Source organism: Nocardioides oceani, assembly GCF_030412965.1.
Taxonomy (GTDB): Bacteria; Actinomycetota; Actinomycetes; order Propionibacteriales; family Nocardioidaceae; genus Nocardioides; species Nocardioides oceani.
In genome coordinates, this window is the sequence record NZ_JAUHJQ010000006.1 from 140290 (window position 1) to 196404 (window position 56115).

Genomic DNA, 56115 nt, shown 5'->3' on the forward strand with positions numbered 1-56115 from the left:
TGGTTGAGCAGGCGAGCGCCAGCGAGCCGTGTCGAAACCCGGTGACCGGGGTTGCGGCCCTGGGTTGCTCGCGGGGTTTCGACACGCTCAGGCCCTCAGCGGGCCTTCGCTGCTCAACCGGCGGAAAGGGCGCCGGCGGCTCTGCTGGTTGAGCAGGCGAGCGCCAGCGAGCCGTGTCGAAACCCGGTGACCGGGGTTGCGGCCCTGGGTTGCTCGCGGGGTTTCGACACGCTCAGGCCCTCAGCGGGCCTTCGCGGCTCCACCGGCGGAAAGGGGCGCCGGCGGCTCTGCTGGTTGAGCAGGCGAGCGCCAGCGAGCCGTGTCGAAACTCGGTGACCGGGGTTGCGGCCCTGGGTTGCTCGCGGGGTTTCGACACGCTCAGGCCCTCAGCGGGCCTTCGCTGCTCAACCGGCGGGGAGGGGCGCGAGCGAGGCTTGTCGAGACCCGGTGACCGGGGTTGCGGCCCTGGGTTGCTCGCGGGGTTTCGACACGCTCAGGCCCTCAGCGGGCTTCGCTGCTCAACCGGCGGGGAGGGGCGCGAGCGAGGCTTGTCGAGACCCGGTGACCGGGGTTGCGGCCCTGGGTTGCTCGCGGGGTTTCGACACGCTCAGGCCCTCAGCGGGCTTCGCTGCTCCAGCGGCGGGGGTTCGGCGGGGTGCGGGTCAGCGGCCGACGCGGTCGATGAGCGCGAGGGCGTCGTGCGGGGCGTGCCCCTTGGCGTCGTTGTCGAAGTAGACGAACACGTCGCCGTGCTCGGACCAGGCGCGGCACTTCTCCGCCCAGCGGTCGAGGGCCTCGGGGCCGTAGCCGCTGGCGTACAGCTCGGTGTCGCCGTGCAGCCGGACGTAGACGTGGTCGGCGGTGACCTGCTCGGGCATCGGGAAGCGCCGGGCGGTGTCGGCGACGACGCACGCGACGCCGTGGCGCCGCATGAGGTCGAAGGCCTCGTCGGTGCACCACGTCTCGCTGCGGAACTCCAGGGCGTGCCGCAACGGGCGCTCGGCGTCGGCGACGGTCAGCGCGCGGTCCTCGGGCACCTTGTCGTCGTGGCCCGCCGCGAGCGCGGCCGCCTCGGTGGTGGTGCGGGGGAGCCGGGAGAAGAAGTCGTCGACCAGCGCCGCGTCGAAGGCCAGCCGCTCGGGCAGCTGCCACAGGAGCGGGCCGAGCTTCGGCCCCAGCGCCAGGACGCCGGAGGCGAGGAAGTTGGCCAGCGCGGTGTCCACGTCGCGCAGCCGCTTGAGGTGGGTGATGTACCGGCCGCCCTTGACCGCGAAGACGAAGTCGTCCGGGGTCTGGTCCCGCCACGCGGCGTACGACGTGGGGCGCTGGAGGGAGTAGAAGGAGCCGTTGACCTCGATCGAGGTCATCCGCTCGGCGGCGTACGCGAGCTCGCGGCGCTGCACGAGCCCCGGCGGGTAGAAGTCGCCGCGCCAGCCGGCGTAGGTCCACCCGGAGATGCCGACCCGGATCCGTCCCATGCGGCTGCAGTGCCCGGACCCGGGGAGGACCACACGACGAGACGTGAGCGAGAAGACAGGTGAGGCTCACCTAACCCGCTGCTACAGTCGCGCCGTGGGCAAGAAGGACAAGAAGCGCGACGGCTCGAAGGCCGCAGCCTCCGCGAAGCCGCGCAAGCTGCCGAAGCGGGAGTGCTGCGTCTCCAAGACCAAGTGCGGCCGCTGCCCGCTGCGCATGCTCAAGGAGGGCACCCTCCCGGAGGGCTACACCGTGAAGAAGCGCAAGCTCGTCCGGGTCGACGGCGGCAAGGTCACCAAGAAGGGCCTCGGTAAGGTCGCCTGATGGTCGCCCCCCGTTTCGTCGAGCAGCTCAACGCCCAGATCGGTCACGAGCTGGCCGCCCACAACCAGTACCTCGCCGTCGCCGTCCACTACGACGCGCTGACGATGCCGCAGATGGCGGCGTTCTTCTACGCCCAGGCGCTCGAGGAGCGCGACCACGCGATGATGATGGTCCAGTACCTCCTCGACACCGACGTCGACGTCGTGATCCCGGGCGTCGAGGCTCCCGTGCCGTCCTTCGACGGGGTGGTCGCGCCGGTCGCGCTCGCCCTGGAGCAGGAGAAGCGCGTCACCGAGCAGATCGGTGCCCTGCTGCGCACGGCGCGCGAGGAGCACGACTTCGCCTCCGAGCAGTTCATGCAGTGGTTCATCAAGGAGCAGGTCGAGGAGGTCGCCACGATGAGCGACCTGCTCGCGGTGGTCAAGCGCAACGCCGACGACATCGACGACATCGAGGACTACGTCGCCCGCGAGCAGGGCGGCGAGGCCAGCGACCCGACCGCTCCGCGGATCGCCGGGGCCTGACCGGCTCCGACCCCGCGGGTGGTGGTCGTGGGGGTCCGCAGGGCCGGGGGGAACTACAGTTCGACCATGGAGACACGCGCCGTCGACGACGGTCGGCTGTTCGCCGGTGTCTTCGAGGCGTCACCGGACGCGATCGTCGTCACCGACGCCGGGGGCGTGGTGGTCGCCGCGAACTCCCGCTGCCAGGCGGTCTTCGGCATCGACGCCGACGCCCTCGTCGGGCGCCCCGTGGAGACGCTGGTGCCGGAGGCGGCCCGCGCCGCCCACCCGCAGCGGCGCGACCGCTTCTCCCGCACCCACGGCCAGCGGCCGATGGGCCTGCTGCAGCTGGCCGCGGTCCGCGCCGACGGCTCGGAGTTCCCGGCGGAGATCTCGCTGGCCCGCATCGACGTCCATGGCGAGACCTACGTCTGCGCCACGGTCCGCGACGTCACCGAGCGCAGGCGCCAGGAGCGCCAGTTCCGCGAGCTGATCGAGGCCGCGCCGGACCCGACGGTCATCGCCGACGGCAGCGGCGTGATCGTGATGAGCAACCGGCAGGTCGAGCGCGTCTTCGGCTACGAGCCGGGGGAGCTCCTCGGCAGCCCCGTGGAGCGGCTGGTCCCCGAGCGCTTCCGGGAGCGGCACGTCGGCCAGCGCTCGGGGTACGTCGGGGCGCCGGTCGTCCGCGGGATGGGCCAGGGCCGCGAGCTGTACGCCGTGCGCAAGGACGGCACGGAGTTCCCCGTGGAGGTGTCGCTGTCGCCGATCGAGACCGACGACGGGCTCCTGGTGGCGGCGGCCGTCCGCGACGTCACCGAGCGGCGGCGCATCCAGGAGACGGCCGACCGGATCCGTGAGGAGTTCCTCGCGACCGTCTCGCACGAGCTGCGCACCCCGCTGACCTCGATCGTGGGCTACACCGAGCTGCTCGGTGACCTCGGCGAGGAGGAGATGGGCCCGCAGGCGCGGCGGATGCTGCAGGTCATCGATCGCAACGCCCGGCGCGAGCTGCGGCTCGTCAACGACCTGCTGACCCTCGCCCGCCTGCAGGAGGAGGGCATGGAGGTGACCCTGGCGCCGGTGGACCTCGAGGAGGTCGTGCGCGCGGCCGTGGAGGACGCCCGGCTCGCCGCCCGCGGCCGCGGCGTGGACGTCGTCGTCGAGCCCGCGGCCGGCGAGGACCTCAACGTCCTCGGCGACGCCGAGCGCCTCGGCCAGGTGGTCGGGAACCTGCTCGGGAACGCCGTGAAGTTCACCCCGCCCGGTGGCCGCGTGGTCCTCGCGCTGGACGCCGGACCCGGCGGCGAGGTCGAGCTGCGGGTCACGGACACCGGTCCGGGCATGGGTCCCGAGGAGGTCGCGCAGGCCTTCGACCGGCTCTACCGCGCCCCGTCGGCCATCCGCGACCAGGTGCCGGGGGCCGGCCTCGGCCTGCCGATCGCCCGCGCGGTCGTGGAGGCGCACGGCGGCTCGATCCAGGTCGGCTCCGAGCCCGGCACCGGCACCACCGTCACCGTCCGGCTGCCCGCAGCGAGCCGCTGACCAGCTGGGCCGCTCGCTGGGCTCAGAAGAGCCGGTGGCTGGGGTCGTCGAGCCCGCGCAGCGCGTCGTAGTCGACGACCGCGCACGCGATGCCGCGGTCGACGGCGAGCACGCGGGCCTGCGGCTTGATCTCCTGCGCCGCGAAGATGCCGCGGACGGGGGAGAGCAGCGGGTCGCGGTTGAGCAGCTCGAGGTAGCGGGTGAGCTGCTCGACGCCGTCGATCTCGCCGCGCCGCTTGATCTCCACCGCCACACTGGCGCCGTCGGCGTCGCGGCACATCAGGTCGACGGGGCCGATGGCGGTCGGGAACTCGCGGCGCACCAGCGTGAGGCCCGGCTGCAGGGTGGCGGGGTGCTCGGCGAGCAGCTCCTGGAGGTGCTTCTCCACCCCGTCCTTCTGCAGGCCGGGGTCGACGCCCAGGTCGTGCACCGACTCGTGCAGCACCTCGTCGATGAGGATGCGCAGGGTGTCGTCGGACTTGGGGTTGGTGACCGTCCACTCGACCCGGCCGTCCTCGGCGGTCCCCTCCCGCAGCGCGCAGGGCGGGGACATCCAGTTCAGCGGCTTGTAGGAGCCGCCGTCGGAGTGCACGAGCACGGACCCGTCGGCCTTGATCATCAGCACGCGGGTGGCCATCGGGAGGTGGGCCGTGAGCCGCCCGGCGTAGTCGACCTGGCAGCGCGCAACGACGAGTCTCACGGGCGGCGAATCTACCCGGCCCTGCCGGGCGGCGTGCGCCGCGGTGTGTGACGAGCGCCTCGTCCGGTCTGCGTTCGGGGGGTTACCAGTGGGTAGGACACCTGTCATAGTCCCCGCATGACGAACGAGCAGATCGCCCGGACGCTGGTCCTCCCGTACCTCAACCACGCGGTCCGGATGTTCGAGTCCGGCTACGCCTCGGCCGCCGACATCGACGCCGGCATGCGCTTCGGCTGCGGCTACCCGCAGGGCCCGCTGGCCACGGTCGACGAGCTCGGCGCCGCCACCGTCCGCGACCAGCTCGCGGAGCGGTACGCCGAGACCGGCGACCCGCTGCACCAGCCCGCGGACCTCCTCGAGAAGCTCGCCGCCGAGGGCAGCACGCTGGCCGAGGCGGCCGGCGGCGACGAGCAGGCCGCGCCGCAGCTGCGCCACGACATCGCCACCGTCGGCGTCGTCGGCACCGGCACGATGGCCTCCGGCATCGCCCAGGTCTTCGCCGCGAAGGGCTACGACGTCGTCTACGTCGGCCGCTCGGAGGAGAAGGTCGCCGGCGTCCAGGCCGCGATCGCGAAGTCCCTGGACCGCCTGGTCGGCAAGGGCAAGCTCGAGGAGTCCGACCGGGACGCGATCCTGGGCCGGCTCACCGGCGCCACCTCGCGCGAGGCGCTGGCCACCGCCGACATCGTCGTCGAGGCCATCGCCGAGGAGCTGTCGGTCAAGACGGAGCTCTTCGGCGACCTCGACCGGATCTGCAAGCCCGGCGCGATCCTGGCGACCACGACGTCCAGCCTCCCGATCGCGGAGTGCGCGGCCGCCACCTCGCGGCCCGAGTCGGTCATCGGCATGCACTTCTTCAACCCCGCGCCGGTCATGAAGCTGGTCGAGGTCGTCACCACCGAGCAGACCGGTGCCGAGGTGGACGAGACCGTTCGGGCGCTGTGCGCGAAGGTCGGCAAGGTCGCGGTCTCCTGCGGTGACCGGGCCGGCTTCATCGTCAACTGCCTGCTGTTCCCCTACCTCAACGACGCGGTGAAGCTGCACGAGTCCGCCGGCACGCCGCTGGCCGAGATCGACACCGCGATCAAGGAGGAGGCCGGCTTCCCGATGGGCCCCTTCGAGCTGCTCGACGTCGTGGGCAACGACGTCTCGCTGGCCATCGAGAAGGAGCTGCACGCGGAGTTCGGGCACGACGGGTTCGCGCCGGCCCCGACGCTGGAGAAGCTCGTCGCCGAGGGGCGCCTCGGGCGCAAGACCGGCCAGGGGTTCCACGACTACGCGCGATGATCCCGGCGCGGCGGGAACTCTCGCGCGTGTGACGTCGTTCATATGGGGCACGTCGTGGGTACCGCTGCCGCATGGCAGTCGAAACGGGTCGGATCACCACCGACATCCCCGCGCGTCTGGACCGGCTCCCGTGGGCCCGGTGGCACTGGCTGGTCGTCATCGGCCTCGGGACGGTCTGGATCCTCGACGGGCTCGAGGTCACCATCGTCGGCTCGATGTCCGACGCCCTCAAGGACGGCGACACCGGCCTCGGGCTCAGCAACTTCGACGTCGGCCTGGCCGGGGCGGTCTACGTCGCGGGCGCGTGCATCGGAGCGCTGTTCTTCGGCCAGCTGACCGACCGCCTCGGCCGCAAGAAGCTCTTCCTGCTGACCCTGGCGGTCTACACCGTCGCGACGGTCGCCACCGCGTTCGCGCCGAACCCGCTGTGGTACTTCATCGCCCGGTTCTTCACCGGCACCGGCATCGGCGGTGAGTACGCCGCCATCAACTCCGCCATCGACGAGCTGATCCCGGCGGCGTACCGCGGGCGGGTCGACGTCGCGATCAACGGCTCGTTCTGGATCGGCGCCGCGGGCGGCTCGCTGCTCACGATCCCGCTCCTCGACCCGAACGTCATCGACGCCGAGTGGGGCTGGCGGCTGGCGTTCGGCCTCGGCGGCATCCTGGCCATCGGCATCCTCATCGTCCGCAAGAACGTGCCGGAGAGCCCGCGCTGGCTCTTCATCCACGGCCGGGAGGAGGAGGCCGAGGAGATCGTGCGCAGCATCGAGCGCACGGTCGAGGAGGAGTCCGGCAAGCGGCTGCACCCGGTCTCGGAGACGATCACCGTCCGCCAGCGCAAGGCCATCGGGCTCGGCCTGATCGCCCGGACGGTCTTCACGCTCTACCCCAGGCGGACCATCCTCTGCTTCTCGCTCTTCGTGGGCCAGGCGTTCCTCTACAACGCCTTCTTCTTCACCTACGGCGACACCCTGACCACGTTCCTCGACGTCGACCAGGTCGGGTGGTACCTCGCGATCTTCGCGGCCTCGAACTTCGTCGGCGCGCTCGCCCTGAGCCCGCTGTTCGACTCGATCGGGCGGGTCCAGATGATCACGTTCACCTACGTGCTGTCCGGCGTGCTGCTCGGCGTGACCGGCTTCTTCCTCGACAGCTTCACCGCCGCGACCCTGACCCTGATGGGCGCCATCATCTTCTTCTTCGCCTCCGCGGGCGCCAGCGCGGCGTACCTCACCGCGAGCGAGATCTTCCCGATGGAGACCCGCGCCCTGTGCATCGCCTTCTTCTACGCGATCGGCACGGCCGCGGGCGGCATCTCCGGGCCGCTGCTGTTCGGGTGGCTGATCGAGCGGGCCTCCGACAGCGGGGACATCACCAAGATCGCGATCGGCTACTTCATCGGCGCGGCGCTGATGATCGCCGGCGGCCTCGTCGAGGCGTTCCTCGGCGTCCGTGCCGAGGGCAAGTCGCTCGAGAGCATCGCCCAGCCGCTGACGGTCGAGGACGACGAGCCGGAGGCGGGCGGCCGCTCGGACGACCGGACCGCTCCCGCGCCCGCCTGAGGCACGACCGACCACCGGACGTCGTACGGAAGGAGACGCCATGCCCATGCCACCCCCGAAGCCCTCGACCGAGGGTCGACGCGACCGCCAGGTCTTCCACGAGATGGGCCAGATCCTGCGGGCCCTGGAGGCCAACGGCCCGCAGGTGCCCGAGCGGCTGGCGGAGCTGGTCGGCGCGGCGTACTGGGAGAGCGGCCGGTTCGACCGGGCGCTGGCGCTCGCGGTCGCCGACGGCCTGGTGCACACCGCCCCCGGCGGCACCGTCGCGGTGAACTGACCCCCACCCCGTTCCGGCGGCGGAACGGGGACGGAGGCGGGCCGGGGCCTGCGGGGGAGTCCGTAGGCTGGGGCCATGGAGCTGCTCGTCATCCTGGTCCTCCTCGCCGTCGTGCTCGTGGCCGTGGGTGCCTCGAGCAAGCGCAAGCAGGCCCGTGAGCTCGAGCGCCAGCAGGCCGAGCTGGAACCGGTCAAGAAGCTCGCCTTCGAGGACATCACCGCGCTCGGTGTCGAGCTGCAGTCCCTCGACGCCGACCTCGCCGGCCAGCCGCTGGACCCCGGGGCCAACGCCGACTACCAGCGGGCGCTGGACTCCTACGAGGCGGCCAAGACCGCCGGTGACCGGCTCGCCAGGCCCGAGGACATCAAGCACGTGACGGAGATCCTCGAGGACGGGCGCTACGCCATGGCGTGCGTGCGCGCCCGGGTCGCCGGCGAGCCGCTGCCCACCCGTCGGCCGCCGTGCTTCTTCGACCCGCGCCACGGCCTCTCCGTCGAGGACGTGCCCTACACCCCGCCGGGCGGCGCGCGCCGCGAGGTGCCGGCCTGCGCCCTCGACGCCGAGCGGGTCAAGGTCGGCGCGGCGCCCGACATCCGTCAGGTGATGGTCGGCTCGCAGCGGGTGCCGTACTGGCAGGGCGGCCGCGCCTACCAGCCCTACGCCGCCGGGTACTTCGGCGGCTTCGCGGCGATGGACTTCATGTTCATGGGCCTGATGTTCGGCGCGTTCGGCGGCTTCGACGCGCTCGGCGACCTCGGCGAGGGTCTCGGTGAGGGGCTGGGCGAGATCGGCGACGGCATGGGCGACATGTTCGACGGCTTCGACTTCTAGTCCTCGGCCGATGCGTCTCCTCGCCCTGGTGCTCGGCCTGCTCCTGCTCGTCGCGCCCGCTGCTGCCGCCGACGTCGAGCCGCTGCCGGTCGGCACGCACGCCGACTACCAGCTCGGCGGCGTCCGCCCGGTGCCGTCCACGGTCGGGATCGTGGTGCGGGACCGCCGCGCCGAGCCCGCCGGGCGGTACGACGTCTGCTACGTCAACGCCTTCCAGACCCAGCCCGACGAGCGGCGCTCCTGGCGCGGGCGGATGCACCTGGTCCTGCGCGACGAGGGCCGCCCCGTCCGCGACGAGGCCTGGGGCGAGTGGCTGCTCGACCTCCGCACGCCCGCCAAGCGGCGCGCGCTCGCGCGGATCGTGGGCCGGTGGGTCGACGGCTGCGCGGCGGCCGGCTACGAGGCCGTCGAGTACGACAACCTGGACTCCTTCACGCGCAGCCACGGCCTGCTGACCAGGCGGCAGGCGCTCGCCTACGCGCGGCTGGTCGTCGCCGAGGCGCACGAGGCGGGCCTGGCCGCGGGGCAGAAGAACCTCGCAGGCCTCGACGGCACGCGGCTGGGCTACGACTTCGCGGTGGCCGAGGAGTGCGGGCGCTACCGGGAGTGCGGCGCGTACGCCGCGGCGTACGGCCGTCGGGTCGTGGCGGTCGAGTACCGCCGCCAGGACTTCCGCCGGACCTGCCGGGGGTGGGGCCGGCGGCTGCAGGTCGTGCTCCGCGACCTCGACCTGACCCCGACCGGCGTGCGCCGGTTCTGCTGATCCTCCGGTCAGCCCTCCGCGGCCTGCCGGGCGCGGTAGGCCGCGACCGCGTTGCGGTTGCCGCAGGCGGTCGAGCAGAACCGCCGTGAACGGTTGCGCGAGAGGTCGAGGACCAGGCCACCGCAGTCGTCGTCCGCGCAGACGCCGAGCCGGGAGTGCTCGTCGGCCCGGATGACGTCGACCATCGCCATCGCGCTCTCGACAGCGATCCGCGTCGCCAGCGGGGCATCGGCGACGACGGCGTGCAGGTGCCAGTCGAACCGGTCGTGCCGCACCAGCTGCGGCAGCGCGCGGGCCTCGGAGAGCATCGCGTTGACCAGTCCGGCGGCGGTCTCGCGGTCGGCGGTGAGCAGCCGCCGCAGGTCGCCTCGCAGGGCGCGGACCTCGTCGAGCTCGACGCGGGTGCGGTCGTGGCGGCCGGTGAACTCGAAGCGGTCGTAGTAGGCGTCGAGATCGGCGACCGTCTCCAGCGTCTCGGGCGGCTCGGCGGTGTTCACCAGGGTCACGGCGGCGAGGAGCGACTGCTCGGTGTCATGGGCGAAGACCACATTGACAGATTACCAGCGCGTCTCTAGCGTCATGTGTCATGACCGCTGTGACCGATGACATCCCCGGCGTCGCGTCCGGGCCGCGCCTCGCCGGCGGGCTCGCCTTCGCCGTGGTGTCGGCGCTGAGCTTCGGGCTCTCCGGGGCCCTGGCCAGCGGCCTGCTGGCGGGCGGCTGGTCCGCCGGCGCGACGGTGCTGGTGCGCGTCGGGCTCGCGGCGGTCGTCGTGCTGCCGTTGGGGATCTGGGCGCTCGGCGGCCGGTGGGACGTGCTGCGCCGCAACGCCGGGACGGTCGTCCTCTACGGCCTGCTCGCCGTCGCCGGCGCGCAGTTCTGCTACTTCTCCGCCGTGCAGCACATGCAGGTCGGCCCGGCGCTGCTGATCGAGTACACCGCGCCCGCCGCGGTCGTGTGCTGGCTCTGGCTGCGGCACGGCCAGCGCCCGGGGCCGGTGACCCTCGTCGGCGCCGCGGTCGCCGCCCTCGGCCTGGTGCTCGTCCTCGACCTGCTCTCCGGCGCCGACCTGAGCCCGGTCGGCGTGGCCTGGTCGCTCGCGGCGATGGTCGGCGCGGCGTCGTACTTCCTGATCTCCGCCGACACCACCAGCGGCCTCCCGCCGCTGGCGCTGGCGGCCGGCGGGCTCGTCGTCGGCTCGCTCGCGCTGGCCCTGCTCGGCCTCGTCGGCCTACTGCCCATGCGCGCGAGCACGGCGGCGGTGTCGTACGCCGACCGCGAGGTCGCCTGGTGGGTGCCGCTGCTCGTCCTCGGACTGGTGACCGCGGCCGTGGCCTACTGCACCGGGATCGCGGCGGGGCGGCGGCTCGGGTCGCGCCTGGCGTCGTTCGTGGCGCTGCTCGAGGTGGTCGCGGGCGTGCTGTTCGCCTGGCTGCTGCTCGAGGAGCTGCCGCGGGCGGTGCAGCTGGTCGGTGGCCTGCTCGTGCTGGTGGGCGTCGTCGGGGTCAAGCTGGGGGAGCGGCAGACCGCGCGGGTGGAGCCGACTCCCGCGTGACGGCCAGGCCGAGCCAGTCGGCCAGGGACGCGAGCTCGGCCTCGACGGCGCGGGCCAGGTCGGCGCCGAAGGGCTCGTCCTCGTGCACCGCGTGGACGAGGAGCTCACCGGCCTCGGCGTCGGCGGTGGCGTCGACCTTGCCGACCAGCCGGTCGTCGGCCAGCACCGGCAGGGCCCAGTAGCCCCACCGGCGCTGCGCCGCCGGCTTGTACATCTCCAACTGGTAGTCGAAGCCGAACAGCTCGGTCATCCGCTTGCGGTCGAAGACCAGCCGGTCCAGCGGGCTGAGCAGCGCCACGCGGCCCGCGAGCGGCTCGTCGACCCGGTCCAGCTGCGCCGGGTCGACCCGCCACGTCCCGCGCAGGCCCTGGACGCGCACCAGCTCGCCGACGGCCCCGACGTCGTTCGGCTCACCGGGCGCGACCGCCGCCCGCGCGCGGGCGATGCCGAGGGCCGCGAGCCGCCGCTCGGCCCGGAGCCGCTGCGCCCGTGCGAGCGGCACGGCGGGCTCGTCGGGGTAGACCCGCTCGGCCAGGTCCCACAGCCGCTCGCGGCCCTCGCGTCCGTGCACGGCGACCTCGCCCCGCTCGACCAGCAGCACGAGCAGGCGCTCGACGTTCTTGCCGTTGTTCCAGCCGCTCGAGCGCCACGGGCGGACGCAGGTGTCCGGCAGCGCGCGGGCCGGGAGCGGGCCGTCGGTGCGCAGCAGCTCCAGCACGTCGCGGCGGCACCCGTCGTTGTCGGCCAGCCACTGCGCCCGCTCGGCGTCCCACCCCTGCGCGTCGGCGCCGGGCCACGCGGCCATCTCGGCGCGGTGGAGGGCGAGGTCCTCGGCCGGGCGGAGCATGCCGTGCAGCTCGACGAGCGCCTGCGCCTCGACCGCGCCGACCAGCTCCTCGGGGTCGTACGCCGCCCCGATCCTGCTCCACAGCACGAGGTCGGCGCTCGGGGCGACGGCCCGCGTCTGGTCGTGCTGGAGGAACCCGAGGTGCCGCACCACCGCCAGCACGTCGGTGGGCCGCGGCAGGTCGAGCAGCTGGGCCCGGACCGCGACCCGGCGCGCCTGCTCCGCGCTCAGGAGCACCTCGCCGCCGGCCATCGAACCGCCCTCCGCCGTCGTCCCGGCCGGGCCTAGCGGGCGTCCTGGCGGCGGACGACCACCTCGCGGGTCAGCATCAGGATGGCCGCGGCCGTCGGGATCGCGAGCAGTGCGCCGACGACGCCGAGCAGCGCCGCTCCGACGAGCGCCGCGATGACGGTGACCGCGCCGGGAACGTCGACCGAGCGGGACATCACCCGCGGGTAGATGACGTAGTTCTCCAGCTGCTGGTAGATCAGGTAGAAGATCGCGCAGGCGATGCCGATCCTGGGCTCGGTGGCGAAGCCGATCGCCGTCACCAGGACCGCGCCGATGGTCGCCCCGATCATCGGGATGACGTCGAGCAGCGCGACCACGAACGCCAGCGCCACGGCGTACTCGCCGAGGCCGACGATGAAGAGGAACACCAGCGAGGTCACGCCCGCGCACAGCGCGACGATGAACGCGCCGGAGACGTAGCCGCCGACGCCCTCGATGACGCGGTCGCCCAGCCGGGTCACCCGGTCGCGGCGCGAGGCGGGGGCCAGGCGGTAGAGCGCGCCCTTGGTGGTCTGCAGCGAGGAGAGGAAGTAGAGGGTGAGCACCGTGACGACGAAGGTGTTCGCCAGCGCCGAGAGCACGGCCAGGCCGACCCCGAGGACGCCGCCGAAGATGCCGCTGGCGTAGTCACCGGCGGCGACGTACTCCCGGACCTTCTCGATGACGCCGTACTTCTCGTCGAGCTGCTGGACCCGCTCGTTCTCCTGGAGGCTGTCGAGCCAGCCGGGGGCGTTCTTGGTGAGCGAGGCGACCTGGTCGCTGATCACCGGCACGATCGCGACGACGAAGAGCGTCAGTGCGGCGAGGACGCCGATGATCACCACGAGCACGGCCCACGACCGGCGCAGGCCGGCGCGGCTCTCGAAGAACCGGACCGCGGGGTCCAGCCCGGCGGCGAGGAACATCGAGACCACGACGAGGACGAGCGTCGGCCCGATGGAGACGACGAGGTCCCCGAGCCACCAGGCGATGAAGACGCCGAGACCGCCGAAGAACCCGACGACGAACGGCGACCTCCGCAGCGGAGCGCCGAGCTCGCCGAGGTAGCCCTCCTCGTGCGCGTGCTCGCGGGCGGGCTCCTCGGGGTCGTCGACCCGCAGGGCGGCGCGGTCGTCCGGTTCGTCGTGCTCCCGGGCGTCCGGCCCCTGCGGGCCGGAGGTCACGACTGGTCCTCGGCGAACCCGGCGACCACGTCGCGCAGCGAGGCGAGCTGGGCCACGATCGCGTCGCGCCGCTTGGTGAGCCGGTCCAGCTCGGCGCGGACCGCCGCGGCCTCGCGCTCGGCCTCGGCCTGGCCGGTCGAGGTGATCGACTCGGCCTGCGTGCGCGCGGAGGCCACGATCTGCTCGGCCTCCCGACGGGCGCGGGCCAGGAGCGCCTCGGACTCCGACTGGGCGGTCGCGCGGTGCTCGGTGGCCTGCTTCGTCGCGGCGCGGGCGCGCTCCTCGGCGGCCGACGCGCGAGCCTCGGCCTCCTCGACGAGGCGGCGGGTCTCGGCGGTCGCGCTGTTGTGGTGGTCGGTGGCCTCGCGGGCGAGGCGCTCCTTCTCGACCGCCAGCGCGCGGCGGGCCTCCTGGACCTCGCGGTCCGCGGCGGCGCGCGCCTGCTCGACCTCGCGCTGCGCCGACGTGCGCATCTCGGTGGTCTCCTGCTGGGCCGCGAGCCGCAGCTGGTCGGCCTCGCGGCGCGCGGAGGCCAGCATGTCCTCGGCCTCGCCGCGCGCGAGCGAGCGCTCCTGCTCGGCGTCGGCCACCGAGCGGGTCCGCATCTCGTCGAGCTCCTTGAGCTGGACCAGCCGCATGTCCTCGGCCTCGCGCGCCGCGTCGGCGCGGATCGCCTGGGCGTCGCGGTTGGCCTGCTCGAGGATCTCGGCGGCGTCCCGGCTGGCGATGGCGCGGATCTCGTCGGCCTCCTCCTCGGCCAGCCGCAGCATCGCCGAGGCGCGGCCGCCGAGCCCGGCGTACGACGGCTGCTCGTACTCGCGCAGCTCCTCGCGCGCGGCGGCGAGCTGCTGCTCGAGGTCGCCGGTGCGCCGCTCGGCCTCGGCTACCCGGGAGGTGAGGGCCGCGTGGTCGGCGAGCAGCCCGCGGAAGCGCTGGTCGACGCTCTCGCGGTCGTAGCCGCCGCGGCGCACGACGGGGAAGTCCGGCGCGGCTGCGGGCGGCGGGACCGCCGGCCGGCCGGCCGCGGGCCGCTGCTGGGTGCGCTGGGCGGCCGCCTCGACGGGCTGGGCGCGTGGCGCGGGCTGGGCCGGCTGGGCGGGGCGCTGCACGGGCGGGGTCGTGAAGGACTCCGTGGGCGCGTCCGCGCCGCGGGGGACCGCGGGCATCGCCTGGGTCGCCTCGACGTCCGGCGTCTCGACGTCGGCCGGCTCCCCGTCGGGGTCGTTGTTGAAGATGGACAGACCCTGGTCGCTCATGAGCTACATCCTCTGGTCGATCGCGGTGGGTGACGGCCGAAGACCCCATCTTCCACGATCGACCTGAGAGTCCGCATCCAGGCTCGGGCGCGTCGCGGGGGCTCGTCCGGAGCGCTCCCGGGGCAGCCCCGCCACGACGCACGACGCCCCGCCGACCGGGTGGTCGGCGGGGCGTCGGGTGCTGCTGCGCGGGCTGCTGCGGGGTCCGGTCAGACGCCGCGGAAGCGGTTGATCGCGGTCTCGTGCTTCGCGCGCATCTCGGGGTCGCGGACGCCGAGGCCCTCCTCGGGGGCCAGGCAGAGCACGCCGACCTTGCCCTGGTGCTTGTTGTGGTGCACGTCGAGGGCGGCCTGGCCGACCTCGTCGAGGGTGTAGGTCTTGGACACGGTCGGGTGGATCTTGCCCTGGGCGATGAGGCGGTTGGCCTCGTAGGCCTCGCGGTAGTTGGCGAAGTGGCTGGACACGATCCGCTTGAGGTTCATCCACAGGTAGCGGTTGTCGTACTCGTGCAGGTAGCCGGTGGTCGAGGCGCAGGTGGTGATGGTGCCGCCCTTGCGGGTGACGTAGACGCTGGCGCCGAAGGTCTCGCGTCCGGGGTGCTCGAAGACGATGTCGATGTCCTCGCCGCCGGTGAGCTCGCGGATCCGCTTGCCCAGGCGCTGCCACTCCTTGGGGTTCTGCTCGGTGCCCTCGTCGTTCCAGAACTTCCAGTTCTCCTCGGAGCGGTTGATGACCATCTCCGCGCCCATGGAGCGCACGATCTTCGCCTTCTCCTCGTTGGAGACCACGCAGATCGGGTTGGCGCCGCCGTTGAGGGCGTACTGGGTCGCGAAGCCGCCGAGGCCGCCGGAGGCGCCCCAGATGAGCACGTTGTCGCCCTGCTTCATCTGCCCGGCGTTCTTGGAGACCAGCTGGCGGTACGCCGTGGCGTTGACCAGGCCCGGGGAGGCGGCCTCCTCCCAGGTGAGGTGGGCGGGCTTGTCCAGCAGCTGGTTGGACTTGACCAGCGCGATGTGGGCCAGGCCGCCGAAGTTGGTCTCGAAGCCCCAGATGCGCTGCTGCGGGTCCATCATCGTGTCGTCGTGGCCGGCGGGGTCCTCCAGCTCGACCGAGAGGCAGTGGGCCACGACCTCGGCGCCGGGCTTCCACTTGGTCACGCCGGGGCCGGTGGCGAGCACGACGCCGGCCAGGTCGGAGCCGACGACGTGGTAGGGCAGGTCGTGGCGCTTGGTGAGCTCGGAGAGCCGGCCGTAGCGCTCGAGGAACCCGAAGGTGGAGACCGGCTCGAAGATCGAGGTCCACACGGTGTTGTAGTTGATGGCGCTGGCCATCACCGCGACGAGGGCCTCGCCGGGGCCGAGCTCGGGGAGGGCCACCTCCTCGACGTGCAGCGACTTTCGGGGATCCTTGTCGCGCGAGGCGAGGCCCTCGAACATGTCGACCTCGTCCTTGTGCACCGTCGCGGCGCGGTAGGACTCGGGCAGCGGCAGGTTCGCGAAGTCCTCGCTGGCGGTGTCGCCGGCCAGGATGGCGTCCAGGATGTTCTGCACGGGTGCGGTCTCCTCAGGGAAGGCGGGCTGCGGGGCGGGTGCGGCGAAGATACCGATCGGTAACCTCGGCGCCTAGGGGGGAGTGAGGGACGTCTCAGCCGCCGAGGCGCTGCCGGCCGGGCGCCTGGGCGGGCGTCTGGGTCAGTGAGCGGCGTCGGCGGCCGGCTCGACCAGCTCGACGAGCACGCCGCCGGCGTCCTTGGGGTGGATGAAGTTGATCCGCGAGTCCGAGGTGCCGCGGCGGGGCGCGTCGTACAGCAGGCGGACGCCGCGCTCGCGCAGGATCGCGCTGACCGCCTCGACATCGGTGACGCGGTACGCCATCTGCTGGACGCCCGGGCCGGAGCGCTCGAGGAACTTCGCGATCGTCGAGCTGTCGTCGAGCGGGGCCAGCAGCTGGATGTGGGAGCCGGAGTCGCCGACGGCGATCATCGCCTCGCGCACGCCCTGCTCCTCGTTGGTCTCCTGGTGGGCCAGGCGCATGCCGAAGGTGCCCTCGTAGAACGCGATCGCCTCGTCGAGGTCGCGGACGGCGATGCCGACGTGGTCGATGGCGGTGAACAGGTGCTCGGGGATCTCGAGCGGGGTGCTGGAGTCGGTCATGCGGTCATGGTCGCGGAGGCCACCAGGGCCCGCGACCCCTTGTGACGAGTGCCTCACGAGGCCCCGTCCGAGACGGTCTTCCGGGCGTTCCTACGCGTGGGTAGTGTCCGCCGGAACGGGCGCCGCCGAGCGGTGCCACCGTCCCCATGCTGGAGGAGCACCATGTCCGGAACCGTCATCGTCGCCGGAGCGCGCACCCCGATCGGTCGCCTGTCCGGCGGCTTCAAGAGCCTCTCGGCCCCCGACCTCGGCGGCCACGCGATCAAGGGCGCCCTCGAGAAGGCCGGGGTCACCGGCGAGCAGGTCGAGTACGTCATCATGGGCCAGGTCATCCAGGCCGGCGCCGGCCAGAACCCCGCTCGGATGGCGGCCGTCAACGGCGGCATCCCGATGAGCGTCCCGTCGATCACCATCAACAAGGTCTGCCTGTCCGGGCTCAACGCCATCGCCATGGCCGACCAGCTGATCCGCGCCGGCGAGGCCGACATCATCGTGGCCGGCGGCATGGAGTCGATGACCAACGCGCCGCACTTCCTGCCGAAGTCGCGCGAGGGCATCAAGTTCGGCGACGTGAAGCTCGTGGACTCGATGGCCTACGACGCGCTGTTCGACCAGTTCACCTCGCAGGCGATGGGCCTGCTCACCGAGGAGTGCAACGCCGCGAGCGCCAACCTCACCCGCGAGGAGCAGGACGAGTTCGCCGCGAAGTCGCACCAGAAGGCGGCCGTCGCCTGGAAGAACGGCGTCTTCGACGCCGAGGTCGTCCCGGTCTCCATCCCGCAGCGCAAGGGCGACCCGGTCGTCGTCTCGGTCGACGAGGGCGTTCGCGGCGAGACCACGGCGGAGTCGCTGGGAAAGCTGCGCGCGGCGTTCTCCAAGACCGGCACGATCACCGCCGGCTCCTCCTCGCAGATCTCCGACGGCGCCGCCGCGGTGGTCGTGATGAGCAAGGCCAAGGCCGAGGAGCTCGGCCTGGAGTGGCTGGCCGAGATCGGTGCGCACGGCCAGGTCGCCGGCCCGGACTCGACGCTGCAGCTCCAGCCGGCCGCCGCGACCGCGAAGGCCTGCGAGAAGGAGGGCATCGACCCCGCCTCCCTCGACCTGGTCGAGTTCAACGAGGCCTTCGCCGCCGTCGGCATCTCCTCGGCGCGCGAGCTGGGCCTGGACGACGCCAAGGTCAACGTCAACGGCGGCGCGATCGCGCTCGGCCACCCGGTCGGCATGTCCGGCACCCGCGTCGTGCTGCACCTGGCGCTGGAGCTCCAGCGCCGCGGCGGCGGCACCGGCGCGGCGGCGCTCTGCGGCGGTGGCGGTCAGGGCGACGCGCTGATCGTGCGAGTCCCGAAGAAGTAGTGCCTCCCCGCACGGAGGCGGACGTCCCGGGCCTCGTCGAGCGCGCACGCGCCGGCGAGGCCCGGGCCGTCGCCCGGCTGATCTCGCTCGTCGAGGACGAGTCCCCGCGCCTGCGGGAGGTCACCGCGGCGCTCGCCCCGCACACCGGCCGCGCGCAGGTCCTCGGCCTGACCGGCGCCCCCGGCGTCGGCAAGTCGACGACCACCAACGCGCTGGTCCGCGAGCTGCGATCGCTCGGCAAGCGGGTCGGGGTCCTGGCGGTCGACCCGTCCTCGCCGTTCTCCGGCGGGGCGCTGCTCGGCGACCGGATCCGGATGCAGGACCACGCCGGCGACAAGGACGTCTACATCCGTTCGATGGCCTCCCGCGGCCACCTCGGCGGGCTGGCCTGGTCGACGCCGCAGGCGGTGCGGGTCCTCGACGCCGCGGGCTGCGACGTCGTGGTCGTCGAGACCGTCGGCGTGGGGCAGAGCGAGGTCGAGATCGCCGGCCTCGCCGACACCACGCTGGTGCTCCTCGCGCCGGGCATGGGCGACGGCATCCAGGCCGCCAAGGCCGGCATCCTCGAGGTCGGTGACGTGTACGTCGTCAACAAGGCCGACCGCGACGGCGCCGACCAGGTCCGCCGCGACCTGCGGTCGATGATCGCGCTCGCGGACCGCCCCGACGACGGCTGGAAGCCGCCGATCGTGAAGACGGTCGCCCAGGCCGGTGAGGGTCTCGCCGAGCTCGCCGCGGAGATCGAGCGCCACCACGCCTGGCTGCGGGAGACCGGCGAGCTGCAGCGGCGGCGCACCCGCCGAGCCCGCGCCGAGGTCGAGGCGATCGCCCTCGCCGCGCTGCGGCGTACCTGGGGGGACGTGGGGGGCCACGCCGGCCTCGACGAGCTCGCCGCGGCCGTGGCGGCGGGGGAGTCCGACCCCTGGGCCGCCGCCGACCGCCTGCTGGAGCAGGTGCGCGGCTAGCTGTCCTCGGAGACCGCGCCGTTCGCGTCGAGGAACGCCGCGAGGCGAGCGTCGGTGAGGTCGGCGCGCGCGTCGGCACCGACCGGGTCGAGCGCGTCGGCCGCGGCGCTGCAGGCGGCTCCGACCAGCACGCCCGCGGCGAGGGTCAGCAGGGAGTCGATCAGTCGGGTCACGACGGTCATCCTCGGCCGGCACGCGGTGCGCCCGCGGGGAGTTCACCGGGTCGTGACGTGCAGGTCTGGACCGGCGCGCCTCCGGCGGCCGGGCGCCGTGCTCCGGGATGATCGGGTCGAGCCATGTCATGACTCCGGTTGTCTTAGGTGGGACGCGTATGCAGAAGCTGGTGCTGGTCCTGGTGGTCGTCTTCCTCGGCTTCTGGATGTTCACCGACCCCAGCGGCCTCGCAGACGCCGGCGGCTCGGTCGGTGGTCAGCTGCTCAGCTGGACCGGCGACCTCTTCGACGCCGTGATCCGCTTCGTCGACGAGCTCTGAGCCGGCGGTGCACCAGCCCCGCCCGCTCGGCGGGCCCGACATCGGTCGCCACCTCCTGCGCGAGGAGGGCGAGGTCATCGTCGACGAGGTGCGCCACCACTGGGCGGCGTACACCGTCCCGATGCTCGAGGCGCTGCTCGCGGTCGCCGTGCTGGCCTTCGTGCCGGTCATCCACATCGACCTGGCCGGCCTCGCGCTGATCCTCGCGCTCGGCCTCTCGCTGCACGCCGGGTGGGGCGCGCTGCGTGAGCACCGCGACCGCTTCGTGATCACCAACATGCGGGTCTTCCGCGTCCACGGCGTGCTCTCCACCAAGCTGGCCACGATGCCGCTGCACCGCATCCTCGACATCACCGTGGTGCGCCCGCTGCACGGCCGGCTGCTGGGGTTCGGGCACTTCTGCTTCGAGTCCGCGGCCCAGGACCAGGGCCTGCGCGACATCCGGTACGTCGGCCGGCCGGTGCAGCGCGACCTGGCCATCCAGCGGGTGGTCCAGCGCTCCGGGTTGCGCGGTCCGCGGGTCGGCTGACCCCGCATCTGCTGGGATGGGTCCCGTGGACCTAGCGACCGCGCTCCGCCGGCTGCCCGAGAACCCCCGCGTCGTCGTGAGCGGCAACCACGCGACCCCCTGGCACACGCTGCGCCTGCTCGACGCGGGCCTGCCGGCATACCGGCTGTGGGCGCTCAACGGACAGGCGGGCCTGCCCGACCGCGACGGGGTGACGCTCGAGACGTCCTTCGTGGGGCCGGGGCAGCGCCGCAGCCCGCGGCTGAGCTACGTGCCCTCGCGGCTCTCCCTGGTGCCGACCCTCTTCGCCGGCGTCATGCCGCCGGACGCGGTCCTCCTGCACACCACGCCGCCGCGGGGCGGGAAGGTCTCCCTCGGCACCGAGGTCAACGTGCTGCCCGCGGCGGTCGAGGCCGTCCGCGCCCGGGGCGGCGTGGTGATCGCCCAGGTCAACCGCCACCTTCCGTGGACCTTCGGCGACGCCGAGCTCGACACCTCGCTCGTCGACGTCCTCCTCGAGGCCGACGAGCCGCTCGTGCACGCGGGCGTGCCGGCCGTCGACGAGGACTCCGCCCGCATCGGAGCGCTGGTGGCGCAGCGGGTCGGCGACGGCGCGACGCTGCAGGCCGGCATCGGCGCGGTACCGGACGCGACGATGCGCGGGCTGGTCGGCCGCCGGGGTCTGCGGATCTGGACCGAGATGTTCTCCGACTCGGTGCTGGCCCTCGAGCGGGCCGGCGCCCTCGACACCACGGTGCCGATCACCGCGTCGTTCCTCTTCGGCTCCGAGGAGCTCCTCGACTGGGTCGACGGCAACGAGCGGATCGCGATGGCGCGCACCGAGACCACCAACGACCCCGGGCGGATCGCCCGCAACCCTGCGATGGTCAGCGTCAACACCGCGCTGCAGGTCGACCTGTTCGGGCAGGCCAACGCCTCGCGGATCCGCGCCCGCATCCACTCCGGCTTCGGCGGGCAGACCGACTTCATCGTCGGTGCCCTGCACAGCCCCGGTGGACAGGCCGTCATCGCGCTGCGCTCGTGGCACCCCAAGGCCGACGTCTCGACGATCGTGCCGCTGGTCGACGAGCCGGTGACCTCCTTCCAGATGAGCGCGGTCGTCACCGAGCAGGGCGTCGCGGAGGTCTTCGGGCACGACCAGCGCGAGCAGGCGCGCCGGCTGATAGAGCACGCCGCGCACCCGAGCGTCCGCGAGGAGCTGCGCGAGGAGGCGGTCGAGCTCGGTCTGGCGGCTCCTCTCTAGGATTGGGCGCATGACGCAGCAGCCGTTCTCGCGCCCGGGCGCCATCGACCTCTCGGCGTTGAAGCGACCCGCCCCGTCCGCACCGTCGAGCCCCCCGCCGTCGCCCGGTGGCGCGGCCCCCGCGGGAGCGGCCGGCGGGTCGTCGTACGCCACGAGCGTGACGGAGCAGAACTTCCAGACCGTCATCGAGGCCTCGATGACCGCGCCGGTGCTCCTCGTCTTCTACTCCCGCACGCGGATGCCCGAGAGCGGGCAGCTCGCCGACGACCTCGCGACGGTCTCCGGTGAGTTCGAGGGCCGCTTCCTCGCCGGGCTCGTCGACATCGACGCCGCGCCGCAGATCGCGCAGGCGATGCAGATCCCGTCGATCCCGCTCGTCGTCGCCGTGCTCGACGGCCGGCCCGCGCCGCTGCTCCAGGACGCCGTCCCGATCGAGGAGCTGCGCGCCGCGCTCACCCAGGTGTTGCAGCAGCTCACCGCCCAGGGGATGACCGGCCGGCACCAGCCGATGCACGCCGCCGGTGCCGCCGCCGACGACGCCGAGGAGCCGCCGGTCGACCCGCGGTACGCCGCCGCGCAGGACGCGCTCGGCGAGGGCGACATCGACCGCGCAGTAGCGGAGTACCAGAAGCTCGTCGACGCCAACCCCGCCGACGCCGAGGCCGCCGCCGGCCTCGCGATGGCGAAGGTGCTCCAGCGCACCCAGGGCGTCGACCTCAACGCGGCCCGCGCCGCGGCCGCCGCGAACCCCGACGACGTCGAGGCGCAGACCCTCGTCGCCGACCTCGACATGCTGGGCGGCCACGTCGACGACGCGTTCCGCCGGCTGGTCGACCTGGTCCGCCGCTCCGCCGGCGACGAGCGCAACGCCGCCCGCGAGCACCTCCTCGGGCTCTTCGCCGCCGTCGGCAACGACGACCCCCGCGTCATCCGCGGGCGCCAGGCGCTCGCCTCCGCGCTGTTCTGAGGCTCCGCCAGGTCGGTGCTGTCCCCGCCCGGGCGACGGCTCGGTGGCGGGATGGTCCGCCACACCTGCGCCCTGGATCGCCTCGCCGAAGGCGTGCGGTTCGGACTGTCGCCCGAACGCTCGCGGGGTCGGTCAGTCGCGGAGTGCGGCGAGCACCGCGGCGACGGCGGGGGACTGGGTCATGCTCCGGCGGTGCAGGGCGGCGACGTCGCGGGTGGGGACGGGCTCGGCGGCGGGGACGGCCACGAGGTCGGGCCCGAGCGGCTGACGGCCCAGGCGGGGGACCAGGGCGATGCCGAGGCGGGCGCGGACGAGGGCCAGGTGGGAGTCGAACTCCATCGACTGGTGCGCGATCCGCGGCAGCCGGCCGGTTCCGTCGTACATCCGGTGCAGCCACTGGCGGCAGATCGTGCCCTCCGGGGTCGCGACCCAGTCCTCGTCGACCAGGTCGCGCGGGGTCACGACCTCCCGACCGGCCAGTGCGTGGTCGCGGTGCACGACCACGTCGGCGACGTCGGTGGCGACCGACGTGGCCACGAGGTGCTCGGGCACCGCGAGGGGTACGTCGCCCCACCGGTGGACCAGCCCGATGTCGGCCTGTCCCGATGCCACGAGGTCGACGGTGTCCCACGGCTCGCACTCGTGCAGCGTGACCACGAGGTCGGGGTGCTCGTCGATGAGCAACCGCAGCCGTGGGGCGACGAGGCCCCGCACGGCGGTCGAGAACGCGGTCATCCGCAGCCGCCCGGCGACGGCGCCGGCCTCGTGGTGCAGCCCGGCCTCGAGCTCCTCGAGGTCGGCCAGGACGCGGCCGCCCGCCTCGACGAGGTGCCGGCCGTGCCGGGAGAGCACCACGCCGCGGCCGACGCGCTCGAGCAGCGGCACGCCGGTCTGCCGCTCGAGCCGCTTGACCTGCTGGGACACCGCGCTCGGCGTGAACCCGAGCGCCTCGGCCGCGGCGACGACCGAGCCGTGGGCGGCGACGGCCCGGAGCGACGAGAGCGCGGCGAGGTCGATCATGAAGCGAGGTTACGGGGTTCGGCGTAGGAAGCATCGCTGGTGCTTCACGGTCGAGCAGTCGAGGCTGGACCCCGTGACCCGCCGCGACTGCCTCCTCGCCGCCCTCGTCGCCACGGTGTGGGGGTTCAACTTCGTCGTCATCGACTGGGGGATGGGAGAGGTCCCGCCGCTGCTGTTCTGCGCCGTGCGGTTCGTGGCCGTGCTCGTGCCGGCCCTGTTCCTCGTGCAGCGCCCCGCCGTCCCGTGGCGCACCCTCGCGCTGGTCGGGGCGACGATGTCGCTCGGCCAGTTCGGCTTCCTGTACCTCGCCATGGCCGCCGGCCTGCCGCCCGGGCTCGCCGCGCTGGTGCTCCAGGCGCAGGTCGTCTTCACGATCGTCATCGCCGCCGGGGTGCTGCGCGAGCGGCCGACCGGCGCGCAGACCGTCGGCGTCCTGGTCGGCGCCCTGGGGCTGGTCGTCGTCGCGGCCGGCCGCGGCGGGCACGTGCCGCTGACCGCCCTCGCCCTGTGCCTGCTCGGCGCGCTCTCGTGGGGCATCGGCAACGTCGTCTCCCGCGCGTCCGGCGCGCCGGGCGGGCTGGCCCTGACCGTGTGGTCCGCGGTCGTCGTGCCCGTGCCCCTCCTCGCGCTGTCGCTCCTCCTCGACGGTCCCGCGGCCGTCGTGGACGGGCTGGCCGCCTTCGGGTGGCAGGCGGCCGTCTCCACCCTCTACACCGCCGGGCTGGCCTCGCTGGTGGGCTACGGGGTCTTCAACACCCTGCTGTCCCGCAACCCCTCGGCCGCGGTCGTCCCGTGGGTGCTGCTCGCCCCGGTCGTGGCGACAGCGTCCGCCTGGCTGCTGCTCGGCCAGGCGCCCAACGCGGCCGAGAGCACCGGCGGCGCGCTGCTCGTCGGCGGGGTCCTGGTCGCGCTGCGCCGACCGCCCCGGCCGGCGCAGGCGCTCGCCGTCGCGGCTCGTGATGCCCAGCGTGCGCCGGAGCGCACGCTCAGCATCACGAGGCGGTGAGGAGGGGCGTCAGCCGCGCCCGGACTCGGTGTACGCCGGCCCGCCGCCGAGGTTCGCCACGGCGGCGCGCAGCCGGCGGGCGGTGAAGTCCGCGCAGAGCCGGTCGGCCTCCTCGAGGGTGCAGAACTCCGCGGAGCGGATCTCGCGGGCCTGCTTGACGATCCGGTCGGTGATCGAGGCGTCGTGGACGCCGCCGTCGAACACCAGGCACAGCGCGTCGTCCCAGCCGCTCCACGGCGGCAGCCAGTCGGTCAGGAGCAGCGGACCGGGCGGCACCTGCAGCCCGAGCTCCTCCTCGACCTCGCGGCCGACCGCGGTCTGCGGCGACTCGCCGACCTCGACCACCCCGCCGGGCAGGTCCCAGTCCTGCTTGTAGGTCAGCTGGCACAGCAGCACGCGGCCGTCGGGGTCGCGCAGGAGCATCTGGCCGATGGCGCGCTTGCGGGGCAGGAAGGAGTTGAGCAGCGCCCGGAAGCCCTCCGGCTCCGAGGTGGGTACGTCGGTGGCCAGCCGGGCGTAGAGGATCCGGTCGACCGGCGCGCCGTCGACGGTCACCCCGCGCATGATCCCCTCGCGGCGCATGCCCGACCAGGTCGCGGTGCGCTGGCCGGTCTCGTCGGCGGGGTCGACGAGGGCCTCGACCCGGGCGTGGGTGGTGAGGGCCTCGGCGACCTCGCGGCGGACGACGTCGACGGGCTCGTCGGGCAGCCAGGAGATCCGCGCGACGCCCTCCGCGACGGTGGTCACGGTCGTCGGCTGGTCGGTCACGGCATCACCCTAGGGGCTGGCCGGTGACCGACCCCGCCGACCGGGTCGGCGCCGGCTCAGCCGAAGTCCGCCTTCCGGATCATCGCGTGGATGCCCGTGGTCCGGTCGACGACCTGGGAGACCTGGAAGTCGGTCGCGGCGGAGAGGTAGGCGTAGGCCACGGGTCCGGGCATCCCCTTCTCCTCGACGAGGAACGCCAGCGCCTGCTGCACGGCGTCCTTCATCGCCAGGTCCAGGCTGGTGGCGTTCGCGCCGCCCTCGGGGCCGTCGGGGTCCGAGAGCCCGATCGGCACCCAGAAGTCGGGGGTCTCGGCGAACGGGTGGTCGAAGGCCTGCTGCGGCACCTGCCGGCTCCCGGCCTTGACGACCGAGAGCCGGAGCGTGGCGCGCAGCGATCCCTCCATCGCGGTGAGCGCCACCTCGCCGTCGCCCTGCGCCATGTGCGGGTCGCCGGCGAAGAACAGCGCGCCGGCCACCTGCACCGGCAGGTAGAGCGTGGTCCCGACGACGAGGTCGTTGATGTCGAGGTTGCCGCCGGCGTACGTCGGGGGCACGGAGTCGACCATCGCGTCGGTGTCGCGCGCGACGCCCATCAGGCCGAGGAACGGCGACAGCCCGAACCCGACGGGTACGTCGCCGGGCAGCCGCGCGCGCAGGCCGTGCTTCGAGGAGCGCCGGACCGAGGCGAAGACGCTGATGTTGCCGCCCTCGTTGACGTAGGCCGCGTTGGCCGGGTCCTCCACGAACTGCTCGGGGTAGGTGCCGGGCAGCGCGCCCTTGCCGTGCCGGTTGGAGATGACGCCGTAGGGCACGCGCAGCGGCAGCGCGAGCACCTCCACCTTGAGCACGTCGCCGGGGTCGGCGCCGCGCACCGCGATCGGGCCGGTGACGACGTGCGGGCCGGGCCCGGCGTGCGGGGAGCGCGCGGCGACGGCCACCGCGTCCCGCAGCACGTGCTTCTCGGGCACGCCGAAGGTCTCGAAGTACTGCCGCGGGTCCTTCCCCTGGTCCTCGAGCAGCCCCTCGTGGGAGATCGTGTCGAGGGTGACCACCGAGCCGGAGTCGACGACGGCGACCGGGGTCGCGGTGCGGTTGGGCAGGTGGCCCCACCAGACCTCGTCGGGGCGCGAGCGGACGTAGCGGCCGCGGATCCGGCCCTGCCCGGGCTGCAGGATCGCCACGCCGCGGCTGCTGGGTGCGGCGTACGCCGGGGAGCCGGCGGCCCCGGTCAGCGCGGCGCCGGCCCCGACCGCGCCGGCGGCGGTCGCCCGCAGCACGGCGCGGCGGGCCAGGGCGGAGGCGAGGGTCGAGGTGGAGGAGGCGGCGGGTGAGGTGTCCATGCGGAGCACCCCACCAGCGCCGCGTGCCCGCCACGCTCCGCCCGCGTTGCGGGCCGGTTACACCTGGCGGCGGAACCAGACCGTGGCGAGCGGCGGCACCACGATGTCGGCGTGCGCGGGCTGGCCCTGGTGCTCGCCGGCGACCGCGGTGATCGCGCCGAGGTTGCCCACCCCGGAGCCGGTGTAGGTCTCGGCGTCGGTGTTGAGCACCTCCTCCCACACCCCCTCGGCGGGCAGGGCGAGCCGGTAGCCGTCGTGCGGCACGGCCGAGAAGTTCGCGACGCACACCAGCTCCGGCGCGTCGTCGCCGTCGGGCACCCGGCGCACGAAGGAGAAGGTGTTGCGCCCGGCGTCGTTGGCGTCGATCCACTGAAAGCCGGCGGGATCGTGGTCGGCGGCCCACAGGGCGGGAGAGCCGGTGTAGACCCGGTTGAGGTCGCGCACCAGGGAGTGCACGCCGCGGTGCTCGGGGTGGTCCATGAGCCACCAGTCGAGCTCGCGGGACTCCGCCCACTCCGACTCCTGGCCGAGCTCGGCGCCCATGAACAGCAGCTGCTTGCCGGGGTGGGCCCACATGAAGCCGAGGTAGGCGCGGAGGTTCGCCAGCTGCTGCCAGCGGTCGCCGGGCATCTTGCGCAGCAGCGAGCCCTTGCCGTGGACGACCTCGTCGTGGCTGATCGGCAGCACGTAGTTCTCCGACCACGCGTAGACGAGCGAGAAGGTCATCTCGCCGTGGTGGTGGGCGCGGTGGACCGGCTCGTGGGCGACGTACCCCAGCGAGTCGTGCATCCAGCCCATGTTCCACTTGAAGCCGAAGCCGAGCCCGTCGGCGCTGGTCGGCCGGGTCACGCCGGGCCAGGAGGTGGACTCCTCGGCGATGGTGACGATGCCCGGGACGCGCTTGTAGACGGTCGCGTTCATCTCCTGGAGGAACTGCACCGCCTCGAGGTTCTCGCGGCCGCCGTACTTGTTCGGCGTCCACTCGCCCTCCTCGCGGGAGTAGTCGAGGTAGAGCATCGAGGCGACGCCGTCGACGCGCAGGCCGTCGGCGTGGAACTCCTCGAGCCAGTAGACCGCGTTGGCGTAGAGGAAGTTGCGCACCTCGTTGCGGCCGAAGTTGAAGATGTGGGAGCCCCACTCCTTGTGCCAGCCGCGCTGGGGGTTGGGGTCCTCGTACAGCGGGGTGCCGTCGAAGCGCGCCAGCGCCCACTCGTCGGTGGCGAAGTGGCCCGGCACCCAGTCGAGGATGACGCCGATGCCGGCCTGGTGCAGCCGGTCGACGAGCAGCTTGAAGCCGTCGGGGTCGCCGAAGCGGGAGTCCGGCGCGAAGTACGACGTCACGTGGTAGCCCCACGAGCCGCCGAACGGGTGCTGCATGACCGGCATCAGCTCGACGTGGGTGAAGCCCAGGTCGGAGAGGTACGCCGGCAGGTCGTCGGCCAGCTCGGCCCACGACCAGAAGCGGCCGTCGGGGTGCTTCTTCCACGACGCCAGGTGCATCTCGTAGACCGACATCGCCTCGGCGACCGGCCGCTTCGAGGGCCGCTCGGCCATCCAGGCGTCGTCGCCCCACTCGTGGGTCGACTCGTAGACCAGCGAGGAGGTCGCCGGCGGCTGCTCGGACCAGGCGGCCAGCGGGTCGGCCTTCTCCCGCCACTCGCCGTCCTGGCCGAGGATGGCGTACTTGTAGGCCGCGCCCGCGCCGAGGCCGGGCACGAAGAGCTCCCAGACACCGGAGCTGCCGAGCTGCCGCATCGGGTGCTCGCGGCCGTCCCAGCTGTTGAAGGAGCCCTTGAGCCGGACGCCGCGTGCCGAGGGCGCCCACACGGCGAAGGACGTTCCCGAGATCTCGCCGGCGTAGTGGTGCACCCGCGCGCCGAGCACGGTCCACAGCTGCTCGTGTCGGCCCTCGTTGATCAGGTGGAGGTCCACCTCGCCGAGCGTCGGCAGGAAGCGGTAGGGGTCGTCGACCTCGACCGGCTCGCCGTCGTAGGCCACGTGCACGCGGTAGTCCGGGACGTCCTCGACCGGCAGCACGCCGGCCCAGAAGCCCTCGTACTCGTGCTCCAGGCGGGTCTCGCCCCACGCGCCGGTCACCGTGACGCTGGAGGCGAGCGGCTTGAGCACGCGGACGGTCACGCCGCCCTCGTGGGGGTGCGCGCCGAGCACGCTGTGCGGGTCGCCGTGCCCGCCGCCGAGGAGGAGGTCGAGCTCCTCGCGGGCGACCTCCTTGACGGAGGGGGAGGGGGAGGGGGAGGGGGTGCTGGGCGTGGTCATGAGGCTCCGATCCGTGCGACGGCCTCGAGCGGGATGGACACCCAGCCCGGCCGGTTGCGGGTCTCGTAGACGGTCTCGTAGACGGCCTTGTCGGCGACGTACGCCGCCAGCAGGACCTTCGCGTCCTCGCTCGGCTCGCCGTCGGCGTAGGCCGTCAGGAAGTGGTTGCGGTTGCGGTGGGCCCACTCCTCGGCCCGGTAGGCCAGCTGGGCGGCGGCCTCGGCGTCGGCCTCGCTCAGGTCGACGCTCTGCTTCTCGACCACGCGCGGGGCGTAGTCGAAGGAGCGCAGCATCCCGGCGACGTCGCGCCAGGGGCTGTCGGGCTCGAGGCGCTCGGCGAGCGGCTTGGCCGGCTCGCCCTCGAAGTCGACGATCTTCCAGCCCTTGGCGGTGCGCAGGGTCTGGCCGAGGTGGAGGTCGCCGTGGACGTGCTGGACGTCGACCCCGTCGAGCGCCGCCACCGCGTCGTACGTCGCGCGCAGGGCGTCGGCGTGCTGGGCGAGCTCGGGCACGACCTCCAGCGCGGCGTCGAGCCGGGTGCGCATGCCGTCGGCGAGCGCGCGGACCGCCTCGGGCCCCCGTCGCTCGGCGGGGAAGTGCTCGCGCAGCAGCGCGTGCACCTCCTTGAGGGTCAGGCCGAGCCGCTCGGACTCGCCGGCGAAGTCACCGCCGACCTCGTGGGCGTGGAGGTCGCCCTCGGCGTAGAGGTCGCGCACGCTGGTGAGCGCGAGGTCCCACCCGTCGGTGGCGGTGCGCAGGAACTGCTGCAGCATCGCCAGGTGGTACTCCTCGCCGGCGGCGTCGGTCCACGACATCCAGCCGTAGAGCGCGGCCACGTCGGTCGAGCCGGCCCGGGTCAGCGCCTCGTGCACGGTGACGTCGGGGTTCGCGCCCGCCGTCACCTTGCGGAAGAGCTTCATGATCGAGTCCTCGCCGAAGGCGACGGAGGAGTTCGACTGCTCGCCGGTGAACAGCGAGGCGACGCCCTCGGGGTCGAGGTCGTGGCCCGGCAGCCGGTGGAAGGTGAGCCCGGTGGCCCCGGCGACGGGGGAGTCGGCCGCCGCGACGAACGAGCGGAGCCAGCAGGCCATCGCCTCGCGGTCGTGCAGGGCGTCGTAGGCGTGCACCCAGCCCAGGCCCGGCTCCTCCCACCACCCGATGAAGGCGTGGTCCAGGCGCGTCTCGGCCTCGGCGTACAGCGCCAGCGGCACCTGGTAGGTCTCGGTGCCGCCCTCGCTGTCGCCGTAGGTGAGCTCGACGAGGTGGTCGACGACGGCGGGCCCGGCGTCGACGCAGCCGGGCACCTGCCCGATGCGGTGCACGGCGGTCACCTCGAAGGGACGTCCCTTGCCCCCGAACCAGCGGGTCTTCTCGAGGTACTCGACGAAGACCTGGCGGTCGAGGTGGTCGGCGGTCGGTCGGTCCAGCGGGTTGTCGCTCACAGCAGCTGTCCCTCCTCGGCGTTCTCCGGCCTGGTGAGGCGGAACCAGTAGAAGCCGTAGCCGGTCATGGTCAGCAGGTACGGGAGCTCGCCGATCGCGGGGAACGGCACGCCGCCGAGCAGCTCGACCGGCACCATCCCCTCGAAGCGCCGCAGGTCCAGCTCGACCGGCTGCGGGAAGCGGGAGAGGTTGTTGACGCACAGGATCACGTCGTCCTCGCCGTCCTGGGCGTGCTCGCGCACGTAGGACAGCACCGAGGGGTTCGAGCCGCCGAGGTCGGTGAAGGACCCGAGCCCGAACGCCGCGTGGTGGCGGCGGGCCTGGATCATCCGGCGGGTCCAGTGCAGCAGCGAGGAGGTGTTCTCCATCTGCGCCTCGACGTTGACCGCCTGGTAGCCGTAGACCGGGTCCTGGATGGCCGGCAGGTGCAGCTTGCCGGGCGTGGCCGAGGAGAAGCCGGCGTTGCGGTCGGGGGTCCACTGCATCGGCGTGCGGACGCCGTCGCGGTCACCGAGCCAGATGTTGTCGCCCATGCCGATCTCGTCGCCGTAGTACAGGACAGGGGAGCCGGGCAGGGAGAGCAGCAGAGCGGTGAACAGCTCGATCTGGTTGATGTCGTTGTCGAGCAGGGGCGCCAGGCGCCGGCGGATGCCGATGTTGGCCTTCATCCGCGGGTCCTTGGCGTACTCGCTCCACATGTAGTCGCGGTCCTCGTCGGTGACCATCTCGAGGGTCAGCTCGTCGTGGTTGCGCAGGAAGATGCCCCACTGGCAGCCGTGGGGGATCGGCGGCGTCTGCTCGAGGATCTCCGAGATCGGGAAGCGCGACTCGCGGCGCACCGCCATGAAGATGCGCGGCATCACCGGGAAGTGGAAGCACATGTGGCACTCGTCGCCACCGGACTCGAAGTCGCCGAAGTAGTCGACGACGTCCGCGGGCCACTGGTTGGCCTCGGCCAGGAGCACCTTGCCGGGGTAGTTCTTGTCGACGTACCGGCGGACCTTGCGCAGGAACTCGTGGGTCTCGGGGAGGTTCTCGCCGTTGGTCCCCGGCCGCTCGTAGAGGTAGGGCACGGCGTCGAGGCGGAAGCCGTCGAGGCCCATGTCGAACCAGAACGCGATCGCCTCGAGGATCGCGTCGTGGACCTTCGGGTTGTCGAAGTTGAGGTCGGGCTGGTGGGAGAAGAACCGGTGCCAGTAGTACTGCTGGCGGACCGGGTCCCAGGTCCAGTTCGACGGCTCGGTGTCGACGAAGATGATCCGCGCCTCTTGGTAGAGCTCGTCGGTGTCGGACCAGACGTAGAAGTCGCCGTAGGGGCCCTCGGGGTCCTCGCGGCTGGCCTGGAACCACGGGTGCTGGTCGCTGGTGTGGTTCATGACGAAGTCGATGATCACGCGGATGCCGCGCTTGTGCGCCTCGTCGAGGAACTCGTGGAAGTCCTCGACGGTGCCGATCTCGGGGAGGATGTTGGTGTAGTCCGAGACGTCGTACCCGCCGTCGCGCAGCGGCGAGGAGAAGAACGGCGGGATCCACAGGCAGTCGACGCCGAGCCACTCGAGGTAGTCGAGCTTCTCGATCAGCCCGCGGAAGTCGCCGGTCCCGTCCCCGTTGGAGTCGCGGAACGAGCGGACCAGCACCTCGTAGAAGACCGCGGTCTTGAACCAGTCGGGCTGGCGCGCGGTGTCGTCGGGGAACGGGTCCCCCTCGGGGGCCTGGCCCATCGGGCTCAGGTGCTGGGACGGGTCGGTCTGCTCCGGCGTGCTCGTCGGGGCGTCGGTCACCGGGTCCTCCTCACGGTCAGGACGTGCGCGGGCTCGTGGTAGGGGTCGAGCCGGACGTAGTTGTGCTGCGACCAGCTCCAGGCGTCGCCGGTGATCTCGTCGTGGACGGCGAACGACTCGCCCCAGTCCATGCCCATCGCGGGCAGGTCGAGGTGGACCGTCGTCTCCCGCGTGGCGTGGGGGTCGAGGTTGATCACCACGATCACGTCGTCGGGGGTGCCGTCGGCCGCGACCGCGTGCTTGCTGAAGGCGAGCACGTTCTCGTCGTCGGTGGAGTGGATGACCACGTTGCGCAGCAGCTGCAGCGCCCGGTGCTGGCGGCGGACCTCGTTGAGCCGGGTGAGGTACGGCGCGAGCGTGCGGCCCTCGCGCTCGGCGGCGTCCCAGTCGCGGACCCGGATCTGGTACTTCTCGGAGTCGAGGTACTCCTCGCTGCCGGGCTTGACCGCGACGTGCTCGTAGAGCTCGTACCCGGCGTACACGCCCCAGCTGGGGGACCCGGTGGCCGCCAGCGCTGCGCGGACCTTGAACGCCGCCGGGCCGCCGTACTGCAGGTAGGCGTGGAGGATGTCGGGGGTGTTGACGAAGAAGTTCGGCCGCATGACGTGGTCGGACTCGCTCGCCAGCTCGCGGAGGTACTCCTCGATCTCCCACTTGGCGGTGCGCCAGGTGAAGTAGGTGTAGCTCTGGTGGAAGCCGACCGAGCCGAGGCCGCGCATCATCGCCGGGCGGGTGAAGGCCTCGGAGAGGAACAGCACGTCGGGGTCGGTGCGGCGCACCTCCTTGAGCAGCCACTCCCAGAACGCGACCGGCTTGGTGTGGGGGTTGTCGACGCGGAAGATCCGCACCCCGTGGGCCATCCAGTGCTTGACGACGCGGAGCACCTCGCGGCAGATCCCGCTCGGGTCGTTGTCGAAGTTGATCGGGTAGATGTCCTGGTACTTCTTGGGCGGGTTCTCCGCGAACGCGATCGTGCCGTCGGCACGCGTGGTGAAGAACTCCGGGTGCTCGGTGACCCAGGGGTGGTCGGGCGCGGCCTGGAGGGCCAGGTCGAGGGCGACCTCGAGGCCGAGCTCGCGGGCGCGGCCGACGAAGGCGTCGAAGTCCTCGAGCGTCCCGAGGTCGGGGTGCACCGCGTCGTGGCCGCCGTGCTTGGAGCCGATCGCCCACGGCGAGCCGGGGTCGTCGGGCCCCGGGGTCAGGGTGTTGTTCGGGCCCTTGCGGTTCACCTCGCCGATCGGGTGGATCGGCGGGAGGTAGATGACATCGAAGCCCATCGCGGCGACCGCGTCGAGGCGCTTCGCGGCCGTGCGGAAGGTGCCGGTGGTGACCGTGCCGGTCGCCGGGTCCTGGGTGGCCCCCTCCGAGCGCGGGAAGAACTCGTACCAGCTGCCGAAGAGCGCCCGCTCGCGGTCCGCGTAGAGGGGGTAGGGGCCCTCGACGGTCACCAGCTCGCGCAGCGGGTGGGCCAGGAGGACGGCGTCGAGCTCGGGGGACTGGAGCACCGCGAGCCGGGCCGCCTCGGGGCGCGAGGTGTCGGTGCAGGCCTCGATGGCCGCGTCCACGACCTGGCGGGCGGCGGTGTCCTGGCCGTCGAGGTCGCCGCGGACGCGCTCGAGGAGCAGGCGGCCCTCGGTGAACATCAGCTCGGTGTCGACGCCGGCGGGGATCTTCAGCCCCGCGGCGTGCTGCCACGTCGCGACCGGGTCGGACCAGGCCTGGACCTCGAAGGTCCACGCGCCGCCCGCGTCGGGCGTGACCCACGCGTCGTACCGGTCGGGCACCTCGGCGTGCTTGGTCATCCGCACGGGGGGCCGGCGGGTGCCCGACGGGTCGGTGAGGACGACCTCGGCGCCCAGCTTGTCGTGCCCCTCGCGGAAGACCGTCGCGCGGACGGGCAGGGGCTCGCCGACGGTCGCCTTGGCCGGCTGCCGACCGAGGTCGACCACGGGCATGACGTTCATGACGGGGATGCGTCCGACCATTTCTCCAACCTAGTGGCGGGTCGCGGCGGGCACGCAAGTCGTGCCGCCGCGGTGTGCGGGCGGTGCCCGAGGGCTTTGGCTTCGGGGGGCATGTACCCACGTCGGCTCGAGCCGAACGGATCGGCCCGAAACGGTTGGAACGTTCAAAGAATCTCGCTAGCGTCGGCTCCGTGCGCGCCATCCGTCGATTCACCGTCCGTCCCGTCCTCCCGCCCGCGCTCGCAGCGCTCGGCGAGCTCGCCGGGAACCTGCGCTGGTCCTGGCACCCCGAGACCCAGGACGTCTTCGAACGCGTCGACCCCTCGCTGTGGCACTCGACCGGGCGTGACCCGGTCAAGCTGCTCGGCTCGGTCGGCCGCGCCCGGCTCGACGAGCTCGCGGGCGACCAGGGCTTCCTGCACGCGCTGGCCGCAGCCCGGGCCGACCTGCAGACCTACCTGACCGAGGACCGCTGGTACCAACGGCGCGGACCCGCCGGCGGCCCGTCCTCGATCGCCTACTTCTCCCCGGAGTTCGGCATCACCGCGGTGCTGCCGCAGTACTCCGGCGGCCTCGGCATCCTCGCCGGCGACCACCTCAAGGCGGCCAGCGACCTCGGTGTGCCGATCGTCGGCGTCGGCCTGCTCTACAAGCACGGCTACTTCAAGCAGTCGCTCTCCCGCGAGGGCTGGCAGCAGGAGACCTACCCCGTCCTCGACCCCGACGAGCTGCCCATCTCGCTGCTGCGCGAGGCCGACGGCTCCCGCGCGACGATCTCGCTCGCGATGCCCGACGGCCCCGACCTGGTCGCCCGGGTGTGGGTCGCCAGCGTCGGCCGGGTCCCGCTGCTGATGCTCGACACCGACGTCGAGGAGAACCCCGAGCACTACGTCGGGGTCACCGACCGGTTGTACGGCGGCAACTCCGAGCACCGGCTGCGCCAGGAGCTGCTGCTCGGCATCGGTGGTGTGCGCGCACTACGTGCCTACTCCCGGATCACCGGTCACCCTGCGCCCGAGGTCTTCCACACCAACGAGGGCCACGCCGGCTTCCTCGGCCTGGAGCGGATCCGCGAGCTCACCGTCGAGGACGGCGGCCCGCGGCTGGACTTCGACACCGCCCTCGAGGTGGGTCGCGCCTCGACGGTGTTCACCACGCACACGCCGGTGCCGGCCGGCATCGACCGGTTCCCCCGGACGCTCGTCGAGCAGTACCTCTCCGACGCCGGCCCCGTCCCCGGCGTCCCGGTCGACCGGATCCTCGCGCTCGGTGCCGAGGACTACGAGGGCGGCGACGGCTCGGTGTTCAACATGGCGGTCATGGGCTTCCGGCTCGCCCAGCGCGCCAACGGCGTCTCCCAGCTCCACGGGCACGTCAGCCGCGAGATGTTCAACGGCCTCTGGCCTGCCTTCGACGAGGCCGAGGTGCCGATCGGGTCGATCACCAACGGCGTGCACGCCCCGACCTGGGTGGCCCGCGAGGTCTTCGAGCTCGCCGGTGAGGTGGGCGCCGACCCCGACGACCTCGACAGCTTCTGGACCGCGGCCGACAAGATCCCCGGCCGGCGGATCTGGGACGTCAAGCGGCAGCTGCGCGAGCGGCTCGTCGCGGACGCCCGCCGGCGGATGCAGCGTTCCTACGAGAAGCGCGGCCACGCCCGGGCGGAGCTCGGGTGGATCGACTCCGCGCTCGACCCGGACGTGCTGACCATCGGGTTCGCGCGCCGCGCCGCGTCGTACAAGCGACTGACCCTGCTGCTGCGCGACCCGGCCCGGCTCAAGCGGCTGCTGACCGACCCCGACCGGCCGGTGCAGCTGGTGATGGCCGGCAAGGCGCACCCGGCCGACGACGGCGGCAAGAAGCTGATCCAGGCGATCGTCCAGCTGGCCGACGACCCGCAGGTGCGCCACCGCATCGCCTACCTGCCCAACTACGACATCGCGATGGCGCAGCCGCTCTACCCGGGCTGCGACGTGTGGCTCAACAACCCCCTGCGCCCCTACGAGGCGTGCGGCACCTCGGGCATGAAGGCCGCGCTCAACGGTGGGCTGAACCTCTCCATCCTCGACGGCTGGTGGGACGAGTGGTACGACGGCGAGAACGGCTGGGCCATCCCGTCCGCCGACGGCGTCGAGGACACCGACAAGCGCGACGACCTCGAGGCCGCCGCGCTCTACGACCTCATCGAGAACGAGGTCGCGCCGCGCTTCTACGACGTCGACGAGGAGGGCGTGCCGACCCGGTGGCTCGAGATGCTGCGGCACACCTTGAAGTCGCTCGGCCCCAAGGTGCTGGCGACCCGGATGGTCCGCGACTACACCCAGCAGCTCTACGTCCCGGCCTCGGTCAACGCCCGCCGGCTCAACGACGACTACGCCGGCGCCGCCGAGCTCGCGGGTTGGAAGCGCCGCGTCCGCGGCGGCTGGCCGGGCGTGCGCGTCGAGCACGTCGAGAGCAGCGGTGTGGGCGACGCCCCCGAGGTGGGCGCGGTGATGTCGGTGCGCGCGTTCGTCGCGCTCGGCGACCTCGCGCCCGGCGACGTCGCGGTGCAGCTCGTGCACGGGCGGACCACCAGCGAGGACGAGCTGCGCGACACCGCGGTGACCGAGCTGGCGCTCGTGGAGAGCTACGAGGCTGGTCGGCACCGCTTCGACGGCGACGTCACCCTCGACCACTCCGGCGCGTTCGGCTACACCGTCCGCGTCGTCCCGCGCAACGAGCTGCTGGTCTCCGCCGCCGAGCTCGGCGTCGTGGCGCTCCCGGCCTAGCGCAGACGCCCGCTGGTCGAGCAGCGAAGGCCTTTCCTGCTGGCTGAGCAGTGAAGGCCCGCTGGGGCCTGAGCGTGTCGAAGCCCGGTGAGGGGCGTAGGGCCGTGGGGACGGTCGCCGGGTTTCGACACGGCTCGCTGGCGCTCGCCTGCTCAACCAGCGGTACGGCGCGGCGTGTCCCTGCGGGTTGAGCAGTGAAGGCCCGCTGGGGCGTGAGCGTGTCGAAGCCCGGTGAGGGGCGCAGGGCCGTGGGGACGGTCACCGGGTTTCGACACGGCTCGCTGGCGCTCGCCTGCTCAACCAGCGGTACGGCGCGGCGCGTCCCTGCTGGTTGAGCAGTGAAGGCCCGCTGGGGCTTGAGCGTGTCGAAGCCCGGTGAGGGGCGTAGGGCCGTTGGGACGGTCACCGGGGTTCGACACGGCTCGCTGGCGCTCGCCTGCTCAACCAGCGGTACGGCGCGTCCCTGCGGGTTGAGCAGTGAAGGCCCGCTGGGGCTTGAGCGTGTCGAAGCCCGGTGAGGGGCGTAGGGCCGTGGGGACGGTCACCGGGTTTCGACACGGCTCGCTGGCGCTCGCCTGCTCAACCAGCGGTAGGGCACGGCGCGTCCCTGCGGGTTGAGCAGTGAAGGCCCGCTGGGGCGTGAGCGTGTCGAAGCCCGGTGAGGGGCGCAGGGCCGTGGGGACGGTCACCGGGTTTCGACACGGCTCGCTGGCGCTCGCCTGCTCAACCAGCGGTAGGGTACGGCGCGTCCCTGCTGGTTGAGCAGTGAAGGCCCGCTGGGGCCTGAGCGTGTCGAAACCCGGTGAGGGGCGCAGGGCCGTAGCCACGGTCACCGGGTTTCGACACGGCTCGCTGGCGCTCGCCTGCTCGACCAGCGGTAGGGCGCGGCTCGACCGGCGGGTCAGGCCTCGCGGAGGACGACGACGGTCCGGCGGCCGAGGGTGAGCCGGTCACCGGCCTTGGCCTCGGTGCCGACCGGCAGCCGGGCGTCGGTCGAGAGGACGACCTCGCCGTTCTGCACCCAGTCGTTCTCGGGCAGCTCGATCCGCTGGGGCAGCCAGGTGGCGTTGAACCAGAGCATGAAGGACTTGTCGACCTGCTGCTCCCCGCGCGGGCCGGGGGAGCGCAGCGGCGCGCCCGAGACGAACATGCCGATCGTGCGCAGGTCCGGGTCGTGCCAGTCCTCGGCCTCCATCTCGCGGCCCGAGGGGTGCAGCCAGGCGAGGTCCTTGGGGCCGCCGAGGATGGTCGGGCGGCCCTCGAACCAGTGCCGCTGCCGCAGCGCCGGGTGCTCGCGCCGCAGCCGCAGCGCCGCCTTCGTCACCTCGTAGACGTCGAGCCACGCGTCGTCGGGGCGCCAGTCGATCCAGGAGGTCTCGTTGTCCTGGCAGTAGGCGTTGTTGTTGCCGCGCTGGGTCCGCCCGCGCTCGTCGCCGGCGGTGATCATCGGCACGCCGTTGGACAGGCACAGGGTCGCCATCATGTTGGCGGCCTGCCGGCGGCGTACGCCGATCAGGGCCGGGTCGTCGGTCTCGCCCTCGACGCCGTGGTTCCACGACCGGTTGTTGTCGGTGCCGTCGCGGTTGTCCTCGCCGTTGGCCTCGTTGTGCTTGTGCTCGTAGGTCACCAGGTCGCGCAGCGTGAACCCGTCGTGCGCGGTGATGAAGTTGATCGAGTTGTACGGCGAGCGCCCGTCGTCGGCGTACAGGTCGCTGGAGCCGGCGAGCCGGGTCGCGACCTGGCGGATGCCGGGGGAGTGGTTGCGCCAGAAGTCGCGGATCTCGTCGCGGTACTGGTCGTTCCACTCCACCCACGGCGGCGGGAACTCCCCGACGCGGTAGCCGTCCATGGAGGCGTCCCAGGGCTCGGCGACGAGCTTGACGTGGCGCAGGACCGGGTCCTGGCCGATGGCGGTCAGCAGGTGGGAGCCCATGTCGACCTTCCGGTCGACCCGGGTGAGGGCCGACATGAGGTCGAAGCGGAAGCCGTCGACGTGCATCTCGGTGACCCAGTAGCGCAGCGAGTCGAGGATCAGGCGCAGCGCGAAGGGCTGGGCGGCGTCGACGGTGTTGCCGCAGCCGGTGACGTCCCAGTAGGTGTCCGGCGCCGGCTCGCCCGGCACCTCGCTGCCGACGCGGTAGTAGATCGAGTCGTCGAACCCGCGGAACGACAGGGTCGGCCCGAGCGCGCCCGCCTCCGCGGTGTGGTTGTAGACGACGTCGAGGATGACCTCGAGCCCGGCGTCGTGGAACGCCTTGACCATGGCCTTGAACTCGGTGACCTGCTGCCCGCGGTCGCCGGAGGCGGCGTAGCCGTTGTGGGGGGAGAAGTAGTTGAGGGTGTTGTAGCCCCAGTAGTTCGTCAGCCCGCGCTCGGCCAGGGCCGGCTCCGGGACGAACTGGTGGATCGGGAGCAGCTCCACCGCGGTGACGCCGAGGTCCTTGAGGTAGTCGACGACCGCGGGCGTCGCCAGGCCGGCGTACGTCCCGCGGAGGTGCTCGGGCACGCGGTCGTGCAGCGCGGTCATGCCCTTGACGTGCAGCTCGTAGATGACGGTGTCGCGCCAGCGGCGGCGCATCGGCTGGTCGCCGTCCCAGTCGAACTCGTCGTGGACGACGACGCCGAGCGGGACGTACGGCGCGGAGTCGGTGACGCTGCGCGTCCCGGGATCGCCGATGGTGTAGCCGAAGATCGCGGGGTCCACGGTCAGCGAGCCGGAGACCGCCCGCGCGAACGGGTCGAGCAGCAGCTTGTCGGGGTTGAACCGCAGGCCCGCGGCGGGGTCCCACGGACCGTCGATCCGGTAGCCGTAGCGGGTGCCCGGCGCCACGCCCGGGATCGCCCCGTGCCAGATGCCGAGAGTCTGCTCGGTGAGCCGGTGGCGGGTCTCCCCGCCCTCGTCGTCGAGCAGGCACAGCCACGCCGTCGTCGCTCGGGGGGCGTGCACGGCGAAGTTCGTCGCCTCCTCCGACCAGGTCGCGCCGAGCGGCCAGGCGCGCCCCGGCCAGACGGCGGCGCGCTCGCCTTCGCTCCTCCACATCCTCGGGCTCACCGGCCCATTGTCGCCGACCCCGTCCGGGACCGGTGCACAATGCCCCGACAGCACCACTCGGGATCGGACTCAGGGAGCGGCATGGCACGGATCAAGGGCCTCACCGGCGGCGCGAAGGCACGGGCACAGGTCGCCACGGCGCTGTGGACGCTGTTCGCACTGGCGGCCATCTTCCTGGCGGTCGGTGCGCTGTGCATCGCGCTGGACGCGAACCGCGACAACGCGCTGGTCTCGTTCGTCCTGGACGTCGCCGACGCGGTCGACCTCGGGATCTTCTCGCGCGACAACGGCATCAAGCAGTTCGACGGTGGCAACGCGGAGACGAAGAACGCGCTGTTCAACTGGGGCATCGGGGCGGTGGCGTGGCTCGTCGTGGGTCGCGTGGTCGAGCGCGTCGTACGCCCCTGAGCGGCGGCGCGCCAGGGCTGCGGGCTGTGAGGTAGTCCACCGCCGGCCTCTGTTTCGTGCATGTTGACGCGGCGGTAGCCTCACGAGCACATCCGAGTGCACAGGAGGGGCCGTCCCGGCCGACACCATGAACATTGTTGTCTGTGTGAAGTACGTGCCCGACTCCACTGCCGACCGGCAGTTCGAGTCGGACAACACCGTGGACCGAGTCGGCGTCGACGGGCTCCTGTCGGAGCTCGACGAGTACGCCGTTGAGCAGGCGCTGCAGCTGAAGGAGAAGAACGAGGGGAGCACGGTCACCGCGCTCTGCGTGGGGCCGGAGAAGGCCGTCGACGCGGTGCGCAAGGCGCTGCAGATGGGCGCCGACCAGGGCATCCTCGTCTCCGACGAGGCGATCGCGGGCTCCGACTACGTCGCGACCTCCCTCGTGCTGGCCAAGGCCGTCGAGAAGGCGGGCGCCGAGAACAAGGTCGACCTGGTCATGTGCGGCATGGCGTCGACCGACGCCTCCGGCTCGGTCGTCCCGGCGATGCTGGCCGAGCGGCTCGACCTGCCCCAGGTCACCTTCGCCTCCGTCGTGGAGACGCAGGGCGACCAGGTGCGGATCAAGCGCGACTCCGACACCGCCACCGAGGTCATCGGCGCGACGATGCCGCTGGTCATGTCGGTCACCGACCAGACCGGCGAGGCGCGCTACCCCTCGTTCAAGGGGATCATGGCGGCGAAGAAGAAGCCGCTGGAGACCTGGTCGCTCTCCGACATCGGCGTCGACGCCTCCGAGGTCGGCCTGTCGGTGGCGTGGACCGAGGTCACCGAGACCACGGCCCGCCCGCCGCGCACCGCCGGCGAGATCGTCAAGGACGAGGACGGCTCCGGCGCGACTGCGCTGACGGAGTTCCTCGTGTCGAAGAAGTTCATCTGAGGACCGGGGAGTAACGAGAGATGTCTGAAGTCCTGGTCGTCGTCGACCACGTCGACGGCGCGATCCGCAAGCCGACCTTCGAGCTGCTCACCCTGGCCCGCCGCCTGGGCGAGGCCTCGGCGGTCTTCTTCGGCTCCTCCGACAAGGGCGCCGAGGTGGCGCAGAAGCTCGGCCAGCACGGCGCCGAGAAGGTGTACGTCGTCGACGACACCGAGATCAAGGGCTACCTGGTGGCCCCCAAGGCCGAGGCGCTCGCCCAGCTGGTGGAGAAGACCTCCCCGGCCGGCGTGCTGTTCGTCTCCGGCTACGAGGGCAAGGAGGTCGCCGCCCGCCTCGCGATCAAGACCGGCTCGGGCCTGATCACCGACGCCGTCGACATCGAGGACGGCGGCGTCGTCACCCAGGCGGCGTTCGCGGGCAACTACACCGTCAAGGGCAAGGTCACCCAGGGTGTCCCGCTCATCACGGTCAAGCCCAACTCCGCCCCGGTGGAGGAGGTCGGCGCCGCCGGCACCGTCGAGGAGTTCGCCGCGACGATCTCCGACTCGGCCAAGAAGGCGCAGATCGTGGCCCAGCAGCCGCGCAAGGCGTCGGGTCGCCCCGAGCTCACCGAGGCCGCGATCGTGGTCTCCGGTGGTCGTGGCACCGGCGGCAACTTCGAGCCGATCGAGGGCCTCGCCGACGCGCTCGGCGCGGCCGTGGGCGCCTCGCGCGCCGCGGTCGACTCCGGCTGGATGCCGCACACCTTCCAGGTCGGCCAGACCGGCAAGGTCGTCTCGCCGCAGCTCTACGTCGCCAACGGCATCTCCGGTGCGATCCAGCACCGGGCCGGCATGCAGACCTCGAAGACGATCGTGGCCGTCAACAAGGACGAGGAGGCCCCGATCTTCGAGCTCGTCGACTTCGGTGTCGTGGGCGACCTGCACTCGGTCCTCCCGGCCGCCACCGAGGAGATCAACAAGCGCAAGGGCTGAGCTCCGCCTCACCCGCACGCGTACGACGGCCCGTCCGAGCACCTGCTCGGGCGGGCCGTCGCCGTTCCGCGGGTCAGCAGCGGCCGGGGGTGAGACGGGTGCCGATCTCGGCGCGGGCCGTCCCGGCGTCACCCCCGGCGCTCCGGTAGTGGACGTCGATGCCCTCCAGCACGAGGTCGCCGCGGGCCTGGGGCGCCGCGCGGAGGCCCAGCAACGGGAGGATGCGCTCGCCGTCGGCCACCTCGCGTCCGACGAGGGGTCCGCGGTCCGCCCACTCGGTCTTCTCGCGCAGCTCGGCGTTGCGCTCGATCGGCCAGTCGTCGCCGTACGCGATGCCGGGGCCGAAGGCGGGGTCGGCAGTTACGGTCACCACCTGCTGCCGGGGCAGGAACCTGAGGAGGCCGGTGTTCGGGACGACGTCGATCCCCGTGATGGTGACGTCGCCCTCGGCGACCAGGATGGGGTCGTAGATCGACAGCCGGTCCCCGGCGCGGAACCGCTGCACGCAGGCGACCGAGCTGCCCGGGTCCTCGGCGACCAGTCGCGACGGCGCCGCGGGGGTGGTGGTGGCGCGGTCCGACGGCGTCGAGGAGTCCGACGAGGTGGCCGCGGACGTCGGCGCGGAGCTGGTCGGTGCGGGGCCGTCGGTCGGAGTGGCGGGGTCGTCCCCGGAGCATCCGCCGGCGAGCAGGGCGAGGGCCAGGACGGGGGCGGCGTACGCGACGGGGCGAGGGGTCATGCGCAGTGCGTCCCCGGCCGGCGGCCTGTGGAAACCCCGGGCGCCGCACTGACTACGCTCGGAGCCATGAGCACCGGCACCACCGAGCACGACGTCCTCGGCCTCGCCGTCCGGGCGCGCGAGGCCGCGCGCGTCCTCGCGATCGCGACCCGCGCGGAGAAGGACGCCGCCCTGGAGGCGATGGCGGCGGCACTCCTGGCGCAGGCCCCGATGCTGCTGGCCGCCAACGCCGAGGACGTCGCCCGCGCCGAGGAGGGCGGCACGCCGCCGAACGTCGTCGACCGTCTGCGGCTGACCGACGACCGGCTCGCCGCCATGGCGCAGGGGCTGCGCGACGTGGCGGGGCTGCCCGACCCGGTCGGCGAGCTCGTCCGGGGCGGGACGCTGGCCAACGGCCTGGAGCTGCGGCAGGTGCGCGTGCCGTTCGGCGTCGTCGGGATGATCTACGAGGCCCGGCCCAACGTCACCGCAGACGCCGCCGGCATCTGCCTGAAGTCGGGCAACGCCGTGCTCCTGCGCGGCAGCTCCAGCGCGGCGGCGAGCAACGCCGCGGTCGTCGAGGTGCTGCGCGCCGCGGCGGCGTCGACGGGGCTGCCGGCCGACGTGGTCCAGCTGGTGCCGAGCGACTCCCGCGACACGGTCAAGGCGCTCATGCGGGCCCGCGGCCACGTCGACGTCCTCATCCCGCGCGGTGGGGCCGGACTGATCCGCTCGGTCGTCGAGGAGTCGACGGTGCCGGTGATCGAGACCGGCGTCGGCAACTGCCACGTCTACGTCGACCGGGCGGCCGACCTGGACCGCGCACTCGCGATCGTGCTCAACGCGAAGACGCACCGCACCAGCGTCTGCAACGCCGCCGAGTCGCTGCTCGTCCACGCCGACCTGGCCGCGACGTTCCTGCCACGGGTCGTCGTCGCGCTGCAGGAGGCGGGGGTGACGATCCACGGCGACGAGGCGTTCGCCGCGCACGACGGGGTCGTGCCGGCGACCGAGGACGACTTCGCCACCGAGTACCTCTCGCTCGACATCTCCGCCGCCGTCGTGCCCGACCTCGACGCGGCGCTCGCGCACGTGCGGCGCTACTCCAGCGGGCACTCCGACGCGATCGTGACCGAGGACCAGCGCGCGGCGCGCCGGTTCGTCGCGGAGGTCGACTCCGCGGCCGTGCTCGTCAACGCCTCGACGCGGTTCACCGACGGCGGCGAGTTCGGGTTCGGCGCCGAGATCGGCATCAGCACCCAGAAGCTGCACGCCCGCGGCCCGATGGGGCTGCCGGAGATGACGTCGACCAAGTACGTCGTCACCGGGGACGGGCACGTCCGCTGACCGCCCGCGCGCGGACGGCGGAGCCCCGGTAGGCTGGGCCCATGCTGAACGCGCTCGTCGTCCTCGCCGCTGCCGAGGAGTCCCACCACGAGGTCGACCACGCCCTGAGCTGGGGCGTCGGTGCGGTCGCCCTGGTCATCCTCCTCGGCATGCTCCTGGCCCTGGTGGCCTTCGGCGGCGGGCGCGAGCACAGCTGAGCACCATGACCGAGCGCCGACGCCGCGTCGGCGTGATGGGCGGCACCTTCGACCCCATCCACCACGGCCACCTCGTGGCGGCGGCGGAGGTGCAGGCGTGGTTCGACCTCGACGAGGTCGTCTTCGTCCCCGCCGGGGACCCCTGGCAGAAGTCCGACCGGGGCGTCTCGCCGGCCGAGCACCGCTACCTGATGACGGTCGTCGCGACCGCGTCCAACCCCCGGTTCACCGTCTCCCGCGTCGACATCGACCGGCGCGGGCCGACGTACACCATCGACACCCTGCGGGACCTGCGCGCCGCCATGCCCGACGCGGACCTGCACTTCATCACCGGCGCCGACGCGCTGGCCGACATCTTCACCTGGCGTGACGCCGAGGAGCTCTTCGCCCTCGCGAAGTTCGTCGGCTGCACGCGGCCGGGCTACACCATGGACGAGGCCACGCTGGCCTCGATCCCCGCGGACCGGGTCACCATGGTGGAGATCCCGGCCCTGGCGATCAGCTCCACCGACTGCCGTGCCCGCACCCGCCGCGGCGAGCCCGTCTGGTACCTCGTGCCCGACGGTGTCGTGCAGTACATCGCCAAGCACGACCTCTACCCACCGGACGCCCCGGCCGCCTCGCCGCCGGACACCACCCTCGGAGACTCATGACCGCCACCGACCACGCCCTCGAGCTCGTCCACGCCGCCGCCCGCGCGGCCAGCGACAAGCTCGCCCAGCAGATCATCGCCTTCGACGTCAGCGAGCAGCTGGCGATCACCGACGCCTTCGTCCTCGCCTCGGCCACCAACGACCGCCAGGTCAAGGCCATCGTCGACGAGGTCGAGGACAAGCTGCGCGAGATCGGCGCGAAGCCGATCCGCCGCGAGGGCGAGCGCGACGGTCGCTGGGTGCTCATCGACTACGGCGAGATCGTCGTGCACGTCCAGCACGAGGAGGAGCGTGCGTTCTACGCCCTCGAGCGGCTCTGGCGCGACTGCCCGACCATCGCGCTGCCCGCGGACGTCGTCTCGCACGAGCGCTGACCGTGGTCGCTGAGCCCGGGCCGCGGCGGCTGGTGCTGCTGCGGCACGGACGGACGGCGTACAACGCCGAGAAGCGGATCCAGGGCCAGCACGACGTCGAGCTCGACGGGGTCGGTCACGAGCAGGCCGCCGCGGCGGCGCCGTACGTCGCGGCGTACCGCCCGACCCGTCTGGTGACCTCCGACCTCGCGCGCGCCCGCCAGACCGCGGCGTACGTCGCCAAGGGGGCCGGCCTCGAGGCCGAGCACGACCCGCGTCTGCGCGAGGCGATGCTCGGCGAGCGGCAGACGATGACGCACGCGGAGTACGCCGCACAGGCACCGGCGGAGTTCGCCGCGTTCCTCGCCGGTGACTGGGACGTCGTGCCCGGCGGTGAGGGCCTGGCGTCGCTGCGCACGCGGGTCGCCGACGCGCTGCGCGACGCGCTGGCCGCCACACCCGCGGGGGAGACGACCGTCGCCGTCTCCCACGGCGGCGCCATCAAGGTGGGCGTGGCCGCGCTGCTCGGCTGGCCCGACGAGGCGGCCGCGTCGCTGCGCGCGCTGCGCAACTGCCACTGGCTGGTCCTCGAGCAGCGCCCCGGCACGGTCTCGGAGCCGGGTCGCGTAGTGCTCGCGGCGTACGGGGTCACCCCGATTTCGTCTTCGGAACCCCTATGAGTAACATTCTGCGAGCCGCCTGACGGGGAGACCCGGACGGCAGCGACCTGGGGCTGTGGCGCAGCTGGTAGCGCATCTGCATGGCATGCAGAGGGTCAGGGGTTCGAGTCCCCTCAGCTCCACCAGGAACCAAGACAGAACCCGCCGGCGTGGCCGTCGGGTTCTTCTGCTTTCCGGAGGCGGAGAGGCGACGCCTGACCGGCCCGGACCCCGGCGGGACGTAGGATCTGCGCCGTGGTGGACGCGGGAGTCGAGGCACTGGTCTGCGAGCCACCGGTCCTCGAGGGCCGCACCGTGTCGCTGGGGTACGCCGCCGTGGCGGGCGAGCGGCGGCTGCACGAGTTCACCGAGGTCGTCGAGCTGCCCGGGACCCTCGACCACGTCGACCCGGCCGTCCGCGACGGGGTGCTGCGGCTGCTGTCGCTGGCGGCGTCGCTGAGCTACGCCAAGGCGTTCGCGCCGGTGCCGGTCGCGGTGCCGGGTGGGGTGACCACGCGCGAGCGGCGGTTCCTGGTCGAGCTGGCCGGCAACGGCCTGGGGGAGTTCGCCTACGTCAACGACCTGCCCGCCGTGCTGGACACCGAGGTGCTGGGCCCGGAGCTGCCCGAGCCGGGGCCCACGGCCGGCCCCGGACCGGGCGTGCCCGAGCGGCTGCTCGTCGCCGTGGGCGGCGGCAAGGACTCGATCGTCTCCATCGAGGCGCTCCGCGCGGCCGGCCACGAGATCGGGCTGTTCTCGGTCAACAGCTACGCCCCGATCGAGGCGACCGCCGAGGTCGCCGGTGTCGCGCTGGCGACCGTGCGTCGCCGGCTCGACCCGCACCTGTTCGAGCTCAACGCGGCCGGGGCACCCAACGGCCACGTCCCGGTGACCGCGGTGAACTCCCTGCTCGCGGTGCTGACCGCGCTGGCGCTCGGCCACGACACGGTCGTGTTCAGCAACGAGGCCAGCTCGTCGTTCGGCAACGTCGCGTGGCACGGGCGCACGATCAACCACCAGTGGTCCAAGGGGCTGGACTTCGAGCGGCTGCTGCGCGACAGCCTGCCGGCCGGCGCGCCGACGTACGTCTCCCTGCTGCGGCCGGTGACCGAGCTCCGCATCGCCCGCCGCTTCGCCGACCACACGGCGTACCACCGCGTCTTCACCAGCTGCAACCGCGCCTTCAAGCTCCGCGAGAGCGACCGGACGTCCTGGTGCGCCGACTGCCCGAAGTGCCAGTTCGTCTTCCTCTGCCTGGCGCCGTTCCTCCCGCGGGAGGCGCTGCTGGACGTCTTCGGCGGGCGCGACATGTTCGCCGACGGGTCCCAGCTGACCGGGTTCCTCGAGCTGCTCGGAACCGACGGGCTGCTCAAGCCGTTCGAGTGCGTCGGCGAGCCCGACGAGTGCCGCGTCGCGGTCTCGCTGCTGCGCGAGCACCCCGACTGGCGCGACCACCCGTTCCTCGCCCGGCCCGAGCTGGCAGGCGTCACCGCGACCGCGGCCGAGCGGGACCGCGTCTTCGCCTTCCGCGAGGGCGAGCACCTCCTGCCACCAGCGCTCGAGACGGTCGCCCGTGCGGTGTGAGGAGCTCGCCGGCCGCTCGGTCGTCGTCTGGGGCGCGGGCCGCGAGGGCCGAGCCGCAGTCGCCGAGCTGGCCGCACGCGGCGTCCGAGCGACCGTCGCCCTCACCGGCGTCGAGGACGTGCCCGCCGACCTGCGCGACGTCGCGGTCGCCGGCCCCGCCGCGCTGGACCGCCTCGCCGCGGCCGACGTGGTCGTGAAGTCGCCCGGCGTGCCGCACACCGCGCCGGAGTTCCTGCGCCTGCGCGAGCTCGGCGTGCCGGTGACCTCGCTGACCGACCTGTGGCTGCACGACAACGCCGAGCGGGTCGTCGCGGTGACCGGCACCAAGGGCAAGAGCACCACCGCCGGCCTGGTGCACCACCTGCTCGAGGCGACCGGCGTCCCCGCCGCGCTGGTCGGCAACGGCGGCACGCCGGTCACCGTCGGCGACCGGTCGGGCGCGCGCGTCGCGGTCGCGGAGGTCTCGAGCTACCAGGCCGCCGACCTCACCTGCTCCCCGCGCGTCGCCGTCGTCACCTCGCTCTACCCCGAGCACCTGCCCTGGCACGGCGGCTACGAGCGGTACGTCGCCGACAAGCTCAACCTCGTCGCGCACGGCCCGGAGGTGGTCGTGGTGCCGGACCTCGCCGGCGACCTCGCCGACCTCGTGGCGGCCCGGCTGTCGCCGGCCACCCGGCTGGTCGACCCCCCGGAGCTCGGCCTCGCGGTCACCGACGAGGGGCTGGCCTGGTCGGGCGTCGGTGCCGTGCCCGCGGGCGAGGTGGCGCTACGCGGCCGGCACAACCTGGCGAACCTGGCGCTCGCGCTGGCCGCGGTCACGCTCCTGGAAGACGGCACCGACCGCTCGGCGCTGCTCGCGGCCGCGCAGACCTTCGCCCCGCTGGCGCACCGGCTCGAGGTCGTGCCGTCCGGGGACGGCCGGGTCTGGGTCGACGACAGCCTGGCGACAGCCCCGGAGTCGGTGGTCGCCGCGCTCGAGACGTACGCCGACCGGCCGGTCGTGCTCCTCGCCGGCGGAGCCGACCGAGGGCTGTCCTTCGCGCCGCTGGTGCACTACCTCGCGCGGCGCGACCCGGCCGCGCGCGTCTCGACGATCGCCGTCGGCCCGGCCGGGGCACGACTGGCGCGCGAGCTCGACAAGGTACGCCTGGCACCGGACTTCGCGACCGCGTTGACCTGGGCGTCCGGGACCGCCCAGGTCGAGGTGGTCCTCCTGTCGCCCGGAGCGCCGAGCTTCGACGAGTTCGCCAGCTTCGAGGAGCGATCGGCGGCGTTCCGGGCCGCCGCGGGTCGGTCCTCGACGGCCCCTTCCGGTCGGTAACCTCGGCGCGTGCGCATCCCACCGGCCGTCGCGGCCCGCCGCGAGGGCCCGGTCGTCTCGTGGGTGGCGGCGGTCGGGGTCGCCCTGCTGGCCCTCGCCCTGCGGCTGTGGAACCTCGGGGAGCCGCGGCAGTTCCAGTTCGACGAGACCTACTACGCCAAGGACGCCTGGTCGCTGGCCAACCACGGCTACGTCCGCGAGTACGTCGACGGCGCGGACGAGGACATCCTCGCCGGCACCACGCAGGGGCTGTGGGAGTCCGAGCCGTCGATGATCGTCCACCCCGAGGTCGGCAAGTGGCTGATCGCCCTGGGGGAGCGCGCGTTCGGCATGGACCCGTTCGGCTGGCGGATCGCGTCCGCGGTCGTCGGTGCGCTGATGGTCCTGGTGATGGTCCGGCTGGTGCGCCGGATGACCGGGTCGACGACCCTCGGCGTGGTCGCGGGCCTGCTGCTCTCCTTCGACGGGCTGCACTTCGTGCTGTCCCGCCTGGCGCTGCTCGACATCTTCCTCGCGTTCTTCACCCTCTGCGCCGTCGCGTGCGTGGTAGCCGACCGTGACTGGTACCGCGCGCGCCTCGCGGCGCTGGCCCCCGACCCGGTGGTCCGCGGCTGGGGCCCGGTGCGGGGGCTGCTGTGGCGCCCCTGGCTGCTCGGGGCGGGTGTGTTCTTCGGGCTCGCGCTCGGCACCAAGTGGACGGCGGCGTACCCCCTCGCCGCCTTCGGCCTGCTGGTCTGGGCCTGGAGCGCCGGCGCCCGCCGGGCCCGCGGCGTACGTCGCGCGACGCTCCGCTCGGCGGTGGTCGACGGCCTGCCGGCGTTCGCCTGGATGGTGCTCGTCGCGCTGGTCGTGTACGTCGCGTCGTGGACCGGCTGGCTGGTGCACGCCGCGGAGTACGAGAAGAGCCTCTCCTCGACGCAGTACACCCAGTTCGAGGCCGAGCGGCCCTGCGACGCCGACGGCAACGAGGCCAATGACGACGACTCCGGCGCGCGCTGGCCGACTGCGACCCAGCCCGACGCCTCGGGCGCCGGCGAGGTGGTCCAGTCGCTGCGGTCGCTGTGGAGCTACCACCAGGACCTGTTCACCTTCCACACCCACTACCTCAACTGCAGTGAGCACGACTACGCCTCCAAGCCGTCGGGCTGGCTGCTGATGAACCGGCCCGTCGGGGTCGCCGCCGACACCGACATCCAGCCCGGCACGCGCGGCTGCGACGCCCCCGAGGGCAGCGACTGCCTGCGCCAGGTGCTGCTCATCGGCACCCCGGTGCTGTGGTGGGGCGGCGTCCTGGCCCTGCTGCTCGCCGTCGGCACCTGGCTCGGCGCCCGGGACTGGCGCGCTGGCGTCGCGGTCGTCGGCACGGCGTCGACGTGGCTGCCGTGGCTGCAGTACGACGACCGGCCGATCTTCCTGTTCTACGTCTCCCTGTCCTTGCCGTTCGTGGTCCTCGCGATCGTGCTCGCGATGGGCCGGATGATTGGGCCGTCCCGGGTGCCGACACCACGCCGGACCGCCGGCGTCGTCGTCTCCGGGTCCTTCCTCGTCCTAGTCGTCCTGAACTTCGCCTGGTTCTGGCCGATCTTCACCAACGGGCTGCTGACGCACGGGGAGTGGCTGGACCGGATCTGGTTCCAGCGGTGGATCTAGCCGGGTCGGCTCCGGGTGGCGTCCCGCTCATCCGGTGGGCCCGCTGGCCCTCAACGTTCCTGGTCCCGGCCGCCGTCCGCCTCGTCGGCGTCGCCCGCACACGCGTCCTGCATCTCCACGACCCACGTCTGGTCCGACATCCGGCGCAGGCCCAGCCGGGTGTGGGCCGTGCCGTCGGGCCGGAGGAGCCATGCCGTCCCCTCGTCCCCGGCCGTCTCGACGAGGGGCCCCTCCGTGGGCGGCCCGCCATCGCGGATGTCCGCGGGCGAGCCGGCGAACCGCGCGACCGCGTCCTCCGCGGTGGCAGCGCCGCCACCGGTGTCGACGTGGTCGAAGATCCCCGTGACCCGCTGGTCCGACGTGCAGGTGATGGCCGTGACGGACGGCTGCCCGGACGGCGGCGCCGACGCGGCGCCGGGGCGCTCGTCGGCTTGGTCACCACAGGCTGTCGCCAGGAGCGTCGTCGCGAGGAGCGCCACGCGGGCGAGGTGGTTCCGCCGGGTCATCGGTCCTCCTCCGGGCCTGCTGCGGGCTGCGCGGTCCCCGGGGTGGACGTGCCCCGCGGTCCAGCGGTTCCGGTCGGGGAGGAGCGGTCTAGCCGCGTTGCGGCAGGTCGAGCGAGCGGACGACGAGGTCGTCGCGCTGGACGAACTTCGCCATCAGCCGCACGAACGTCTCCTTCTCCTCCAGCGTGAAGTCCTCGAGGCCGTCGAGGATGCGTCCGCGGCGCTCGTCGGCGGCGTCCTCCAGGAACTCCCGCGCCCGCTCGGTGAGCCGCACCAGCGCGAGCGACCCGCCCCCGGTGCGAGCGGCCAGCCCGCGCACGACGAGGTCGTCGACGTGGCGGCGGGTCTCGGCGGCGGGCAGCCGCAGCTGGGCGGTCAGGTCGGCCTCGCGCAGCCCGCCGAAGCGGTCGACCCGCATCAGGATGACCAGCGGCATCCGCCCCATGCCCGGCGAGAGCCGGCCCGCGGCCCGCGCGAGGTAGGCGTCGCCCTGCACGGCGTACTCCGACATGGCCTCGTGCAGCAGGTCCTCGACCCGGTCCATCCCGACCTCCTCCCGACGCCCGGCGCGGCTCGGCCGCCCGGCGTCCCGTCAACGACCCTTCGTCGTCTCCGTCCCTGGGACATGACCGTAACGCTCGTCACATCGGCGCGCTGGTGCTCTACGGTTTCTGCAACCTGTTCCACCTCCAGGAGGCGCGGATGAGCCAGCAGTTCAACCTCTCGACGGTGTTCCGGACGGTCGCCACGACAGTGCCCGAGCAGGAGGTGCTGGTCTGGCGGGACCGGCGCCTGACCTACCGCGAGCTCGACGCCCGCGCCGACGGCCTCGCCCACTTCCTGGTCGAGCAGGGCCTCGGCTGCCACGCCGAGCGGGACACGCTGGCCGGGCACGAGTCCGGGCAGGACCACGTCGGCCTGTACCTGCGCAACGGCAACGAGTACCTCGAGGGCATGCTCGGCAGCTACCGCGCCCGGGCCACCGCGATCAACGTCAACTACCGGTACGTCGAGGAGGAGCTGGCCTACCTGCTCACCGACGCCGCGGCGACCGCGCTGGTCTACCACGCCGAGTTCGCGCCCCGCGTCGCCGCGATCCGCGAGCGCCTGCCCCGGCTGCGGGTGCTGGTGCAGGTGGCCGACGAGTCCGGCAACGACCTGCTGCCCGGCGCCGTCGACTACGAGTCCGTGCTCGGCACGCCGGCCCCGGCGGCCGGAATGCCCGAGCCGTCGCCCGACGACCTGTTCGTGCTCTACACCGGCGGCACGACGGGGATGCCCAAGGGCGTGCTGTGGCGCCAGGACGACATCTACGTCACGTCGATGGGCGGCACGCCGTTCGGCACGACCGAGCCCCACGCGTCGTACGACGCCATCGCGGAGGCCGCCCGGGCCGCCGGCGGCGGGATGACCCTGCTGATGGCGCTGCCCTTCATGCACGGGGCGGCGCAGTGGTCGACGTTCCACACCATCACCAACGGCGGGAAGATCGTGCTGCCGCACCACGTCGACCATCTCGACGCCGCCGACGTGCTCAGCACCGCGATCCGTGAGAAGGCGGTCAGCATCCCCGTCGTCGGCGACGCCGTCGTGCGTCCGCTCATCGACGAGATCGAGCGTGGTGACTACGACCTGTCCGGCCTTGCCGCGATCAACAACGGCAGCGCGCCGCTCACCCCCGCGGTGCGCGACCGGTTCCTCGAGCTGGCCCCGCACATGATCGTCATGGACGCCGCGGGCTCCTCGGAGACCGGGCTGCAGATGAGCTCCATGTCGCTCAAGGGCATGGGGGCCGACGCCGCGACGTTCGCGCCGGTGCCGACGACGACGGTGGTCGACGACCTGTTCACCCGGGTGCTGGCGCCGGGGGAGGGCGGCGGCTGGCTGGCCCAGCGCGGTCGCGTGCCGCTCGGCTACCTCGGGGACGCGGCGAAGACGGCGCGGACCTTCCCGGTGATCGGCGGCGAGCGGTTCTCGATCCCCGGCGACCGGGCCGACCTGCTCGAGGACGGGCGGATCCGGCTGCTCGGCCGGGACGGGGTCACCATCAACTCCGGTGGGGAGAAGATCTTCGTCGAGGAGGTCGAGCGAGCGCTCGCCCACCACCCGGCGGTCCGCGACGTGGTGGTCGTGGGCCGGCCCTCGGAGCGGTGGGGGAGCGAGCCGGTCGCGGTCGTCCAGCTCGCGGAGGGCGCGAGCGTCACCGACGAGGAGCTGCTCGCCACGTGCGCCGAGCACGTCGCGCGCTACAAGGTCCCGCGCGCCGTGGTCCGCGTCGGCCTGGTCGAGCGCTCGCCGTCGGGGAAGGCCGACTACCGCTGGGCCAAGACCCAGGCGACGGCCCCTGGCCAGGCCCAGCCGGCACCCGCGTAAGCGCTGCTTAGGGGAGCCTCTCCTTTCTGGAACTGGTCCAGAAAAGCCGGTACGGTCGGTCCCATGACCGATCTCCTGCACCCCGACCAGACCCACGTCGCGAAGCCGGCCTTCACCGCCTCCGAGCAGCTCGCCGCGCACCTGCAGCAGCTCAGCGTCGACCTGATCGAGCTGCACCTGCAGGGCAAGCAGGCGCACTGGAACGTCGTGGGGCTCAACTTCCGCGACCTTCACCTGCAGCTCGACGAGGTCGTCGACGCGGCTCGTGAGTTCTCCGACCAGGTCGCCGAGCGGATGCGCGCGCTGTACGTCGTGCCCGACGGCCGGTCCGCCGCCGTCGCCGAGCAGACCTCCCTCCCGCCGTTCCCGGCCGGCGAGGTCAACACCGCCGAGTGCGTCGACCTGATCACCACCGCGATCTACGGCGTCTCCGCGACGGCGCGGCGCATCCACGACGACGTGGACGCCGAGGACCCGACGACCGCGGACATCCTCCACGTCGTCATCGAGCGCCTCGAGCAGCTCGCCTGGATGATCGACGCCGAGAACCGCGTCGCCAACCGGAGCCTGCCGCGGTCGATCCACCGCTGACCCCGGCGGCTGTCGACGGTCCCCCCGTCGCGGCGCGGGCGCGGACGGCCGTGCCCGCGCAGGCGACGACCGCCAGCGCGCCGACCGCGGTCGCGGTGCCGACGTGCTCGCCCAGCAGCAGGGCGGACCAGGCCAGCGTGAGGACGGGCTGGACGAGCTGCACCTGGCTGACCTGGGCCATCGGCCCGAGCGCCAGGCCGCGGTACCACGCGACGAACCCCAGGAACATGCTCACCACGCCCAGGTAGGCGAACGCCGCCCACTGCGTCGGCGTCCCCGACGCGGGCTGCCGGTCCAGCGCCACCAGCGTCAGGACGGACATCACCGGGACGCTCAGGACCAACGCCCACGAGACGGTCTGCCACGCGCCGAGCTCCCGGGCCAGCAGGCCGCCCTCCGCGTAGCCGAGGGCCGCCGCGACCACGGCTCCGAGCAGGAGCAGGTCGGCCCAGGTCGCCCGGCCGACGTGGCCGCTCGCGCCCGTCGCGAGGGTGGTGGTGACCAGGGCGCCGAGCGCCGCGACCGCCCAGAACCGCGCGGGCGGGCGCTCGCGCCCGCGCACCACCGCGGCGACGGCGGTCGCCGCGGGCAGCGCGGCGATCACCACGGCGCCGTGGCTGGCCGGCGTGGTCGTGAGGGCGTACGACGTCAGCAGCGGGAACCCGACCACGACCCCCAGCCCGACGACGAGCAGGCGCGGCCACTGCGTGCCTCGGGGCAGTCGCTGCCGGGTCAGCGCCAGTGCCGACCCGGCCAGCGCGGCCGCGACCAGGGCCCGGCCGGACCCCACGAGCAGCGGGGACATGCCGGCGACCGCGACCCGCGTCGACGGGACGGTGAAGGAGAAGGCCAGGACGCCGAGGAGGCCCCACGCCCACCCGGACCCGACGGTGGGTAGCGGTGTGAGCCATCGGTTAGTAGCGCTACTGTTGCTCGTCATGGCCGACGATAGCAGTGGGCGCATCGCTGCGGACCTGCGCTCCTGGGTCCGGTCCGCCGCGCCGGGCGCCCGCCTGCCCTCGACGCGAGAGCTGGTCGCGCGGCACCACGCGAGCCCGGTCACCGTGCAGGGGGCGCTCCGCGCACTCGTGGCCGAGGGCCTGGTCGAGAGCCGCCCCGGGGTGGGGACCTTCGTGCGCCCCCGCGTCGTCACCCGGCCCGTCGACTACGGCTGGCAGACCGCCGCGCTGCGCGGTGGGCGGGAGCCGGCGCCGGGGCCCGGCCCGCTGCGGGTCGCCGGTGCCGACGTCGTCGCGCTGCACTCCGGCTACCCGGACCCCGACCTCCTGCCGCAGCGGCTCGTGCGCGCGGCGCTGGCCCGGGCGTCCCGCGGTGAAGCGTCCGTCGCCCGACCGCCCGCCGCCGGCCTGTCCGGGCTGCGGACGTGGTTCGCCCAGGAGCTCGCGGCGGCCACGCCGGTGGGCGTCGCACCGGTGACCGCGCGGGACGTCGTGGTGGTCCCGGGGACGCAGAGCGGGCTCGGGTCGGTCCTCCGCGCCCTGGTCGGGCAGGGGCGCCCGCTGGTGGTGGAGTCGCCGACGTACTGGGGGGCGATCCTCGCCGCGCGTCAGACCGGCGTGCGGCTCGTCCCCGTGCCGAGCGGCCCGGACGGGCCCGACCCCGAGCAGGTCGCCCGCGCCCTCGCGGAGACCGGGGCACGCGCCTTCTACGCGCAGCCCACCTACGCCAACCCGACCGGCGCACAGTGGTCCCCGGCCACGGCCCGCGCCGTGCTCGACGTGGTCCGCGAGGCGGGGGCGTTCCTCGTCGAGGACGACTGGGCGCACGACCTGGGCATCACGACCACGCCGACGCCGGTCGCGGCGCACGACGACGCCGGCCACGTCGTGCACCTGCGCTCGCTGACCAAGAGCGTCTCGACCGCCCTGCGCGTCGGCGCCGTCGTCGCGCGCGGGCCGGCACGCGACCGGGTCGCGGCGGACCAGGCGGCGGAGTCGATGTACGTCAGCGCCGTGCTGCAGTCGGCGGCCCTGGAGGTCGTCTCCCACCCCGGCCGGGCGAGGCACCTGCGCCAGCTGAGGGAGCAGCTCCGCTCCCGCCGCGACCTCCTCGTCTCGGCCCTGGCCGAGCACGCACCGCACGTGCACGTCCCGCACGTCCCGGCCGGGGGACTGGCGCTGTGGGCGCGGCTGCCCGACGGCACCGAGCTGCGGCGCCTGGTCGAGCGGTGCGAGCGGGACGGGCTCCTCCTCGCCGGCGGTGACGAGTGGTTCCCCGCCGAGCCGGCCGGCCCGTTCCTGCGCCTGGGCTTCGCGGGACCGGACCCGGCGTCGTTCCCGGCCGCGGCGCGGACCCTCGAGGCGGCGGTCGTGGAGGTCGGGCAGGGCTGACCGG

52 protein-coding genes and 1 tRNA gene are annotated in these 56115 nt (G+C 73.2%); 32 read left to right on the forward strand and 21 right to left on the reverse strand.

The window, feature by feature from the left end; all coding sequences use genetic code 11:
- Window positions 1-662: 662 nt before the first annotated feature.
- Window positions 663-1478 carry a DUF72 domain-containing protein gene (locus tag QWY28_RS15270; RefSeq protein WP_300953418.1) on the reverse strand — a complete coding sequence of 272 codons (816 nt, stop codon included), beginning with the start codon at window positions 1476-1478 and terminating at the stop codon, window positions 663-665.
- 94 nt (window positions 1479-1572) lie between these two features.
- On the opposite strand from QWY28_RS15270, the gene QWY28_RS15275 reads away from it, so the two are divergent.
- From QWY28_RS15275 to QWY28_RS15285, 3 genes are all read left to right on the forward strand, one after another.
- Window positions 1573-1800, forward strand: a complete 228-nt coding sequence (locus QWY28_RS15275) for a hypothetical protein (RefSeq protein WP_300953419.1) — start codon at window positions 1573-1575, stop codon at window positions 1798-1800.
- Window positions 1800-2324: a ferritin gene (locus QWY28_RS15280; protein WP_300953420.1), complete on the forward strand. Its 525-nt coding sequence runs from the start codon at window positions 1800-1802 to the stop codon at window positions 2322-2324. Before QWY28_RS15275 ends, QWY28_RS15280 begins: the two co-directional genes overlap by 1 nt.
- A gap of 66 nt (window positions 2325-2390) precedes the next feature.
- Window positions 2391-3848 carry a PAS domain-containing sensor histidine kinase gene (locus QWY28_RS15285; RefSeq protein ID WP_300953421.1) on the forward strand — a complete coding sequence of 486 codons (1458 nt, stop codon included), beginning with the start codon at window positions 2391-2393 and terminating at the stop codon, window positions 3846-3848.
- A gap of 22 nt (window positions 3849-3870) precedes the next feature.
- Here the strand turns inward: QWY28_RS15285 and nucS are convergent, their stop codons facing one another.
- Window positions 3871-4548, reverse strand: coding sequence for an endonuclease NucS (gene nucS, locus QWY28_RS15290; RefSeq protein WP_300953422.1), 678 nt, complete (start codon window positions 4546-4548; stop codon window positions 3871-3873).
- Window positions 4549-4665: 117 nt separating this feature from the next.
- On the opposite strand from nucS, the gene QWY28_RS15295 reads away from it, so the two are divergent.
- From QWY28_RS15295 to QWY28_RS15315, 5 genes are all read left to right on the forward strand, one after another.
- A complete protein-coding gene (locus QWY28_RS15295) occupies window positions 4666-5835 on the forward strand; it encodes a 3-hydroxyacyl-CoA dehydrogenase family protein (protein ID WP_300953423.1) in 1170 nt (389 codons plus the stop codon).
- A 71-nt stretch (window positions 5836-5906) separates the two neighbouring features.
- Entirely contained in the window at window positions 5907-7400 is a 1494-nt protein-coding gene (locus QWY28_RS15300) for an MFS transporter (protein ID WP_300953424.1), read from the forward strand.
- A 40-nt stretch (window positions 7401-7440) separates the two neighbouring features.
- Entirely contained in the window at window positions 7441-7677 is a 237-nt protein-coding gene (locus tag QWY28_RS15305) for a hypothetical protein (RefSeq protein ID WP_300953425.1), read from the forward strand.
- A gap of 75 nt (window positions 7678-7752) precedes the next feature.
- Entirely contained in the window at window positions 7753-8508 is a 756-nt protein-coding gene (locus QWY28_RS15310) for a hypothetical protein (RefSeq protein WP_300953426.1), read from the forward strand.
- A gap of 10 nt (window positions 8509-8518) precedes the next feature.
- Entirely contained in the window at window positions 8519-9271 is a 753-nt protein-coding gene (locus tag QWY28_RS15315; RefSeq protein ID WP_300953427.1) for an endo alpha-1,4 polygalactosaminidase, read from the forward strand.
- A gap of 8 nt (window positions 9272-9279) precedes the next feature.
- Here the strand turns inward: QWY28_RS15315 and QWY28_RS15320 are convergent, their stop codons facing one another.
- Entirely contained in the window at window positions 9280-9819 is a 540-nt protein-coding gene (locus tag QWY28_RS15320; RefSeq protein ID WP_300953428.1) for a CGNR zinc finger domain-containing protein, read from the reverse strand.
- Window positions 9820-9857: 38 nt separating this feature from the next.
- On the opposite strand from QWY28_RS15320, the gene QWY28_RS15325 reads away from it, so the two are divergent.
- On the forward strand, window positions 9858-10826 hold the full coding sequence (locus QWY28_RS15325) for an EamA family transporter (protein ID WP_300953429.1): 969 nt from the start codon (window positions 9858-9860) through the stop codon (window positions 10824-10826).
- Here the strand turns inward: QWY28_RS15325 and QWY28_RS15330 are convergent.
- The 5 genes from QWY28_RS15330 to mce form a co-directional block, all read right to left on the reverse strand.
- Window positions 10777-11925 (reverse strand): DNA glycosylase AlkZ-like family protein, encoded by a 1149-nt coding sequence (locus QWY28_RS15330; protein ID WP_300953430.1) that lies wholly within the window; start codon window positions 11923-11925, stop codon window positions 10777-10779. The genes QWY28_RS15325 and QWY28_RS15330 overlap by 50 nt on opposite strands.
- A gap of 32 nt (window positions 11926-11957) precedes the next feature.
- Window positions 11958-13127: an AI-2E family transporter gene (locus tag QWY28_RS15335; RefSeq protein ID WP_300953431.1), complete on the reverse strand. Its 1170-nt coding sequence runs from the start codon at window positions 13125-13127 to the stop codon at window positions 11958-11960.
- Entirely contained in the window at window positions 13124-14383 is a 1260-nt protein-coding gene (locus QWY28_RS15340) for a hypothetical protein (protein WP_300953432.1), read from the reverse strand. The genes QWY28_RS15335 and QWY28_RS15340 overlap by 4 nt, the downstream gene beginning before the upstream one ends.
- Before the next feature lie 209 nt (window positions 14384-14592).
- A complete protein-coding gene (gene ccrA, locus QWY28_RS15345) occupies window positions 14593-15933 on the reverse strand; it encodes a crotonyl-CoA carboxylase/reductase (RefSeq protein WP_300953433.1) in 1341 nt (446 codons plus the stop codon).
- Window positions 15934-16074: 141 nt separating this feature from the next.
- A complete protein-coding gene (gene mce / locus QWY28_RS15350) occupies window positions 16075-16536 on the reverse strand; it encodes a methylmalonyl-CoA epimerase (protein ID WP_300953434.1) in 462 nt (153 codons plus the stop codon).
- A 162-nt stretch (window positions 16537-16698) separates the two neighbouring features.
- Here mce and QWY28_RS15355 point away from each other — a divergent pair, with 162 nt between their 5' ends.
- Together QWY28_RS15355 and meaB are read left to right on the forward strand one after the other, a co-directional pair.
- A complete protein-coding gene (locus QWY28_RS15355) occupies window positions 16699-17889 on the forward strand; it encodes an acetyl-CoA C-acetyltransferase (RefSeq protein WP_300953435.1) in 1191 nt (396 codons plus the stop codon).
- Window positions 17889-18854 (forward strand): methylmalonyl Co-A mutase-associated GTPase MeaB, encoded by a 966-nt coding sequence (gene meaB, locus QWY28_RS15360; protein ID WP_300953436.1) that lies wholly within the window; start codon window positions 17889-17891, stop codon window positions 18852-18854. The genes QWY28_RS15355 and meaB overlap by 1 nt, the downstream gene beginning before the upstream one ends.
- Here meaB and QWY28_RS15365 read toward each other — a convergent pair.
- Window positions 18851-19027 (reverse strand): hypothetical protein, encoded by a 177-nt coding sequence (locus tag QWY28_RS15365; protein ID WP_300953437.1) that lies wholly within the window; start codon window positions 19025-19027, stop codon window positions 18851-18853. The two genes, meaB and QWY28_RS15365, sit on opposite strands and share 4 nt — an antisense overlap.
- Window positions 19028-19185: 158 nt before the next feature.
- Between QWY28_RS15365 and QWY28_RS15370 the strand changes: the two genes are divergently transcribed.
- Genes QWY28_RS15370 through QWY28_RS15385 form a run of 4 tightly spaced genes read left to right on the forward strand, consistent with a single transcriptional unit; the run spans window position 19186 to window position 22086 of the window.
- A complete protein-coding gene (locus QWY28_RS15370; RefSeq protein WP_300953438.1) occupies window positions 19186-19347 on the forward strand; it encodes a hypothetical protein in 162 nt (53 codons plus the stop codon).
- A gap of 7 nt (window positions 19348-19354) precedes the next feature.
- A complete protein-coding gene (locus QWY28_RS15375) occupies window positions 19355-19876 on the forward strand; it encodes a PH domain-containing protein (protein ID WP_300953439.1) in 522 nt (173 codons plus the stop codon).
- A gap of 16 nt (window positions 19877-19892) precedes the next feature.
- Entirely contained in the window at window positions 19893-21119 is a 1227-nt protein-coding gene (locus QWY28_RS15380) for an acetyl-CoA hydrolase/transferase family protein (RefSeq protein WP_439117259.1), read from the forward strand.
- Window positions 21120-21129: 10 nt separating this feature from the next.
- Window positions 21130-22086, forward strand: coding sequence for a co-chaperone YbbN (locus QWY28_RS15385; RefSeq protein WP_300953441.1), 957 nt, complete (start codon window positions 21130-21132; stop codon window positions 22084-22086).
- A gap of 132 nt (window positions 22087-22218) precedes the next feature.
- On the opposite strand, the gene QWY28_RS15390 is transcribed toward QWY28_RS15385, so the two are convergent.
- Entirely contained in the window at window positions 22219-23106 is an 888-nt protein-coding gene (locus QWY28_RS15390; RefSeq protein ID WP_300953442.1) for a LysR family transcriptional regulator, read from the reverse strand.
- 73 nt (window positions 23107-23179) lie between these two features.
- On the opposite strand from QWY28_RS15390, the gene QWY28_RS15395 reads away from it, so the two are divergent.
- Entirely contained in the window at window positions 23180-24112 is a 933-nt protein-coding gene (locus QWY28_RS15395) for an EamA family transporter (RefSeq protein WP_300953443.1), read from the forward strand.
- A 9-nt stretch (window positions 24113-24121) separates the two neighbouring features.
- On the opposite strand, the gene QWY28_RS15400 is transcribed toward QWY28_RS15395, so the two are convergent.
- Genes QWY28_RS15400 through QWY28_RS15425 form a run of 6 tightly spaced genes read right to left on the reverse strand, consistent with a single transcriptional unit; the run spans window position 24122 to window position 33705 of the window.
- Window positions 24122-24880: an NUDIX hydrolase gene (locus tag QWY28_RS15400; protein ID WP_300953444.1), complete on the reverse strand. Its 759-nt coding sequence runs from the start codon at window positions 24878-24880 to the stop codon at window positions 24122-24124.
- Window positions 24881-24936: 56 nt separating this feature from the next.
- The gene (locus QWY28_RS15405; protein WP_300953445.1) at window positions 24937-26220 is read right to left on the reverse strand and encodes an acetamidase/formamidase family protein; all 1284 of its coding nucleotides are present in this window, start codon (window positions 26218-26220) and stop codon (window positions 24937-24939) included.
- A gap of 57 nt (window positions 26221-26277) precedes the next feature.
- Window positions 26278-28497 carry a 1,4-alpha-glucan branching protein GlgB gene (gene glgB, locus QWY28_RS15410; RefSeq protein ID WP_300953446.1) on the reverse strand — a complete coding sequence of 740 codons (2220 nt, stop codon included), beginning with the start codon at window positions 28495-28497 and terminating at the stop codon, window positions 26278-26280.
- Window positions 28494-29939 carry a maltokinase N-terminal cap-like domain-containing protein gene (locus QWY28_RS15415; RefSeq protein WP_300953447.1) on the reverse strand — a complete coding sequence of 482 codons (1446 nt, stop codon included), beginning with the start codon at window positions 29937-29939 and terminating at the stop codon, window positions 28494-28496. Before QWY28_RS15415 ends, glgB begins: the two co-directional genes overlap by 4 nt.
- The gene (gene treS / locus QWY28_RS15420; protein ID WP_300953540.1) at window positions 29936-31660 is read right to left on the reverse strand and encodes a maltose alpha-D-glucosyltransferase; all 1725 of its coding nucleotides are present in this window, start codon (window positions 31658-31660) and stop codon (window positions 29936-29938) included. The genes QWY28_RS15415 and treS overlap by 4 nt, the downstream gene beginning before the upstream one ends.
- Window positions 31661-31716: 56 nt before the next feature.
- Window positions 31717-33705 (reverse strand): alpha-1,4-glucan--maltose-1-phosphate maltosyltransferase, encoded by a 1989-nt coding sequence (locus QWY28_RS15425; RefSeq protein WP_300953448.1) that lies wholly within the window; start codon window positions 33703-33705, stop codon window positions 31717-31719.
- Between the two features lie 170 nt (window positions 33706-33875).
- Between QWY28_RS15425 and glgP the strand changes: the two genes are divergently transcribed.
- The gene (glgP, locus tag QWY28_RS15430) at window positions 33876-36452 is read left to right on the forward strand and encodes an alpha-glucan family phosphorylase (protein ID WP_300953449.1); all 2577 of its coding nucleotides are present in this window, start codon (window positions 33876-33878) and stop codon (window positions 36450-36452) included.
- 901 nt (window positions 36453-37353) lie between these two features.
- Here the strand turns inward: glgP and glgX are convergent.
- Window positions 37354-39504, reverse strand: coding sequence for a glycogen debranching protein GlgX (gene glgX / locus QWY28_RS15435; protein ID WP_300953450.1), 2151 nt, complete (start codon window positions 39502-39504; stop codon window positions 37354-37356).
- 81 nt (window positions 39505-39585) lie between these two features.
- Between glgX and QWY28_RS15440 the strand changes: the two genes are divergently transcribed.
- The 3 genes from QWY28_RS15440 (at window position 39586) to QWY28_RS15450 (ending at window position 41808) form a co-directional block, all read left to right on the forward strand.
- Window positions 39586-39912 carry a hypothetical protein gene (locus tag QWY28_RS15440; protein WP_300953451.1) on the forward strand — a complete coding sequence of 109 codons (327 nt, stop codon included), beginning with the start codon at window positions 39586-39588 and terminating at the stop codon, window positions 39910-39912.
- A 145-nt stretch (window positions 39913-40057) separates the two neighbouring features.
- On the forward strand, window positions 40058-40834 hold the full coding sequence (locus QWY28_RS15445) for an electron transfer flavoprotein subunit beta/FixA family protein (RefSeq protein WP_439117260.1): 777 nt from the start codon (window positions 40058-40060) through the stop codon (window positions 40832-40834).
- A gap of 20 nt (window positions 40835-40854) precedes the next feature.
- Window positions 40855-41808, forward strand: a complete 954-nt coding sequence (locus tag QWY28_RS15450) for an electron transfer flavoprotein subunit alpha/FixB family protein (protein ID WP_300953453.1) — start codon at window positions 40855-40857, stop codon at window positions 41806-41808.
- A 73-nt stretch (window positions 41809-41881) separates the two neighbouring features.
- Here the strand turns inward: QWY28_RS15450 and QWY28_RS15455 are convergent, their stop codons facing one another.
- A complete protein-coding gene (locus QWY28_RS15455; RefSeq protein ID WP_300953454.1) occupies window positions 41882-42547 on the reverse strand; it encodes a hypothetical protein in 666 nt (221 codons plus the stop codon).
- A 66-nt stretch (window positions 42548-42613) separates the two neighbouring features.
- Between QWY28_RS15455 and QWY28_RS15460 the strand changes: the two genes are divergently transcribed.
- The 9 genes from QWY28_RS15460 (at window position 42614) to QWY28_RS15500 (ending at window position 50290) form a co-directional block, all read left to right on the forward strand.
- Entirely contained in the window at window positions 42614-43873 is a 1260-nt protein-coding gene (locus QWY28_RS15460; protein WP_300953455.1) for a glutamate-5-semialdehyde dehydrogenase, read from the forward strand.
- A 41-nt stretch (window positions 43874-43914) separates the two neighbouring features.
- Entirely contained in the window at window positions 43915-44070 is a 156-nt protein-coding gene (locus tag QWY28_RS15465; protein WP_300953456.1) for a hypothetical protein, read from the forward strand.
- Window positions 44071-44075: 5 nt separating this feature from the next.
- Window positions 44076-44723 (forward strand): nicotinate-nucleotide adenylyltransferase, encoded by a 648-nt coding sequence (gene nadD, locus QWY28_RS15470; RefSeq protein ID WP_300953457.1) that lies wholly within the window; start codon window positions 44076-44078, stop codon window positions 44721-44723.
- A complete protein-coding gene (gene rsfS, locus QWY28_RS15475; RefSeq protein ID WP_300953458.1) occupies window positions 44720-45097 on the forward strand; it encodes a ribosome silencing factor in 378 nt (125 codons plus the stop codon). Before nadD ends, rsfS begins: the two co-directional genes overlap by 4 nt.
- A gap of 2 nt (window positions 45098-45099) precedes the next feature.
- Window positions 45100-45756 carry a histidine phosphatase family protein gene (locus QWY28_RS15480; protein WP_300953459.1) on the forward strand — a complete coding sequence of 219 codons (657 nt, stop codon included), beginning with the start codon at window positions 45100-45102 and terminating at the stop codon, window positions 45754-45756.
- 49 nt (window positions 45757-45805) lie between these two features.
- A tRNA-Ala gene (locus tag QWY28_RS15485) sits at window positions 45806-45881 on the forward strand.
- Window positions 45882-45990: 109 nt separating this feature from the next.
- Entirely contained in the window at window positions 45991-47319 is a 1329-nt protein-coding gene (locus QWY28_RS15490; protein ID WP_300953460.1) for a MurL-like N-terminal domain-containing, read from the forward strand.
- Complete coding sequence (gene murD, locus QWY28_RS15495) at window positions 47309-48640, forward strand: UDP-N-acetylmuramoyl-L-alanine--D-glutamate ligase (protein ID WP_300953461.1); 1332 nt, start codon at window positions 47309-47311, stop codon at window positions 48638-48640. The genes QWY28_RS15490 and murD overlap by 11 nt, the downstream gene beginning before the upstream one ends.
- 9 nt (window positions 48641-48649) lie before the next feature.
- On the forward strand, window positions 48650-50290 hold the full coding sequence (locus tag QWY28_RS15500; RefSeq protein ID WP_300953463.1) for a dolichyl-phosphate-mannose--protein mannosyltransferase: 1641 nt from the start codon (window positions 48650-48652) through the stop codon (window positions 50288-50290).
- A 50-nt stretch (window positions 50291-50340) separates the two neighbouring features.
- On the opposite strand, the gene QWY28_RS15505 is transcribed toward QWY28_RS15500, so the two are convergent.
- Both QWY28_RS15505 and QWY28_RS15510 read right to left on the reverse strand, forming a co-directional pair.
- Window positions 50341-50796 carry a hypothetical protein gene (locus tag QWY28_RS15505; RefSeq protein ID WP_300953464.1) on the reverse strand — a complete coding sequence of 152 codons (456 nt, stop codon included), beginning with the start codon at window positions 50794-50796 and terminating at the stop codon, window positions 50341-50343.
- An 88-nt stretch (window positions 50797-50884) separates the two neighbouring features.
- A complete protein-coding gene (locus QWY28_RS15510) occupies window positions 50885-51340 on the reverse strand; it encodes a winged helix DNA-binding protein (protein WP_300953465.1) in 456 nt (151 codons plus the stop codon).
- Between the two features lie 113 nt (window positions 51341-51453).
- On the opposite strand from QWY28_RS15510, the gene QWY28_RS15515 reads away from it, so the two are divergent.
- On the forward strand, window positions 51454-53169 hold the full coding sequence (locus QWY28_RS15515; protein ID WP_300953466.1) for an acyl-CoA synthetase: 1716 nt from the start codon (window positions 51454-51456) through the stop codon (window positions 53167-53169).
- A 63-nt stretch (window positions 53170-53232) separates the two neighbouring features.
- On the forward strand, window positions 53233-53760 hold the full coding sequence (locus QWY28_RS15520) for a Dps family protein (RefSeq protein ID WP_300953467.1): 528 nt from the start codon (window positions 53233-53235) through the stop codon (window positions 53758-53760).
- Here QWY28_RS15520 and QWY28_RS15525 read toward each other — a convergent pair.
- Window positions 53672-54700 (reverse strand): DMT family transporter, encoded by a 1029-nt coding sequence (locus QWY28_RS15525; RefSeq protein ID WP_300953468.1) that lies wholly within the window; start codon window positions 54698-54700, stop codon window positions 53672-53674. The genes QWY28_RS15520 and QWY28_RS15525 overlap by 89 nt on opposite strands.
- Here QWY28_RS15525 and QWY28_RS15530 point away from each other — a divergent pair.
- Window positions 54699-56111 carry an aminotransferase-like domain-containing protein gene (locus tag QWY28_RS15530; protein WP_300953469.1) on the forward strand — a complete coding sequence of 471 codons (1413 nt, stop codon included), beginning with the start codon at window positions 54699-54701 and terminating at the stop codon, window positions 56109-56111. The genes QWY28_RS15525 and QWY28_RS15530 overlap by 2 nt on opposite strands.
- The last annotated feature ends 4 nt before the right edge of the window (window positions 56112-56115 follow it).

Coding starts and splice junctions, on each gene's coding strand:
- QWY28_RS15270 (WP_300953418.1), bottom strand. CDS start 1,478: ATGGGACGGATCCGGGTCGGCATCTCCGGGTGGACCTACGCCGGCTGG.
- QWY28_RS15280 (WP_300953420.1), top strand. CDS start 1,800: ATGGTCGCCCCCCGTTTCGTCGAGCAGCTCAACGCCCAGATCGGTCAC.
- QWY28_RS15285 (WP_300953421.1), top strand. CDS start 2,391: ATGGAGACACGCGCCGTCGACGACGGTCGGCTGTTCGCCGGTGTCTTC.
- QWY28_RS15295 (WP_300953423.1), top strand. CDS start 4,666: ATGACGAACGAGCAGATCGCCCGGACGCTGGTCCTCCCGTACCTCAAC.
- QWY28_RS15300 (WP_300953424.1), top strand. CDS start 5,907: ATGGCAGTCGAAACGGGTCGGATCACCACCGACATCCCCGCGCGTCTG.
- QWY28_RS15305 (WP_300953425.1), top strand. CDS start 7,441: ATGCCCATGCCACCCCCGAAGCCCTCGACCGAGGGTCGACGCGACCGC.
- QWY28_RS15310 (WP_300953426.1), top strand. CDS start 7,753: ATGGAGCTGCTCGTCATCCTGGTCCTCCTCGCCGTCGTGCTCGTGGCC.
- QWY28_RS15315 (WP_300953427.1), top strand. CDS start 8,519: ATGCGTCTCCTCGCCCTGGTGCTCGGCCTGCTCCTGCTCGTCGCGCCC.
- QWY28_RS15325 (WP_300953429.1), top strand. CDS start 9,858: ATGACCGCTGTGACCGATGACATCCCCGGCGTCGCGTCCGGGCCGCGC.
- QWY28_RS15330 (WP_300953430.1), bottom strand. CDS start 11,925: ATGGCCGGCGGCGAGGTGCTCCTGAGCGCGGAGCAGGCGCGCCGGGTC.
- QWY28_RS15340 (WP_300953432.1), bottom strand. CDS start 14,383: ATGAGCGACCAGGGTCTGTCCATCTTCAACAACGACCCCGACGGGGAG.
- mce (WP_300953434.1), bottom strand. CDS start 16,536: ATGACCGACTCCAGCACCCCGCTCGAGATCCCCGAGCACCTGTTCACC.
- QWY28_RS15355 (WP_300953435.1), top strand. CDS start 16,699: ATGTCCGGAACCGTCATCGTCGCCGGAGCGCGCACCCCGATCGGTCGC.
- QWY28_RS15370 (WP_300953438.1), top strand. CDS start 19,186: ATGCAGAAGCTGGTGCTGGTCCTGGTGGTCGTCTTCCTCGGCTTCTGG.
- QWY28_RS15380 (WP_439117259.1), top strand. CDS start 19,893: ATGGGTCCCGTGGACCTAGCGACCGCGCTCCGCCGGCTGCCCGAGAAC.
- QWY28_RS15385 (WP_300953441.1), top strand. CDS start 21,130: ATGACGCAGCAGCCGTTCTCGCGCCCGGGCGCCATCGACCTCTCGGCG.
- QWY28_RS15390 (WP_300953442.1), bottom strand. CDS start 23,106: ATGATCGACCTCGCCGCGCTCTCGTCGCTCCGGGCCGTCGCCGCCCAC.
- QWY28_RS15405 (WP_300953445.1), bottom strand. CDS start 26,220: ATGGACACCTCACCCGCCGCCTCCTCCACCTCGACCCTCGCCTCCGCC.
- glgB (WP_300953446.1), bottom strand. CDS start 28,497: ATGACCACGCCCAGCACCCCCTCCCCCTCCCCCTCCCCCTCCGTCAAG.
- treS (WP_300953540.1), bottom strand. CDS start 31,660: ATGGGCCAGGCCCCCGAGGGGGACCCGTTCCCCGACGACACCGCGCGC.
- QWY28_RS15425 (WP_300953448.1), bottom strand. CDS start 33,705: ATGGTCGGACGCATCCCCGTCATGAACGTCATGCCCGTGGTCGACCTC.
- QWY28_RS15440 (WP_300953451.1), top strand. CDS start 39,586: ATGGCACGGATCAAGGGCCTCACCGGCGGCGCGAAGGCACGGGCACAG.
- QWY28_RS15450 (WP_300953453.1), top strand. CDS start 40,855: ATGTCTGAAGTCCTGGTCGTCGTCGACCACGTCGACGGCGCGATCCGC.
- QWY28_RS15455 (WP_300953454.1), bottom strand. CDS start 42,547: ATGACCCCTCGCCCCGTCGCGTACGCCGCCCCCGTCCTGGCCCTCGCC.
- QWY28_RS15460 (WP_300953455.1), top strand. CDS start 42,614: ATGAGCACCGGCACCACCGAGCACGACGTCCTCGGCCTCGCCGTCCGG.
- QWY28_RS15465 (WP_300953456.1), top strand. CDS start 43,915: ATGCTGAACGCGCTCGTCGTCCTCGCCGCTGCCGAGGAGTCCCACCAC.
- nadD (WP_300953457.1), top strand. CDS start 44,076: ATGACCGAGCGCCGACGCCGCGTCGGCGTGATGGGCGGCACCTTCGAC.
- rsfS (WP_300953458.1), top strand. CDS start 44,720: ATGACCGCCACCGACCACGCCCTCGAGCTCGTCCACGCCGCCGCCCGC.
- QWY28_RS15505 (WP_300953464.1), bottom strand. CDS start 50,796: ATGACCCGGCGGAACCACCTCGCCCGCGTGGCGCTCCTCGCGACGACG.
- QWY28_RS15510 (WP_300953465.1), bottom strand. CDS start 51,340: ATGGACCGGGTCGAGGACCTGCTGCACGAGGCCATGTCGGAGTACGCC.
- QWY28_RS15520 (WP_300953467.1), top strand. CDS start 53,233: ATGACCGATCTCCTGCACCCCGACCAGACCCACGTCGCGAAGCCGGCC.
- QWY28_RS15530 (WP_300953469.1), top strand. CDS start 54,699: ATGGCCGACGATAGCAGTGGGCGCATCGCTGCGGACCTGCGCTCCTGG.
- QWY28_RS15525 (WP_300953468.1), bottom strand. CDS start 54,700: ATGACGAGCAACAGTAGCGCTACTAACCGATGGCTCACACCGCTACCC.